Source organism: Bailinhaonella thermotolerans (genome assembly GCF_003594875.1).
GTDB lineage: Bacteria > Actinomycetota > Actinomycetes > Streptosporangiales > Streptosporangiaceae > Bailinhaonella > Bailinhaonella thermotolerans.
This window is the reverse complement of record NZ_QZEY01000029.1, coordinates 1-55,720: the sequence shown is the minus strand read 5'-3', so window position 1 is coordinate 55,720 and position 55,720 is coordinate 1. Positions and strand designations below refer to the sequence as shown.

The window sequence follows — 55,720 nt, the reverse complement described above, 5'->3', positions numbered from 1 at the left end:
GGGCAGCCCCGCCATGTGCGTGTCGATCTCGAAGACCTCGCCGCCCAGCGGGGTGATCGCGTCGGCCGGGTTTTCCACAGGGAGCCTCCAGTTCGGGCGTGTCGTCCACAGAATGCCGTTCGGTCCGCGGGGGCCGCCGTCCCATCGTAGAAAGTGGACGCCTCAAGGTCACGGCAGGAGGAGGTCCCATGTCCGCCGAGAGCCCGCTCCCCGGGAATCCGTCCCCCGGAGATCTTTCCCCGGACGATCCCGTTCACCGCAACGAGGTGGTGCTGGCCGGCCGGTTGGCCACCCAGCCCGCGCGGCGCACCCTGCCCACCGGCGACACCCTCGCCGAGTGGCGCGTGGTGGTCCGCCGCCCAGAGGGAGGCGCGAGCAGGTGCCGCGTCGACGCCCTCGAATGCGTCACCTTCGACCCCGAGGTCATCGCCACCGTCGCCGGCTGGCGGTCCGGCGACACGGTGGAGCTGCACGGGGCCCTGCGGCGCCGCTTCTGGAAGTCTCCCCACGGCACGATCAGCCGCTACGAGATCGAGGTCGGCAAGGCCCTTCACCTGCGCCCCGCGCCACCCCCTCGGACGCCTCCCCGCAGGGGAAGACCCGAGGACGTGCCCGAGGACGGTCCCCCGGCGTCAGAGCGACCCCCCACCACCGAGCGACCCCCCAACGCAGAGCCGCCCCCGCCCCCACAACCCGGCGCGCCCACCTCCGAGCCCGTCACCACGGGGGTGCCGGGATCCATCGACCCCGCCGGTTGACCGCGACCCCGCGCCGGAGCTGCCCTGGACATGCGGCCTCTGCCGGGAAGCGGACGCACAGACCCAGCCGGGCCGACGTGCGGCCGACCAGGGCAAGCGGGCGCGCCCGCCGGGCGGCCCAGGGCCGGTGGACGTACGGCCGGCGCCAGGCCGGGCGCCGGTGTACGGCCGGGCGGTCGTGGCCGACTCGACCGGTGCGCCTCGGCGCATCGCCGCCGCCGGCACGGCGATCACCGCCAGCCTCGCGGCGTGCGGTGTCCGTGGGCCGCAGCGGATGGTGGGCGGGCCCCGGCGGAGGGAGTGCGCTTGGCGGGCCCACCGGGAGAGGGCGAGTGAGCCGGCCATGGTGGGCGGGTGTGCGGCCGACCAGGTGGGCGCGCTGCCGGGCCGGCCAGGGCAGGGGACGCCACGGCCGGGCCGGTCGGCGCTCGTGTGCGGCCTGGCCGGGGCGGGCGGGCGCGGCGCCGGAGCCGTAGTCGGCGGACGGTGGCCGACCAGGTGGGCGCGCTGCCGGGCCGGCCGGGGGGCGGTGGGCGTACGGCGGGGCCGCCGCGCTGGTGTGCGGTCTCCGGGGCGGGTGGGCGCGGCGCCGGGATGGTCAGGGGCGGAGGCGGGTCTCGGAGGGGCCCGGCCGGGGCGAACTCGCGGCCGGGCCGGGGCCGGGGGTCAGGAGTCGGGGAAGGTGCGCATCACCAGGCCGGTGCGCGGCTTGGGGGAGAAGGAGGTGGATTTGCGGGGCACCCGCTCCCCTGCGGCGGCCAGCGCCAGGACGTCCTTCACGTCCAGGGGGTTCAGGATGACGGCGGTGCCGGAGGTCTTGGCGGCCAGGCGGATGGCGGCCTCGGGGTCGTGGTGCACGACCAGGACGTTGTCCTCGGTCTCCTCGATGCCCCAGACGCGGGGAATGACCAGTTCCTGAAGAACGGAGGTGGGGAGTGAGCGCCACAGGGCCGAGGTGCCCTCGGGCATCGCGTGGGTGACCTGCTCGGGGTCGGGGTCCGTGAGGAGGCGGAGGCCGTCCTCGCCGGCCAGGAGGAACGCCGGGCTGCGGCGGCCGCACTCGGCCAGGGCGCGCAGAGCCGAGGGGAGGTCGTCCATGTCCCGGACCTGGAACGCGCCCTTGGCCCTGGCGGCGGCCTCGGACAGGGGCAGGCCGGGGATGACGCGGTGGATGGCCTTCAGGTCGGCCGGATAGGAGTTCGCGTCCACCAGCAGGGCCAGTCCGTAGTCCCACGGGCCCGCGCCGCGCCCGGCGGCGTGCTGCTCGCGCTGAAGGGCGAGGTACGTCGCGTAACGGTGGTGGCCGTCGGCGATCAGCGCGCGGCGGGTGCGGAGGTCGTCCGCGATCTCGCGCAGCTCGCCGGGGTCGGTGACCGCCCAGAGCCGGTGCCGCGTGCCGTCCGCGGTGGCGGTCTCCGCCAGCGGCGCCCGCGTCGTCGCCACCTCGTCCACGATCCTGCCCGCAGCTCCCGTACGGCTGGCGCCGTCGTCGGCCGCCACGCCGGGCCGGGCCGCGCCGGGCTCCGCCGTACCGGGCGCGGAGACCGGTCGGGGGGCCTGTCCGGGGGCCGGGTCCGGGGTCGTGCCGAGGGTGGGCAGGGCGGACGCGGGGCCGGCGGGGGCGTCGTCGTACAGGAGGAAGATCGGTTCGAGGTTGGACTCGGTCGCGCGCATGAGGGTCAGGCGGTCGGCGACCGGGCCGGGCATGACGTTCTCGTGCGGGAGGACGACGCCCTGCTCGGGCGTGCTCAGGGCGAGGGCGCCGATCAGGCCGCGCTGGAGCACACCGGTGGCCGAGCGCTGCTCGTACACGTACAGCGCGGGCGTGTCGTCCACCTTGAGCGGGCCGTCGGCGAGCCAGGCGCGCAGCGTGCGGGCGGCTTCGCCGTACGCCTGCTCGCCCCGCCCCGGAAGGATCAGGCGGACGATGTTGTTGGGATGGATGTCGCGGAGCGCGCGGATCGCGTCGGCGTCGATCACGTCATAGGGCGGTGACGTGACGGCGGCGAGGTCCGGGACGTCGAAGCGGACGCCGCGGAACGGCTTGAGCGTGAGACCGGGAGGCACGGGCACGACCGAGTCCCCTTCGGTGATCCGGGTGCGTGAGGTGGGCATGTTAATAGATCGACCCCGTTTGTCTGGGAACAGGAGGCCACACGTAATGACCCAAGGACAGAACGGCTCATCTGATTCCCGAGGCGGCGCCCCCGAGGGCGGCGTCTACGAGTGGTACCAGCGTGGTTTGCAGTTGTTGAAGGAAGGCAGTCCGGCGGCCGCGGCCGCTCTCCTGGCCCGCGCCGTCACGGAGGAGCCGGAGTCGCGCAGCATCCGGGAGGCGCTGGCGCGGGCGCAGTTCGACTCCCGGCAATACGTCGAGGCCGCTGAGAGCTTCCGTTGCATCGTCGAGGCTAACCCATCGGAGGATTACGCCCACTTCGGTCTGGGCATGTCGCTCTGGCGAACCGGTGACATGCACGGCGCCGCCGAGTCCCTGGCCCTGGCCGTGGCCATGCGTCCCGACCTCAAGCACTACGTCAACGCCCTCAGAGGCGTCCGGGCCACCCTCCGCGCCCGCCACGCCTGACCCCCGCCCCACCCTCCACCCCGACCGACTCCCGCCCTGCGCCCAGACCCCCGCCCCGACCGACTCCCGCCCGCCGCCCCGACCGACTCCCGCCCGCCGTCCCCGCCGACTCCCGCCCGCGGACCGGCGGCCTCCGAATCCCCGTCCCCGATCGATCCCCGCTCCCAGATCCGCCGCCGCTGAATCCGCGGCCCTGGCCGGCCTTCACCCTCCAGACCCGACGCCGCCGAACCCCGCCTCCGCCGTCTCCGGCCCGCCGCCGTCCCCTTCGGCCCGCAGGCTCTCCGCCTTCGACGAGCCGCGTCAAGGTCTCGCCTGGAGTGAGGACCACTCATGGGGATCACTCCGCCGGCGACGCCGAACGCCGACAGGCGCCGGACATCCCCTCTGGGCGATCACCGGCCCGATCCCGCCGCCGTTTCGCCGAGGCCGGACGTCGCCCTGGAGGCCGCTGCCGAGGGGAGGGGGCGGCGGGCGGCTGGCGGGCGGGGCGTGGGACGGTATGGGGGACGTTGCCGAGATCGACGGGAGTGGGCACATGGCGGGGGAACGGCCGGGGGTGGCGGAGCGGCCTCGGGGGAGCCGGGGAGCGCTGCTGGACGACTATGACGCGCTGCTGCTGGATCTGGACGGCGTCGTCTACCTCGGACGGGCGGCGGTCCCCGGCGCGGCGGACAGCCTGGGGAAGGCGCGGGAGCACGGGGTCCGGCTCGCCTACGTCACCAACAACGCCTCCCGCACGCCCGGCGCGATCGCCGAGCACCTGACGTCGCTGGGAATCCCGGCGACCGGCGACGACGTGGTGACCAGCGCCCAGGCGGCGGCGCGGCTGATCGCCGAGCGGGTGCCCGCCGGGTCGCCGGTGCTGGTCGTGGGCGGGACGGGGCTGCGGTGGGCGCTGCGCGCGCACGGGCTGCGGCCGGTCAGCGCCGCGGCCGAGCGCCCGGCCGCCGTGGTCCAGGGGATCGCGCCGGACCTGTCGTACGCGCTGATGAGCGAGGGCGCGATCGCCGTGCGGGAGGGCGCGCTGTTCGTGGCGGCCAACGCCGACAGCACCATGCCGACCGGGCGCGGCGAGGTGCCCGGGAACGGGGCGATGATCCAGGTCATCCGCACCGCGACCGGCGTGGACCCGATCGTCGCCGGGAAGCCCATGCGGCCCCTGCACCGCGAGGCGATCATCCGCACCGGCTCGTCGCGGCCGCTCGTGGTGGGGGACCGGCTCGACACCGACATCGAAGGCGCCAACAACGCCGGCGCCGACAGCCTCCTCGTCCTCACCGGCGTCGCCCGCCCCGCGGACCTGCTCACCGCTCCGCCCGAGCACCGCCCCACCCACATCGCGGACGACCTTTCGGGCCTCCTCGTCCCGCACGAGCCGGTCACCCTGGACGGCGACTGCGCGGCCTGCGCCGGGTGGACCGCCCGCTGGACCGGCGGCCACCTCGAACTCCACGGCTCCGGCACCCGCTCCGACGCCCTCCGCGCGGCCTGCGCCGCCGCCTGGTCCGCCGCCGCCGAAGGCCGCCTCACCCCCGACCAGGTCGCCCCCGCCCTCTCCGCTCTCCCGCCGGCGACCCCACCTTCGCCGTGATCCCGGACTTCTGAGCACACCCCGTGCGCGAGCCGGCCTGCTCCCCGCCGAGAGGCGCCTGCCCGGCCGTACGGCGGGCGCGAGCCGTACGGCAGGGCAAGGGGCGACGGGGAGCGGGTCCCCCGCGTGGAGCGGCGTGAGGCCGCGCCGGCCCGTTCAGCGGGACCGGAGGGCGCGCCGGAAGGCGGGGGCCGCTCGCCGGGGTCGGGGGCCGGGGGTCGTCGTTCGGGTCAGAGGCGTTCGATGATGGTGACGTTGGCCTGGCCGCCGCCCTCGCACATGGTCTGCAGGCCGTAGCGGCCCCCGGTGCGCTCCAGTTCGTGCAGGAGCGTCGTCATGAGGCGGGCCCCGGTGGCCCCGAGGGGGTGGCCGAGGGCGATGGCGCCGCCGTTCGGGTTGACCTTGGCCGGGTCGGCGCCCGTCTCCTTGAGCCAGGCCAGGACGACGGAGGCGAACGCCTCGTTGATCTCGATGGCGTCGAGGTCGCCGATGGACATGCCGGTCTTCTTCAGCGCGTGCGCGGTGGCGGGGATGGGCGCCGACAGCATGCGGATCGGGTCCTCGCCGCGGGCCGAGACGTGGTGGATCCGGGCGCGGGGGGTCAGCCCGTGCGCCCTGACCGCGGCCTCGGACGCGATGAGCAGGGCGGCCGCGCCGTCGGAGATCTGGGAGGAGACGGCGGCGGTGAGCCGCCCGCCCTCCATGAGGGTCTTGAGCCCGGCCATCTTCTCCGGCGACGTGTCGCGGCGCGGGCCCTCGTCGTGGGCGACGTCGCCGTACGGCGCGATCTCGCGGTCGAAGCGGCCGGAGTCGATCGCCTCGATGGCGCGGCGGTGCGACTCGTAGGCGAACGCCTCCATCCTCTCGCGGGAGATGTCCCACTGTTCGGCGATCATCTCGGCCCCGCGGAACTGCGAGACGTCCTGCCCGCCGTACCTGCGCTGCCAGCCCTTGGAACCGGTGTACGGGCCCTCGGTGAGGCCGAGCGGCTCGGTCGCGCCGCGCGAGGCGTAGGCGATGGGGATCATGGACATGTTCTGCACCCCGCCCGCGACCACCAGGTCGGTGGTGCCGGACAGGACGGCCTGGGCGGCGAAGTGCACGGCCTGCTGGGACGAGCCGCACTGCCGGTCCACGGTGACGCCGGGCACCTCCTCGGGCAGGCCCGCCGCCAGCCAGCAGGTGCGCGCGATGTCGCCGGCCTGCGGGCCCACGGCGTCCACACAGCCGAAGATCACGTCCTCCACGGCGGCAGGGTCCACGCCGGTGCGGGTCATGAGCGCGGTGAGCACGTGGGCCCCCAGGTCGGCGGGGTGCTCGCCGGACAGGCCCCCGCCGCGCCGGCCCACGGGGGTGCGGACCGCGTCGACGATGTATGCCTCGGCCATTGGCCACTCCTCAGGTTGAGAGGATCCCTTCCAGGACCATCGAGATGTACTGCCTGGCGATCTCGTCGGCCGACAGCGGCCCGTCGCCGCGGTACCAGCTCGCCGCCACCCAGACCGTGTCGCGGATGAACCGGTAGAGCAGGCCGGTGTCCAGGTCGGCGCGGAACACGCCGTCCAGGACGCCCCGGTCCAGCACGGACATCCACATCTCCCGGAACCGCTCCTGGGACTCCACCAGGTACGAGAAATGCGGATTCTTCGCCAGAAGCTTCGACTCGTTCTGATAAATCACCACGGCGGGGCGGTGCCGGTCGATCGTCCGGAACGACTCCACGATCAGCGCCTGGAACGTCTCGCGCGCCCCGAGACCGGAGTCCAGCACGCGGTCGTACGCCGCCCACATGTCGGTGAGGAAGGTGGACAGGATCTCGTCCACCATCGACTCCTTGGAGTCGAAGTGGTAGTAGAGGCTGCCGCCGAGCATGCCGGCGGCCTCGGCCACCTCGCGCACCGTGGTCGCCGAATAGCCCCGGGACGCGAACACCTCGGCCGCGGTGGCCAGGAGTGCGGCGCGCCGCTCGGCGCGCGCGGCCGCGGTGCTCTCGGAGTCTCGGCGTCGTGGGCTCATGGGGAAGTCGACCTCTCGCAGATGGGAACCGCCCGGCCGGGCGGGGAGCGCTCGCTCGCGAGAAGACGATAGCCCCGCCGGCCCCGATGACCTGCGCCTCTCCCCGCCGTGCCCCGTGCGCGGAAGGCCGGCCCGCGCGCCCCATGCCGAGATCTCCGCCCCGCCCGGGGGCACGCGGGACACCGCTCTCCACGCCGATCACTCTACCAAACAATTGTTAGAAAGAACCTGCCTGTGATGCGTGCCACCGAGCAGCGGCCTTCCGCTCTCGGCAAGGGGGCGGGCGATCATGGAGGGGTTACGCTGAGCCCATGGAGCGATCCGGGACGTCTGGGGCGGAGGCCGGATCCGGGCCGGGCGCGGCGGCGGAGAGCGGCCCGGGCCGCCTGCCCCCGACCGCGTGGGCGGTGCTCGGCATCCTGTCGTTCGGCGAGGAGCTCACCGGCTACGAGGTGCGCCGGTGGGCCGACCACATCCTGCGGTTCTTCTACTGGAGCCCGGCGATGAGCCAGATCTACCGGGAGCTGAAGACGCTGGAGCGGGCCGGGTACGCCGCCTCCCGCGTGGAGACCGCCGCCGACGGCCGCCCCCGCCGCGTCTACGCGATCACCGAGGACGGCGTGGCGGCGCTCGCGCGCTGGGTGGCCAGGGAGGACGTCGGCCCCCCGGTCTTCAAGAACGGCACGGCGCTGCGCGTCTGGCTCGGCCACCTCACCACGCCGGACCGGCTGCGCGAGGTGGTCACGGCCTACCGCGACGAGACCGAACGGCTCGGCGCCCAGGCGGAGCACTCCCGCTCGGTCGCCGCCGAGGTCCCCGGCTGGGCGCACCCCGAACTGGTCGCCCGCTGGGCCGCCCGCTACTACGAGTCCGAGCGCGCCCTCGCCGAGGGCATGCTCGCCGACCTGGCCGCCCTCGACGCGCCCCGGCTCACTTCCTGAGCCCGCGGAGCGCGCCACCCGCGCCACCCGCGCGGCGTCTCGCGCGGCGTCTCGCGCGGGTGGCGGGCCAGTTCGTCGAGGTCGTCGAGCATCCGCTGGGTGAGGTCGCGCTCGGCGGCGTAGTGCCGCTCGGACCAGCGCAGCACCAGCGCGGGGTAGGTCAGCCCCGGCGTCTCCGCGGCCCTGGCGGCGTCGGCGGCGGCCTCGCGGCGCATCCTCTCGGCGTAGTCGCGGTGGAGCTCCAGCACCTCGCGCAGGCGTCCGGGCTCCATCAGGTGGCCGAGCCAGGCGCGCAGCATCACGCCGTGCTTGAGGACGGGCGGCTCCACCGGGGCCTCGCCGGCCCAGCGCGCCACGGCCTCGCGCCCGCGCTCGGTGATCGAGTAGACGCGCCTGTCCCGGGCGCCCTCGGCGGGCTCCACGCGCGAGGTCGCGAAACCGGCCCGCTCCAGCCGCTTCAGCTCGCCGTAGATCTGGCTGTAGGAGGGGCTCCAGTAGAAGAACCGCAGGCTGCGGTCGGCCTCCTTCTTCAGGTCGTATCCGGAGCGCTCCCGCCCGAGGGAGAGCATGCCGAGCACCGCCCAGCTCGTCGGCGGCAGGCCCGGGAGCTCCTCGTCGCTCACCGGCCCAGCCTAGACCGCCCCGGCGCCGGGCGGCATGGGGCGGCGCGTCCACGCGAAGCCGCCCGCGGGGTCCCCTGTTCGCCGGGGGAGAGGGGGCCCGCGGCCGTACGGCGGGTCAGAGGGCGGCCATGAGGCGGGCGCGGTGGTCGGAGGGGGAGCCCCAGGCCGAGTGGAGGGCGCGGGCCTTGCGGATCCACAGCGAGGGGTCGTACTCGTCGGTGTAGCCGATCGCGCCGTGCACCTGCAGCGCGGTCTTGGCCACGGCGTACGCCGCCTCGGCGCAGGCCACCTTCGCCGCGGACACGTCCCGGGCGAACTCCGCCGTGCCGTACGCCAGGGCGGCGCCGTACACCAGCGGGCGGGCGAACTCCAGCGCCATCAGCGCGGAGGACAGGTGGTGCGCGACCGCCTGGAACCCGCCGATCGGCCGGCCGAACTGGTGGCGGCTCCCGGCGTACTCCACCGAGGCGTCCAGCAGCGCGCGGCCCACCCCGAGCTGCTGCGCCGCGCAGGCCAGCGCCCCCAGGTCGTACGCCGCCGCCGCGGCCTCGCGCACCGCCTCCCCCGAGGCGCGCACCGCCCCCGGCGTCACGCGGAACAGCCGCCGGGCCGGGTCCAGCGAGGTCAGCCGCTCGCCGGGAGCGGCCGCCGCCAGTTCGTCCCCGGAGACGGCGAGCACGAGGTCGGCCACGTCGGCGTCCAGCGCGTACGGCACCGCCAGCGTGATCATCGCCGTGCCCCCGGCCACGCGCGGCAGCCACTCCTCGTCGCCGAGACGGGAAAGCAGCGCGGCGGCGGCGATCGTCTCCACGACGGGGCCGGGCACCGCGTGGCGGCCCAGCTCGTGCACGGCGGTCACCAGCTCGACCGGGAGCACGCCCGCGCCGCCGTACTCCTCGGGGACGGCGACCGCGAAGACCCCGGCCCCGGCGATCGAGGCCCACAGCGCCCGGCCGGGGCCGCTGTCGCCGTCCGCCCACGCGCGCACCGCGCCCGGGGTCTTCGAGCCGGCGAGCATGCGGTCCAGGCTCTCGGCGAACATGCGCTGCTCGGCGTCCAGGACGAACCTCACGATCGCCTCACCTCACCCGGGGCAGGCCGAGCACGCGCTCGGCGACGACGTTGCGCTGGATCTCGTTGGTGCCGGCGTAGATGGGGCCGGCCAGGGAGAAGACGTACCCCTCCAGCCACTCGCCCGCCAGCTCGCCGTCGGGGCCCAGCAGGTCGAGCGCGGTCTCGTGGAGGGCCACGTCCAGCTCGGACCAGAAGATCTTGTTGAGGCTGGCCTCGGCCCCCACGTCGTCGGTGCGCGAGATCGTCTCGAAGCCCTTGAGCCGGTAGGCCCGCGCGGCGATCCAGACGTCGGCGACGCGGTCGCGCAGCGCGGTGTCGGCGGGGTCGGCGCGTTCGCGCCACAGCTCGACCAGCCGGCCGGCGGCGGCGGTGAAGCGGCCGGGGCTGCGCAGGGTCAGGCCGCGCTCGTTGCCCGCCGTGCTCATCGCGACCCGCCAGCCGTCGCCGGGCGCGCCGATCACGTCCTCGTCGGGCACGAACACCTCGTCCAGGAACAGCTCGGCGAAGGCGGGCTTGCCGTCCAGCCGCCCGATCGGGCGCACGCTCACCCCCTCGGCGTCCAGCGGGAACATCAGGTACGTCAGCCCCCGGTGCCGCTCCGCGGCCGGGTCGGAGCGGAAGACGCCGAAGGCGCGGTCGGCGAAGGCCGCGCGGGAGCTCCAGGTCTTCTGCCCGTTGAGCAGCCAGCCGCCGTCCGCGCGGGTCGCGGTGGCGCGCAGGTTCGCCAGGTCGCTGCCCGCCTCGGGCTCGGACCAGGCCTGCGCCCAGATCACCTCGCCGGAGGCCATCGGCGGCAGCACGCGGGCGAGCTGGTCCGGCGTGCCGTGCTTGAACAGGGTGGGCGCGAGCAGGTTGATCCCGTTCTGCGTCACCCGGCCCGGGGCGCCCGCGGCGTAGTACTCCTCCTCGAAGACCAGCCACTGCAGCGGGGTCGCGCCCCGCCCGCCGTACTCCTCGGGCCAGGAGACCACCGACAGGCGCGCCCGCGACAGCTCGCCCTCCCAGCGGCGGTGCGCGGCGAAGCCCTCCGCCGTCTCCAGGGAGGGCAGCGGCTCGGCGGGCACGTGCTCCCGCAGCCAGGCGCGCACCTCGGCGCGGAACTCCTCCTCGGCCGGTCCGAAATCAAGATCCATCCGCCGCCGCCTCCGTCCTCGTCGCCGCCATCCCGCCGAACGGCTCTCGCCCGCGCGCGCCGCCGCGCTGGGGCGGGTCACGGTGCCGGGCGCGCGGGGGCCGCGCCGCTCGCGGCGCGCCGCCGTCATGGCCGCTCCATTCTTTCTAACAACTGTTTGGTAGGGTAGCGCACGTGAGCGAGATCGAGACGTTCCCGGCCGGGGCGCGCGCCCGCCCGGGGGACGGCCCGCCGAGGGAGGACCGCCCGTGATCCCCGCCTACGTGCCCGGCCACGACCTGCTCAAGGACCGCGTCGTCGTCATCACGGCGGCGGCGGGGGCGGGCATCGGGGGCGCGACCGCGCGGCGGTGCCTGGAGGAGGGCGCGAGCGTGCTGATCAGCGACGCGCACGAGCGCCGCCTCGGGCAGTCCCTGGCGGAGCTGGAGAAGGAGTTCGGGGCCGGCCGGGTGGCCGCCGTCCCCTGCGACGTCACCTCCGAGGAACAGGTCGGGCGGCTGTACGGCACGGCGGTCGAGCGCTTCGGCCGCGTCGACGTGGCGGTCAACAACGCCGGGCTGGGCGGCACCGCCGAACTGGCCGAGATGACCGACGAGCAGTGGGACCGCGTGCTGGACATCACCCTGACCGGGACCATGCGCTGCACCCGCGCGGCGCTGCGGATCATGCGGGACCGGCCCGGCGGCGGGGCGATCGTCAACAACGCCTCGGTGATCGGCTGGCGGGCGCAGCGGGGGCAGGCGCACTACGCGGCGGCCAAGGCCGGGGTCATGGCGCTGACGCGCTGCGCGGCGCTGGAGGCCGCCGACTTCGGGGTGCGCGTCAACGCCGTGTCGCCCTCGCTGGCCATGCACCCGCACCTGGTGAAGGTGACCTCGGCCGAGCTGCTGGAGGAGCTGACGGCGCGGGAGGCGTTCGGGAGGTACGCCGAGCCGTGGGAGGTCGCCAACGTGATCGTCTTCCTGGCCTGCGACTACTCGTCGTACATGACCGGCGAGGTCGTCTCGGTCTCCAGTCAGCACGCCTGACCGCCTGGCGATGGGCCGCCCGGGCGTCCGGCCGGCGATCGACGGCCCGGCGAGGCGACCGCCCCGGCGATCGGCTGACCGGGGAGCCGGGGATCCGGGGATCCGGCGGTCGCGCGTGCCCGCGGGCGCCGGGCGGGGTAGCGTCGGAGCGTCGATCATGTGCTGAGGCTGGGCGGTGCGTGGGTGCGCGGATCCGGGGATCGGGACCATCGGGATGTTCGGGGCGGCTCGGACGCCCAGGGCCGCGCGGGCGGTCAGAGCGGCCCCGGCGGCTCCGGCGGTCCTGGCGGTCCTGGCGTTCCCGGCGTTCCCGGCAACGAGTTCGGGGGCCGGGCGCACACCGTGATCCAGGTCGCCGGCGACGTGCACGGCTCGATCACCGCCGGTCCCGGCGCGGAGACGCCCCGGCAGACCCCGCCGCCCGCGCCCGGGTTCGTGGACCGGCACGAACTGCTGAACCGCCTGGCCGGCCTCGTCGCGGGAGGTCCCGCCCCGCCGCGGATCGCGGTGATCTCCGGGCCGCCCGGCATCGGGAAGCGCGCCGCCGCCCGCCAGTTCGCCTACCTGTTCGGCGAGCGGTTCCCCGGCGGCGACCTGCACGTGGCCTGCGCCGACTTCCGGGCCGGGCGCGGCGCGGCCGACCTCGGCGGCATGCTGGCCGCGTGCCTGTCCGGCCTCGGCGTGCGCGAGGAGCACCTGCCGGGCGCCACCGGGGCCCGGTCGAACCTGCTGCGCAGCCGTACGGCGCGGGCGGCGGTCCTGGTGGTCGTCGAGGACGCGACCGAGCCCGCGCAGGTGCGGGCGCTGCTGCCGAAGGCGCCCGGGAGCCTGGTGCTGGTCACCACGTGCGCGGACCTGGCGGAACTGCGGCTGGACGGCGCGGTCTTCCTGGAGGTGGGCGCGCTCGACGACGAGAGCGGGTCGGAGCTGTTCGCCCACGTCGCCGGGGTCCCCGCCCAGGGCGCGGGGGCCGATCTGGTACGGCTGTGCGCGGGGCTGCCGCTGGCCATCCTCGCCCTCGGCGCGCGCGTGGCCGCCCTGCACGGGGCCACACTGGGAGACCTGGCCGCCGAGCTCGCCGACGAGAGCCGCCGGCTGTCCGCGTTGTCGCTGGGAGGACGGGAGATCGTGAGCGAGAACTTCACCGCGTCCTACGAACGCCTGCCCGAGCCCGCGCGGCGGCTGTACCGCAGGCTGGGGCTGCTGCCCGTCGCCGACATCGCCGTCGATACCGCGGCCGTGGCCGCCTCCCTCGAACCCAAGATGGCGCGTGCGCTGCTGGACACGCTCGCCGACGCCCGCCTGCTGGAGCGGCGGCCGGAGGGCCGGTTCGGCTTCCACGAGCTGATCCGCGCGCACGCCGCCGGGCTCGCCGCCGAGGAGCCCCGCGAGGCCGTGCTCCGCCGGGTCGTCCGCTTCTACCTGGCCCGTACGGCTCTCGCCGACCGCGCCGTCATGGGGGAGCGGACCCGGATCGCCGATCACGGCAGGCTGCCGGCCGTCGAGGAGGACCCGTTCGCCGGGCCGGACCCCAAGGCCGCGGCGCTGGCCTGGCTGCGGGCCGAGCGGGCGAACCTGGTGACGATCGTGCGCACCGCCGCCGACCGCGGCTGGGACGCCGAGTGCTGGCAGCTCGCCGAGGCCCTGACGGCGTACTACCTCAACCACCGCCACCTCGGCGACTGGCTCACCACCAGCCACCTGGGCATCGAGGCCGCGCGGCGGTGTGGCGACGAGCGCGCCGAGGCCCGCCTGCGCATGCTCGTGTCGCGGGCCCACGGCGACCGCGGCGAGACGCGGGAGTCAGACGCGGAGTCGGCGGAGGCCGTCCGCCTGGCCGAGCGCGCGGGCGACCCGATCCTGCTCGCGTCGGCGTGGGAGTTCCGCGGCCGGCACCTGGACCGGGCCGACCCGGCGGCGGCGCTGGACGCCTACCGCCGCGCCCACGACCTCAACGCCGACGCGGGCGAGTGGCGTGGCGTGGCTCTCACGCTCTACTTCGAGGCGTGCGCCCTGACCCGCCTCGGCCGCCCCGCCGAGGCCCTGCCCCTGCTGGACCGCGCCCGCGACCTCCTCGCCTGGCTGGGCGACACCCGCATGACCGGCCGCGCCCTGATCGCCACCGCCGACGCCCTGACCGGCACGGCCCGCGACGACGAGGCCGCCGGCGCCCTGCGCCAGGCCCTCCCCCTCCTGGCGGGCCTCCACTACGAGGCCGAGGCCCACGAACGCCTGGCGGATCTCGCCACCCGCCGAGCCGACCCCCGAACCGCCCGGACCCACCTGGAAGCCGCCCTCCACATCTACCGCTCCACCGGCCACCCCCACGCCGACCGCCTGGCGCCCCACCTGCGACCCTCGTCCACCTAACCCGATGCCGGGGTCAGGTGGAGGGAGGTGGTCCGGGGACCGGTGCGGATCTTCAAGGGGCCCTGGGGCGGGAGACCGGCTTGGAGAGTGGCGTGGAGGGCTGAGGCGGCGAGGGCGGGGTCGGAGGTGGTGACCTCGAATTCGCGGGTGTCGCGGAGGAGGCAGAGGCAGCCGCCGGGGGTCGCGGCGGCGGCCATGGCGGCGCCGGGATGGTGGCCGAGCGCGGCGGCGAGCCAGGCGCGCGCCTCGGCGCGGTCCGTGACGCGGGAGCGCACCACGACGGAGGCGTTCTCGGCGAGAAGGCGGTCGGGCTCGTCCTCCTGACTGGCGAGGTGCCGGTACGCCCCGGGCTCGCCCGGGCGGGGCCCGACGCCGGAGGCGGGATAGCGCCGCAGCTCGATCTCGCCGGGGGCGAGGGTGCGGGCGAGGACCGTGTGGCTGCGGGCAGGCGTCGCCACCGCGCGCGGCGCGGGGACGGCCAGGACCGGGGCAGGGCGATCCGGGACGGGCAGGGCCAGGCGCTCGTACAGCAGGGCGCGGAAGACCTGGAGGGACTCGCCCCGGTGGGCGAACACCCGGCGGTCAGGTCCGCGAAGCGGCCCGGGACGTGGGCGTCGGCGGCCCGGGCGAGCTGCTCGGCGAGGTCATGGTCGGCCGACAGCCGGGGCGCGGACCGGGCCAGGTCGGCGGGTGGGGTGCCGGGGACGGTGGTGGCGGACGGGGGGTTGAGGAGCAGGGGGCGGTCCAGGGCGGCGGCGTACAGGGTCACCGAGCCGTGGTCGCCGATCACCAGGTCGGCGGCGACCAGGGCGGCCTGCCACCCGTCGGCGGGCGGTAAGCGCAGGAGACCGGCGGCGCGGGCCCCGGCGAGGGCCTGGGACAGGTGGAACTCCCCGTGCCAGGACGCGATGTTGGGGTGGGCGGCGAGCGCGACGCGGTACTCGTCGGCGGGCAGCGCGGCCAGGAGTTCGGCCGGCAGGCGCGGGCGGGCCCCGAGGAGGGAGTCCCGGCCCCAGGTGGAGGTCAGCACGACGAGCCGCTGGTGGCGGGCGACGCCCAGCTCGGCCCGGTACAGGTCGCGCAGGGGCAGGCTGGCCGTCAGCCGGTCGAGGACGGGGTCGCCGACGACCACGCACCGCTCGGCGGCCTCGGGGCAGACCGGCCGGAGCGCGTCGCGCTGGGCGGGGTGGGACACCGCCATCAGGACGTCCTTGCCGCGCAGGTGCCTGACCGGCACCACACCGGACACGCGTTCGCCGCCGCCGTTGGAGTCGGGGACGTACTTGTGGAAGCCGATGCCGTGGGGGAGGACGACGACCGGGCCGTCCACGCGGCCGAGGTCGACGTTCTCGCTCGCGGTCAGCGCCAGATCGTGGTCCAGGTCCCTGACCTCCTCCCACGGGACGACGCGGGCGCCGCGCTCGGCGAGCGATCGCGCGACGCCGCCGCCGAACGCCGAGGACTCGTCGAAGGCGAACAGGACCTGGACGCGCTCGTCGCCGTCGAAGACCGTGAGCGCGTCCAGCAGGCGGAGCGCCGAGGTGTGCGTCCTGGCGATGGCCAGGACGGTGCGCGGGCAGTCGAAGGTCTGCCAGCGGGCGCGCTCGGCCGCCCGCCACCGCGCCGCCGGGCCCTCAGCCGTCATGGCCGCCCCTGTACGGCGCGGCGCCGCGCGGCCCGTCGTGTGCCCGGCGGGGGCGATGGAGGCTGGTGGTCACAGCAAGACATGGTGCCAGGGCGGGCCGCGCGGCGATCCGGGGGAGGGCGCGTCCGGGCGGTCAGCCGGTGTGGCGGACGCCGCCGCGCCACACGGCCGACACCAGGGGGACGCCGGGGCGGTAGGCGAGGTGGACGTGGCTGGGGGCGTCGAGGAGGACGAGGTCGGCGCGGGCGCCGGGGGACAGGCGGCCCACGTCGTCGCGGCGCAGCGCCCTGGCGCCGCCCAGCGTCGCGGCGACCACCGCCTCGTCGGGGGTCATCCCCATCTCGCGTACGGCGATCGCGACGCAGAACGGCATGGAGCTGGTGAAGCTGGAGCCGGGGTTGCAGTCCGTGGACAGGGCGACCGTGACGCCGGCGTCGATCAGCCGGCGGGCGTCGGGGTACGGCGCGCGGGTGGAGAACTCCGCCCCCGGCAGGAGGGTGGCGACGGTGTCCCCGCTCGCGAGGGCGTCCACGTCGGCGTCGGACAGGTGGGTGCAGTGGTCGGCGGAGGCCGCGCCCAGCTCCACGGCGAGCCGCACGCCGGGCCCGGGGCCGAGCTGGTTGGCGTGGACGCGGGGGGTCAGGCCGGCCTTGGCTCCGGCCGTGAGGATCGCGCGGGCCTGGTCGCCGTCGAAGGCGCCGCGCTCGCAGAAGACGTCCACCCAGCGGGCGTACGGCGCGCACGCGGCGAGCATGGGGCCGGTGACCAGGTCCACGTAGCCGGCCGGGTCGTCGTCGTACTCGGGGGCGACGATGTGCGCCCCCAGGTAGGTCACCTCGTCGGTGTGGTTGGCGGCGGCCCGCAGCGACCGCGCCTCGTCCTCGACGGTGAGGCCGTACCCGGACTTGCACTCGATCGTCGTCGTGCCCTGCCGGAGCGCCTCGGCGACGTACCGCGCCACGTTCGCGTCCAGTTCCTCGTCCGTCGCGGCGCGGGTGGCGGCGACCGTGGTCCGGATCCCGCCCGCGGTGTACGGCCGGCCGGACATGCGGGCGTTGAACTCGGCGGTGCGGTCCCCGGCGAACACCAGGTGCGCGTGCGAGTCCACGAACCCCGGGATCGCCGCGCGGCCCCCGGCGTCCACGCGCTCGTCGGCCGCCGGGGCCTGGGCGGACGGGCCGACCCAGGCGACGCGCTCGCCCTCCATCACGACGGCGGCGTCCGTGATCGTGCCCAGCTCCGGGTCGTTGGTGAGCAGGCTGCCGATCCCGGTGACGGCGATGGCCATGGCGGGTCTTCCTTTCTGCGGGCCCCGGGCCCGGCGGCGCGTGCGGCCGGGCCCGGCGGCGTGGGTCGAGGTGTGGTGGGGCGGGGGTCAGGCGTGCGGCGTCCCGCCCGGGCCGGTCAGCGGGCCGACGGCCTCGGCCAGCGCGGCGGCGACGTCCCCCACCAGCGTGTGGGCGCCGTCGCGCACGACGGTACGCCCGCCCACGATGACGTGGCGCACGTCGGCGGCCGTCGCCGCGAACACGGCGGTCTCGGCGGCGAGCGCGGGCGGCGGCCCGGCGGTGCGCACCGAGTCGAGCGCGACCGTGGTGAGGTCGGCCAGGGCCCCCGGCTCGACGCGGCCGGCCTCCGGCCAGCCCAGGGAGGCGTGCCCGTCCCCGGTGGCGGCGCGCAGCAGGTCGCCGGCGGCCCAGTGCCCCCGGCGGCGGGTGCGCAGGCGCTCGTCCAGTTCCATCGCCCGCGCCTCCTCGAAGAGGTCGATCACCGCGTGGCTGTCGCTGCCCAGGCTCAGCGGCGACCCGGCGCGCGCGAGGTCGGCGGCCGGGCCGATGCCGTCGGCGAGGTCCCGCTCGGTGGTGGGGCACATGCACACGGTCGTGCCCGAACCGCCCAGCAGTGACACGTCCTCGCCGGTCAGGTGGGTGGCGTGCACGGCCGACGCGCGCGGCCCGAGCACGCCGTGGTCGGCCAGCAGCCGGGTCGGCGTGCACCCGTGGGCGCGCAGGCACGCCTCGTTCTCGGCCGGCTGCTCCGACAGGTGGACGTGCAGCGGCGCCCGGCGCGTGGCGGCCCACTCGGCGACCGTCGCGAGCTGGCCCGCGGGGACCGCGCGGACCGAGTGGATCGCCGCGCCGATCCGGGCGTGCGGCCGGTCCTTCAGCGCCGCCGCCCGCGCCGCCCAGGTCTCCGCGTCGCCGTCGCTGAACCGGAGCTGGTGCTCGTCCGGCGGCGCGCCGAACCCCGAGGACAGGTAGCAGGTGTCCAGCAGCGTGATCCGGATCCCGGCCTGGGCCGCGGCCTCGATCAGCGCCTCGCCCATGATGTTGGGCTCCAGGTACGGCGTCCCGCCGGGCGCGTGGTGGAGGTAGTGGAACTCCCCGACGCAGGTGATCCCGGCCAGCGCCATCTCGGCGTACACCGCCCGCGCGAGCGCGAGGTAGGACTCCGGGGACAGGCGGGCGGCGACGCCGTACATGATCTCGCGCCAGGTCCAGAAGGTGCCGGACCCGGCCTGGACGGACCCGCGCAGGGCGCGGTGGAAGGCGTGCGAGTGCGCGTTGGCGAGCCCGGGGATCGTCAGGCCGCGCAGGACCTCGGCCCCCGGCGGGGGCGTGGGCACGCCGGTGCGCACGGCGGCGATCCGGTCCCCGGCGACCTCGATCACGACGCCGGAGGCGACGCCGCCGCCGGTCCAGGCGTGCTCCGCGAAGTACGTCACCGGCATGCCAGGCCCTCCAGGACGTCGGCGAGCGCCTCGACCCCGGCCGCGCAGTCGTCCTCGCGGGCGTGCTCGGCGGGGGAGTGGGAGACGCCGGTCGGGTTGCGGACGAACAGCATCGCCGTCGGCACCCGCGCCGCCAGGATGCCCGCGTCGTGCCCGGCCCCCGTGGGCAGGACGGGCACGTCGTACGGCCGGCGCTCGGCGAGCAGCCGGACGATCTCCTCGCGCGGCCCGTGCGCGAACTCCACTACGGGGGTGAACGACTCGCGGGTGACGTCGACGTCGATCCCGTGCTCCCGGGCGGCGCGCTCGATCCCCTCGACGACCTCGGCGAGCGTCGGCTCGTCGGGGGCGCGGGAGTCCAGCCAGGCGCGGACCAGGCTCGGGATCGCGTTGACCCCGTTCGGCTCGACGGCGAGCTTGCCGAAGGTGGCCAGCGCGCCCGCCGCGGCGGCGCGTTCCCTGGCGGCGAGCACGGTGGCGGCGTAGGCGAGCATCGGGTCGCGGCGGTCCTCGACGCGGGTGGTGCCCGCGTGGTTGGCCTCGCCCCGGAAGTCGAACCGCCAGCGCCCGTGCGGCCAGATCGCCGACGCCACGCCCACGGGAGACTCCGTGTCGGCGAGGAACCGGCCCTGCTCGACGTGCAGCTCGACGAAGACGCCGACGCGGGCGAGCCGTTCGTCGTCGGGGCCGATCGCCGCCGGGTCGTACCCGGCGCGTTCCATCGCCTGCGGCAGCGAGATCCCGTCGGCGTCGCGCAGCTCCGCGGCCCGCTCGGGGGTGAGCCGCCCGGCGGTGAGCCGCGACCCGGCGCAGGCGAGGCCGAACCTGGCCCCCTCCTCGTCGCCGAAGTTGACGACCGCCACCGGGCGGCGGGGCGTCGCGCCCCGCCGCGCCAGCTCGTCGAGCGCGGCGAACGCCGAGACCACGCCGAGGGGGCCGTCGAAGGCGCCCCCGTCCGGTACCGAGTCCAGGTGCGAGCCGGTCACCACGGCGTCCCCGGCGGCCGGGTCGCCGAGCCAGGCCCACTGGTTGCCGTTGCGGTCCACCTCGAAGGCCAGGCCGCGCGCCCGCGCCTGGTCGCGGAACCACGCGCGGCAGTCGGCGTCGGCCCCGGTCCAGGCGAACCTGCGGTAGCCCCCGGTCCGGGCGTCCCGGCCGATGGGCCGCAGGTCCGCCCACATCTCCTGGAAGGACGCGCTCACCGCCGCGCCTCCCGGCCACCCGGGCGGCCCGCCCGCCGTACGGCCGCCGCCCGGCCGGTGGCGGCCGTACGGGCGGCGGCGGGGCCGGCGGTCGTGGCGGGACGCCGTACGGTCCGCGTCGCGGGACGCGGCATCAGGACTCCCTCATGGGGACGCGGACGCCGGTCTCGCGGGCGACCTCGTCGGCGCGGTCGTACCCGGCGTCCACGTGCCGGATGACGCCCATGCCCGGGTCGTTGGTGAGCACGCGGCGGATCTTCTCCCCGGCCAGCGGCGTGCCGTCGGCCACGGTGACCTGCCCGGCGTGGATGGAGCGGCCGATGCCGACGCCGCCGCCGTGGTGGATCGACACCCAGGACGCGCCGGAGGCCACGTTGACCATCGCGTTGAGCAGCGGCCAGTCGGCGATCGCGTCGGAACCGTCGAGCATGCCCTCGGTCTCGCGGTACGGCGAGGCCACCGAGCCGCAGTCGAGGTGGTCGCGGCCGATCACGATCGGGGCCCGCAGCTCGCCCGCGGCCACCATGTCGTTGAAGCGCTCGCCGGCGCGGTCGCGCTCGCCGTACCCGAGCCAGCAGATGCGCGCGGGAAGGCCCTGGAAGTGCACCTTCTCGCCGGCCATGCGGATCCAGCGGGCCAGCGGCTCGTTCTCGGGGAACAGGTCGAGGATGGCGCGGTCGGTGGCCGCGATGTCCTTGGGGTCGCCGGACAGCGCCGCCCAGCGGAACGGGCCCTTGCCCTCGCAGAACAGCGGGCGGATGTAGGCCGGGACGAAGCCGGGGAAGTCGAAGGCCCGGGCGTACCCGGCGAGCTTGGCCTCGCCGCGGATCGAGTTGCCGTAGTCGAACACCTCGGCCCCGGCGTCCTGGAAGCCCACCATGGCCTCGACGTGCCGGGCCATCGACTCGCGCGCCTTCTGGGTGAACTCCTCGGGCTTCTCCCTGGCGTAGGAGGCCATGTCCTCGAAGGCGACGCCGACCGGCAGGTACGCCAGGGGGTCGTGGGCGCTGGTCTGGTCGGTGACGACGTCGATGGGCGCGCCCTCGGCGAGCATCCGGGGCAGGATCTCGGCGGCGTTGCCGAGCAGGCCGATGGACAGGGGGCGGCGGGCGTCGCGCGCCTCGACCGCGAGGCGGAGCGCGTCCTCCACGCTGTCGGCGCGGGCGTCCAGGTAGCCGTGGTCGAGGCGGCGCTGGATGCGGGAGGGGTCGCACTCGACGCAGATGGCGACGCCGCCGTTCATGGTGACGGCCAGCGGCTGGGCGCCGCCCATGCCGCCGAGCCCGGCGGTCAGCGTGATCGTGCCGGCCAGCGAGCCGCCGAAGCGCTTGGCGGCGACGGCGGCGAAGGTCTCGTACGTGCCCTGCAGGATGCCCTGCGTGCCGATGTAGATCCACGAGCCCGCGGTCATCTGGCCGTACATCGTCAGGCCGAGCTTCTCCAGGCGGCGGAACTCCTCCCAGTTCGCCCAGTCGCCGACCAGGTTGGAGTTGGCGATCAACACGCGCGGGGCCCACTCGTGCGTGGTCATCACGCCCACCGGGCGGCCGGACTGCACGAGCATGGTCTCGTCGGCCTTGAGCGTGCGCAGCGTGCGCTCGATCGCGTCGAACGAGCGCCAGTCGCGGGCGGCGCGGCCGGTGCCGCCGTAGACCACCAGGTCGTCGGGGTGCTCGGCGACCTCGGGGTCGAGGTTGTTCTGGAGCATCCGCAGCGCGGCCTCCTGCTGCCAGCCGAGGGCGGACAGCTCGGTGCCTCGGGCGGCCCGGACGGGGCGTGCGCCTTCCATGGTGATTCCCTTCGGTGTCGGTCTGGTAGGTGTATGCCCTTGAAGCGGCGTTCAGCGCGCGGCGGCGTCCTGTCCCGCCGCGGCGGCGGGGTAGATCATCCGCTCGGGCGGCCGTGCCGTACGGCGGGCCCAGGGGTAGTAGAGGGCGGCGGTCGCGGCCAGGCCGACGATCCAGGAGATGTCGGCGCCGCCGAGCAGTTCGGTGACCGGGCCGGTGTAGAGCTTCTGCGCCAGGAACGGGATCTGGACCACCACGCCGAAGGCGTAGCTGACCAGGGCGGTGGTGTTCCAGCGGCCGTAGCGCCCGCGCGGGTCGTACAGCGCGGGGATGTCCACCCGCTCCTTGGAGATCAGGTAGTAGTCGGTCAGGTTGATCGCGCTCCAGGGGGTGAACACCATGAGCAGGGCGAGCACGAAGTTCTTGAAGTTGTCCAGGAAGTCCGCGCTCGCCGCGACCGCGACCGAGACGGCGGTGAAGCCGGTGATGTACAGCGCCCGCGCGACCGGGGAGATCCGGGAGCGGCCGTTGAACGCGGTCACGGTGGTGAGCACGCACATGAAGCCGCCGTAGGCGTTGAGGGTGTTCACGGTGAGCTTGCCCACCACGATCACCAGGTAGATCAGGATCGCGATCGCGGCGGGCCCGGCCAGCTCGCCCACGAAGCCGACCTGGTCGCCGATGAAGGCCTTGCCGGAGACGGCGGCGATCAGCGCGCCCAGCGTCATCGCCCACTGCGACCCGATCACGCTGCCGGCGAAGGTGGACCAGAAGGTCGCCCGCTCGCTCGTCTCACGGGGCAGGTAGCGCGAGTAGTCCGCGACGTACGGCCCGAAGGTGAGCTGCCAGCCCGCCCCCAGGCCCACGGCGAGCAGGAAGGTGGCCGCGTCGAAGTCCTTGACGCCGACGAACGCGCCCACGTCGTAGTTGGCGAACAGCGCGATCAGCAGGTACCCCAGCCCGGCCACGCCGACGACGGTGGCGACCCGGCCGACCGCGTGGATGAGGCGGTACCCGGTGACCGCGACCAGGATCGTGAGCGCGCCGAAGATCAGGATCCCGGCGGTGTCGGGGATGTGCAGGACGCGCGCGAGCGCCTGCCCGGCGAGCACGCTGCCGGTGGCGGCGAAGCCCAGGTACATCAGGATCACCAGGACCAGCGGCAGCACCGCGCCGAGCACGCCGAACTGCGCCCGGCTGGAGATCATCTGCGGCAGTCCGAGGCGCGGGCCCTGGGCCGAGTGCAGCGCCATCACGACGCCGCCGAGCACGTTGCCGATCAGCAGGGCCAGGATCGCCCACAGCGCGTCCGCGCCGAAGACCACGGCGAGCGCGCCGTCCACGATCGCGGTGATCTGCATGTTCGCGCCGAACCAGAGGGTGAACTGGCTGCGCGGGGAGCCGTGCCGCTCGGCGTCGGGGATCACGTCGATCGTCCGGCGCTCCACGGCGGGGGCGCGCTCCGGTACTTCCGCATATGTCATGGCATGCACCTCTCACTACTTCCTGCGCCCCCGCTTGGTTGTCCTGTACGGTGCTGTATATACAGGTGGCCTGTCAAGAGGGCGGTTACACTGCCTGCCAGCGAGGACGCGGCCCCCTTCCGCCCCCCGCCACCCACCCCCGCACGCCCCCACGGACCCTCAGGATCGGTTGCCATGGTGCCCATCACGGTGGTCGAGTCCGAGCTCGCCGCGCAGTTCCACCAGTCCGGGCCGGCGTCGGTGCCCGCCTACCAGCGGGTCAAGAACCTCATCGCCGAGGGGGTGCGCTCCGGCCACTGGTCCCAGGGCCAGCAGCTCCCCTCCGAGAACCAGCTCGTCAGCGCGCTCGGCCTGTCCCGCATGACCATCAACCGGGCCCTGCGCGAGCTGACGCACGAGGGCCTGATCGTACGGCGGGCCGGCCTCGGCACGTTCGTCGCCGAGCCGAAGGCCGCCTCCGCCCTGCTGGAGGTGCGCAACATCGCCGACGACATCCGCAGGCACGGCCACCGCCACCGTACCGAGGTGGTCTACCTGCGCGAGGAGCCCGCCGTGGCGGCGGACCCGGAGCTGGGCGCGAGCCGGGTGTTCCACTCCCTGATCGTGCACTTCGAGGACGACACCCCGATCCAGCTCGAGGACCGGTACGTCAACCCCGAGGCCGCGCCGCACTACCTGGAGCGCGACTTCACGCGGGAGACGCCGCACGCCTACCTGAACGCGGTGGCCCCCCTCACGCGGGGCGAGCACGTGGTCGAGGCGGTCCTGGCCACCCCCGAGGAACGCCGCCTGCTGCGCACCGACCGGCACGAGCCCTGCCTGCTGATCCGCCGCCGCACCTGGTCCTCCGGCACCCTGGTCAGCGTCGCCACCCTCCTTCACCCCGGCTCCCGCCACCGCCTGGAGGGCTCCTTCGGGGAGTCCTGACGCCTCAGGCCCCCCCGCGCCGTACGGCGTGAGCCCGGCCCGGGTCCCGGCGGGCGCGGGCGGGCGCCGTACAGGAATCCGCAAGGTTGCGGAACAAGCCCCCGATGTCGGTGCGAAGCGCAACACTGTCCGCGAAACGGTAGAGGTGACGGTCGCCCGGGAGGCGGGATCATGCGGAAGATCATCGTGTCGGAGTTCATCACGCTGGACGGCGTCATCGAACGGCCCGGGGAGCTGGGCTGGGCGTTCCGGTTCGAGCGGGGCGCGGAGGGTGACGCGTTCAAGACCGAGGAGCTGATGTCCGCCGGGGCGCTGCTGCTGGGCCGGGTCACCTACGAGGGCTTCGCGGCGGCGTGGCCGGGGCGGACCGACGAGGCCGGGTTCGCCGACAAGATGAACTCGATGCCCAAGTACGTCGTCTCCTCCACGCTGAAGGACCCGGCCTGGGCGGGCACGACGGTGATCTCGCTCGACGACGTCGCGGCGCTCAAGGCGCAGGAGGGCGGCGACATCCTGGTCAACGGCAGCGGGCGGCTGGTCCGCGAGCTGGCCCGGCGCGGGCTCGTGGACGAGTACCGGCTGATGGTCTTCCCGCTGGTGCTGGGGACCGGTCAGCGGCTGTTCGGCGAGGGCGCGCCCGAGACGGAGCTCACGCTGGCCGAGACCCGCCCGATCGGCGGCGACGGCGTGGTCCTGTCCGTCTACCGCCCCCGCCCGCGCACGGTGACCGCGGCCGACGGCACGCGCATCGCCTACGACCGCACCGGCTCGGGCCCCGCCCTCGTCCTGGTGCAGGGCGCGTTCTCCGCGCGCAGGGACCCGGTGATGGCCGACATCGCCGCCGCGCTGGAATCCCGCTTCACGGTGTTCAACTACGACCGCAGGGGCCGGGGCGACAGCGGCGACACCGCCCCGTACTCCCTCCGGCGCGAGATCGAGGACCTGGCCGCCGTCGTCGAGGCCACCGGCGGCCCGGCCCTGGTCTTCGGCGGCTCCTCCGGCGGCGCGCTCGCCCTGGAGGCCGCGGCGGCGGGCGTCCCCGTCACCCGGCTGGCGGTCTTCGAGCCGCCGTACGTCACGGACCCGTCCCGGCCCCCGATCCCGACGTACGAGGAGCTGAGCGGCCTGGTGGAGGAGGGCCGCCGGGGCGAGGCCGTGGAGGCGTTCCTCACGCGCGGCGCCGAGCTGCCGGCCGAGGCCGTCGCGGGCATGAAGGGGTCCCCGGCCTGGCCCCACCTGGAGAGCGTCGCCCACACCCTGGCGTACGAGTGCGCCGCGGTCGGCCCCGGCCCGGTCCCCGCCGACCGGCTGTCCCGGATCGCGGTCCCCACCCTGGTGATCGAGGGCGAGGAGAGCGGCGAGCGCATGCGGACCGCGGCCCGGGCGGTCGCGGAGGCCGTCCCCGGCGCCCGTCTCCACACCCTGCCCGGCCAGGCCCACGGCCGCCTCGACCCCGCCGGCCTGGCGTCCGTCCTGACCGCCTTCTTCACCGCCTGACCCGCGCCCCGCCCTGCACGCCCTCACCCCCGCCCCGCGCGCCCGGCCGTACGGCCGAAGCCGCGCGGGCGGGCCGGCGCGGGCGGGCCGGTGGCGGCGGGCGGTCAGCCGGGGCGGCGGGCGACGTAGAGGACGCGGTCGTGCTCGTCCTCGTCGGGCGGGTCCCGGAGCTCGGTGCCCGCCAGGCCGTGGGCGGCGACGACGCGCAGGCCGGCCGCCTCGGCCGCCTCGCGCACGGCGCGGCCGGACCGGTGGCGCTGGACGTGGCGCATGGACACGCGCTCCCAGCGCTCGCCGGTCCGCTCGAACAGGTCGAACTGGGTGACCACGACGGAGTCCGGCTCGATCCGCGGGGACACCGCGAAGCGGGTCACGAACCGGTCCCCCTGGTCGGCGACGGCCGGCGTCCCGAACGTCCTGCGGTAGTAGCCGATCGTGTTCAGGTCGAAGACCACCACGCCGCCCTCGCGGAGCCGGCGCCGCGCGGCCTCCAGCGCCCGCCGCAGCCCGTCCTCGCCCGTCAGGTACGCCATGGGCAGGTCCACGCAGGCGACCGCGTCGAACCCGGTCAACCCGGGCGGGGGATCCTCCAGGCCACCGGTGAGGAAGGGGATGCCCTCGGCCCCCGGGCGGCGGCGGGCGAGCGCCACCATGGCCGGGGACAGGTCGTAGCCGGTCACCTCGAATCCCCGCTCGCGGAAGGCCACGCTGCTGCGGCCGGTCCCGCACCCGGCGTCCAGCAGCCGCCGCCCGCCCGGCCCGTGGCGGGCGATCGCCTCCGCGAAGCGGTCCGCCAGCCCGGAGGTGTCCATCCGGGCGTTCAGCTCGTCGTACCTGCCGGCGATGGCGTCGTACGCCGCCAGCGTCTCGTCCGTGTGGGACAACGCCGCCTCCCGTTCACCGATGGGGGCCGCGCCGGGCCCGGGGGCACGGCGCGGCCGGGGGGATCACCAGATCCACCACGCCTGCCGGTTGACCCGGCGGCGGGTGACGCGGCGCAGCATCTTCTTCATGGTTCACCTCCCTCCGCGGGGCGAGTGACGACGATGGCGGGTGGTCTAGCGGGGGACCCGCCGCAGCCGGAACGGCGGAGGGGTGATGATGCCCGCGACGTGGGGCCGCCCCCCGCCGCCGAGCACCGACAGGCGGGCCCCGGCGGTCAGGGCGGAGAGCAGCCCGGTGGCCAGGCTCTGGGCGACGGCGGCCCCGGCGCAGGTGAACGGCCCGCCGCCGAAGGGCAGGTACGGCCCGCGCGGCTCGGCCCCGTCCCACCGGTCCGGCCGGAACCGGTCCGCCTCCGGCCAGTGCCGCTCGTCGCGGTGCAGCAGGTAGACGCACACCGACACGCTCTCGCCGGGCGCGAGCCGTACGCCGGCGACCTCGTGGGCGCGGCGGACGGGGCGGCCCAGCAGCCAGGCGGCCGGCCACAGGCGCAGCGACTCCCGCACCGCGGCCTCGGCGGGGACCTCCGCCAGGTCGACGCCGCCGGCGGCGGCGGCCAGCAGCGCCCAGGCGACCACGTGGCCGACCGGGGCCACCGAGGTCCGGAACAGCAGCAGGTACACGTGGGCGACGTGGGACGCCGGGGTCCCCGGCGGGGCCGCGCCGAGCACGGCGTCCAGCAGGTCGCCGGGCCCGTCGTGCGGCGGCCGGCCCCTGCGCGCGGCCGCCTCGGCGGCGATCGCGCGCACCACCCGCGCCCACAGCAGCCGCCGCGCCACGGCCGCCACCGCCCCCGGGGGACGGATCAGGACGTCGCGGCGGACCACGTGCTCCATCAGCGCCCGCAGCCCCGGCGGGCTGCCGGGCCGCAGCAGCGCGCCGGCCAGGAACCGGTGCGTCAGGTCACGTCCGGCCGCCGGCCACTCACTCGTCTCGCCCAGGGCGGCTGCGAGCGCGGGCAGCCGGTCGCGGGAGGCCTCCAGGTGGAGCCGCAGGGTCCGGCGCGCGGCGCGCCCGATCGCGAGCTGCGCCGCCCGGGGCTCCAGCCGCCCGCCGGGCACGTGGAAGAAGTCGGAGACGTCGTCGTAGCGGCCCTCGCCGTCGTGCAGGACGCGCGCCGCCTCGTCCGGGTCGGCCACGCACAGCGAGCCGTCGTCCGGCAGCCGGAACACCGGTCCCCGCTCGCGCCGCGCCCACTCGACGTACCCCAGCGGGTCGCGCCGGTACCACCGTCCCGCGCCGCGCGTCTCGTCCAGCGCGGGTTCCGCCGTCGCCGCCATCCCCAGCCGCCCCCCACCGTTCGGGATCCCGGGCACACGCGAGCCGCCCTCGCGGGCGCGCCGGACGACCGGCGGCGGACACGAGAGCGCGGTCACCTCCGCCGCGCCGGGCCGGCGCCGAAAAACCCGGATCGGCGCCGCCGGAAACAGCGGAAATGATCTCGAACACCGGCATCTTATACGCCGGCCACCACACCAATGATCTTGAAGTGAAGAATGGGAACGCGGTTCCCTGAATTGCGAAAGAGCTGGAATTCGGCCTGTGGGATTGGTGATCCGCAGCGCTGGACCGCCATTGCCGGCGCCGTTGCCGGATGTGCGCATTTCTGGGGACGGAGATACGGGCGAGACCCCTGACCCCCTATTTGACCGTGAGAAATCTGAGGGGTTGCGGCGTCGCGAGTCGGCTGCGAGACTCGGGCGCAGGCGCGGTGACGACGTCCAGGGGACCGCCGTCCCTCGGCCCCGCTCGCCCCCCTGGACGGCCGGCCGGTTCGAGCCCGACCACCACGGACCATCCGGGAGCCACTGTTGGGTGAACCCTCCGTCCACGAACTCGCGGAATGCGATTTCATCGCGCGGGACGTGCCGGACTTCGGCCTGTCCGAGCCTGAGTACGCCCGCGCCCTCGACCACCTCGTCCAGGCCAACGTCGACGTGATCGTGCACACCGCCGACGGACGGCTCCTGCTCGGATACCGCAGGGACCTGCCGCTGCGGGACATGTTCTGGGTCTTCGGCGGCCGGATGAAGCCCGGGGAGACCCTGGCCGGCACGGCGTCGCGCATTCTCGCCCGCGAGCTCGGGCTCGAGGTCGAGAAGGACCGCCTCGTCCTGGACGCCGTCTACAACGTCATGTGGAGCAGCCGGAGCGTGCCGCCCGAGCACCACGGCTTCCAGACCCTCCTCACGCTCATGCGGTACGAGTGCGCCGAGGAGGAGGCCGCGTCCGTGTCCGTCGCGGACCGGACGCACGAGTGGATCGGCTGGTACACCCCCGACGAGCTGCGCGGGCTGGAGGCGGCCGGATCCGACCTGCTCCACCCGTTCCTGCCCGTCGTCCTGCGCAACGCGGGCCTGCTCTGAGCGGCCCTCCCGGGGCTCCGGCTCCCCGGGGAGGGCCGCGCCGGGACACCGACACTGGAGGCGCACGTGCACTGCCGTTCCTGCCGGGCCGCCGACCTGACCGAGGTGCTGGACCTCGGCGAGCAGTACCTCAGCGACTTCCGCGACGACGACCTCCGCCCGCCGCGCCGGCCGCTGGTCCTCATGCTGTGCCGCCGGTGCGGGCTGGCCCAGCTCCGCGACACCACGCCCCCCGAGCTGCTGTACCACGACCGGTACGGCTTCCGCTCCGGCGTCAACGAGGCGATACGCGAGGACCTGCGCTCGGTCGCCGCCCACGCGCTGCGGGCGTGCCCCGGGGCGCGGCGGTGGCTGGACATCGCGTGCAACGACGGGACGCTGCTGTCGTTCGTGCCCGGGCGGATCCACCGGGCGGGGATCGACCCGGTGGCCGCCTTCGCGCCGGAGTCGCGGCGGCACGCGGACCGCGTCGTCGTGGACTTCTTCGACCCGGCCAGGTTCGCCCCGGGCCCGGCGGGCGAGCCGTACGAGACCTTCGACGTCATCACCAGCGTCTCGATGTTCTACGACCTGGACGACCCGAACGAGTTCGTCGCCGGGGTCGCCCGCCTGCTCGCGCCCGGCGGCGTGTGGGTGATCCAGCAGAACTACGCGCTGTCCATGGTGGAGCTCGGCGCGGTGGACAACGTGTGCCACGAGCACGTCACCTACTGGTCGCTGGCCACGCTGGAGGACCTGCTGCGCCGGCACGGCCTGGAGGTCAACGACGTCCTCGTGTCCGGCGTGAACGGCGGCTCGTTCCGCACCCTGGTGTCCCGGCGCGGCACCCGCCCGGTGGCCGCGTCGGTGGCGGCCCAGCGGCGGCGCGAGGCCCCCGCGCGGCTGGGCGAGGCGGAGACGTGGCGCGCCTTCGCGGCGCGGGCCCGCCGGGCGTTCGCGGCCCTGCGCCGCCTCATCGACGAGATCAACGCCGCCGGGCAGCGCTGCTACATCTACGGCGCGAGCACCCGGGGCGGGACGATCTGGCAGGCCGCGGGCCTCACCGTCGAGGACCTGCCGTACGCCGTGGAACGCCAGCCCGCCAAGATCGGGCGGAAGATCGCCTCGATCGGGGTGCCGATCATCTCCGAGGAGCGGGCCCGCGCCGACCGTCCCGAGTACATGCTGGTCTCGCCGTGGTTCTTCCGCGAGGTGTTCGTCGAGCGGGAGCGGGAGTACCTGGAGTCCGGCGGGCGGCTGATCTTCCCGCTGCCCGACCTGGAGATCGTGGGCGCCTCCTGACGGCCGCGCCCGGGCGGGAAGGGGGCGCGGGGGCCGCGCCGCCTCCCCGGGGGCGGCGCCTCAGGAGGGCCCGGCCAGGAGGCCGGGGAGGGCGGCGAGGCGCTCGGCGGCCTGGCCGACGATCGCGCCGATCAGCTCCTCGCACGTCGGCAGGTCCTCGATCAGCGCCACCACCTGCCCCGAGGCCATCACGCCCAGGTCCGGGCGGCCGTCCACCATCGCGGCCTTGAGCAGCATCGGCGTGTTGGCCGCCATGAGCACCTGTGACCAGGTCAGCTCCTTGCCGCGCTTCATCGCCAGCCCGTCGCGCACCATCGCCGGCCACGACAGGCCGGAGATCCTCCTGAACCGCGCCGCGTTTCGCACGGCCCGGACCAGCCCGGTCACCCGGCCCGACCGTTCGAGCCGGTCCACCAGGTCGGTCCGCAGCACCCGGTGCGGCATGCCGTCCACCTGCCGGGTCACCACGGTCTCGGCCGCGCCCAGGTACGCCCGCTTGACCGCCTCCGGCACCGAGCTGTCGGCGGTGAGCAGGAAGCGCGTCCCCATCGCCACCCCGGCCGCGCCGTACGCCAGGGCCGCCGCGAGCCCGCGCCCGTCGAAGAAGCCGCCCGCCGCGATCACCGGGATGTCCACCGCGTCCACGACCTGCGGCAGCAGCAGCGTCGTGGCGACCGGGCCGGTGTGCCCGCCGCCCTCGCCGCCCTGGACGAGCACCGCGTCCGCGCCCCACGCGGCGACCTTCTCCGCGTGGCGGCGCGCCCCGACCGACGGGATCACCACGACGCCGGCGTCCTTGAGCCGGGCGATCAGCTCCCGCTTGGGGGCGAGCGCGAAGGAGGCGACCCGCACGCCCTCCTTGACCATGAGGTCGACGCGCTCGCCCGCGTCGGCCGAGTCGGCGCGCAGGTTGACCCCGAACGGCGCGTCCGTGCGCTCCTTCACCTCGCGGATGGCCGAGGCGAGCTGCTCGGGCGTCATCGTCGCCGACGCCAGGACGCCCAGGCCCCCGGCGTTCGCCACCGCCGACACCAGCCGGGGCCCGGCCACCCAGCCCATGCCGGTCTGCACGATCGGATGGCGGACCCCGGTGAGCCGGGTCAGGGGCGTGTCGAGCACCCGCCCGGTCACGGCCGGACCTCGCGGTCGCGCCGCCCCTCGGGGTCGAGCACCTCGCGGATCAGCCGCAGCTCCTCGCCCGTCGGCCGCCGCGTCTCGGGCACCTCGGCGGGCACGTCCAGCGCGAACCCGGTCCTCCCGATGATCTCGGCGACCTCCACGCCCGGATGCGCCGACAGCAGCCGCATCGTGCCGCCCGGCCCGCCGAGGTCGAAGACGCCCAGGTCCGTGACCACCCGCCGCAGGCCGTGCGCCCCCCGGTCGGTGCCCACCCCCGAGACGGTGTCCACCCGCTCGACGAACACCCGCGTGGAGTGGCGGGGGATCCAGTAGCTCGTGGGGTTCAGCCGGGTGTTGCCGGGCGCGCCGCGCACCCCGAGGAGCTGGGAGACGGGCTTGGCCCAGGGGCCGATCGCCGAGATGTTGGTGTTGCCGTGCCGGTCGATCTGGGAGGCGCCCATCATCACGTGCCGCCGCCCGTTCAGCACCAGCCACAGGTGGTCGCGGAACGGCATCCAGCCCTCGACCGCGCCCGCGGGGGCCCCGAGCGGGATCGGCTCGGCCGTGAGCAGCGCGCCTCCGTCGGTGGTGAGCAGGCCGGGCTCGAAGGTGAGCCGGGCCAGCCGCGCCCCCAGGACCGAGCAGACGCCCATGGCGGCGGCCAGCACCTCCCCGTCGCCCCGCCACGCCTCCGCGCAGGCCACCACGCAGACCTCCGCCCGGGTCGCGTCGCTCCCGCTCGCCGCGCCGGCCGGCGCTCCGCTCATCGCTCCGCCCCTTCGTCGATCGTCTTCCGGTACGCCGCCCACGCCTCCGGGTCCGCCGCCGCCGTGGCGTACGCCCGCTGGGCCGCCTCGTCCCGCCCGTAGTCCGGGGCGCAGTCGGTGAAGCCCGCCCCGCCCGGCGCCTCCACCACGCCGTCCACGTGCATGCGGCTGATCAGCAGCGTCTGCGGCGGGCCCTCGTCCAGCACGTCCACGACGCGCTCGCACGAGACGTAGGCCCGCCCGGCCGCCTTCACGAACAGGTCGTCCAGGTACGGGTCGGGCCCGAGGTACTGCCCGTTGCCCCGGCGGTCGGCGCGGTTCATGTGCACCAGCGCCACGTCCATCCCCAGCGGCGGCATCGCCACGACCTCCTGCCCGCCGTACGGCGAGCGCACGGTGGCCAGCCCCGGGTTGACGGCCATCACGTCCGAGCCGAGCCCGGCGGGCGTGGGCAGGAACGGCAGGTTGTGCGCCGCCGCGTACAGGCCGAACATGAACATGCCCTCGTCGTACTCGGTGAACTCGATCACGCCGTTCTGGCGGGCCGCGCGGAAGTGGGGCTCCAGCGGGATCGAGTCGAGCGTGACGAACGGCGCCACGACCCGCCGCACCTTGCCGTACGCGCACAGCAGGCCCACGTCCGGCCCCCCGTAGGAGATCACCGTCAGGTCGGTGACGGGGGAGCGGCAGACCGCCTCGACCAGGGCCATCGGCTTGCGCCGCGAACCCCACCCGCCGACGCCGACCGTCATGCCGCTCTCCAGCGTCGCGGCGACCTCGGCGGCGGTCATCACCTTGCCCGCGCCGCCCGCCGCGACCGGCTCGCCCCCCGTGCCCGCCGTACGGCCCGGGGCGGTCATCGCTCGCCGCCCAGGAAGGCGTCGCGGTGCCGGTCCCCGGCGCCGGCGAGGTTGAGCTCGAACGTGAAGCCCTGCTCGAACCGGTAGCTGCGCTTGACGTCCACCGGGTCGATGCCGTTCAGGGACTCCTTGGCGGCGCGGATGACCTGGCGGTCCTTGGCGGCGATGCCCCCGGCGACCTCCAGGGCCCGCGCGCGCAGCTCGCCGGGCGGCACGACCTCCAGCACGCTGCCGTGGTGGTGCAGCTCGGCGGCCGTCACCGTGCGGCACGTGTAGACCATCGCGCGCATGAGGTGCTGGGGAACGAGCCGGGCCAGGTGCGTGGCCGCGCCGAGCGCGCCGCGGTCCACCTCCGGCAGGCCGAAGTAGGCGTCCTCGGCCGCGATCACGATGTCGGCGTTGCCCGCCAGGCCGACCCCGCCGCCCAGGCAGAAGCCGTGGACCGCCGCGATCACCGGCACCGCGCACTCGTACACCGCCGCGAACGCCGCGTAGCACCCCCTGTTGGCCCCGATCAGCGCGTCGAAACCGGCCGTGGCCTGCATCTCCTTGATGTCCACGCCCGCGTTGAAGCCGCGTCCCACGGCGCGCAGCACGACCGCCCCCACGTTCTCGTCCCGCCCGGCGGCGGTCACCGTGGCCGCCAGGTCGTGCCAGCCGCGCACGGTCAGGGCGTTGACCGGCGGGGCGTCGACGACGATCTCCGCGACCCCTCCGTGGTGCTTCGTAGTGGAGATGTGCATAAGCTACCTTTCCACCTAACGTTTGTTAGAAGGAACGTAGCAGATGACCCTTGCGCTGGACCTGACCGGAAAGCTGGCCGTCGTCACCGGGGGAGTGCGGGGCGTCGGCCTCGGCATCAGCCGCGCCCTGCTGGAGGCCGGGGCCGACGTGATCGCGGTGGCCCGGCGGCGGCCGGACGCCCTGCCCGAGGCGGCCGGCCGCACCGCCCGCTTCGCCTCGCTCGACGTGCGCGACGCGGCCGCCGTCCAGGGGTTCATGGACGGGCTCGACCGGCTCGACGTGCTGGTCAACAACGCCGGCGGCAGCCCCTTCCTGCCGGTCTCCGACGGCGACCCGGCCGTCCACGCCAAGATCATCCAGCTCAACCTGACCGCGCCGCTGATCGTCTCCCGCGCCGCCGCGCCCGTGATGCGCAGGAGTCCGGGGACCGGCTCGATCATCATGGTCAGCAGCGTCAGCGCCGTCCGCCCCTCGCCCGGCACCGCCGCGTACGGCGCGGCCAAGGCCGGGCTGGAGAGCCTGACCGCGTCCCTCGCGGTGGAGTGGGCGCCCCGGGTGCGGGTCAACGCGATCACGCTCGGCATGGTCCGCACCGAGCGGTCCCACCTGCACTACGGCGACGAGGAGGGCGTCGCCGCCGTCGCCCGCACGGTCCCCCTGGGCCGCCTGGCCGAGCCCGCCGACGTCGGCCACGCCTGCGTGTTCCTCGCCTCCGACCTGGCCGCGTACGTCACCGGGTCGGCCCTGCTGCTGCACGGAGGGGGAGAGCGCCCCGCCTTCCTCGACGCCGCCAACGTGAACAAGGAGACGACATGATCTGCCGGGATCGGGTGGTCGTGGTGACCGGCGCGGGCCGCGGCCTGGGCCGCGCCCACGCCCTGGAGTTCGCCCGCCAGGGCGCGCGCGTGGTGGTCAACGACCTGGGCGTCAGCCGCGACGGCGCCCCCGAGCCGGGCGGCGGCCCGGCGGCCGAGGTCGTCAGGGAGATCGAGGCCCTGGGCGGGCGCGCGGTCGCCAGCGGGCACGACGTGGCCGACGAGCGGGGCGCGCGGGAACTGATCGCCACCGCCCTGGAGGAGTTCGGGCGCCTGGACGCCCTGGTCAACAACGCCGGGTTCCTGCGCGACCGGATGCTGGTCAACCTGGGCCTGGACGACTGGGAGGCGGTCCTGCGGGTCCACCTCACCGGGCACTTCCTGCCGCTGCGCGCCGCCGGCGCGCACTGGCGCGCCGAGGCCAAGGCCGGCCGCGCGGTGGACGCCCGGATCGTCAACACCTCCTCGGGCGCCGGCCTGCTCGGCAGCGTCGGCCAGGGCAACTACGCCGCCGCCAAGGCCGGGATCGTCGGCCTCACCCTGGTCGCCGCCGCCGAACTGGCCCCCTACGGCGTCACCGTGAACGCGATCGCCCCGGCCGCGCGCACCCGCATGACCGAGGAGGTCTTCGCCGCCACCATGGCCCCGCCGGAGCCCGGCGCGTTCGACGCGATGGCCCCGGAGAACGTGTCCCCGCTGGTCGTCTGGCTCGGCTCGGCGGACTCGCGCGGCGTCACCGGCCGGGTCTTCGAGGCCGACGGCGGGCGGCTGTGCCTCATGGACGGATTCCGCCACGGCCCGGCGATCGACAAGGGCGCCCGGTGGGACCCCGCGGCCGTCGGCCCCGCCGTACGCGACCTGATCGCCCGGGCCCCCGACCCCGAACCGGTCTACGGAGCCCGCTGACCGGTCAGAGCATCCGGCGCAGGCGCAGGATGTCGCTGAAGCTCGCCTCCATCTTGACGCGCCCGGTGAGGAGGGCGGGCGCGAAGTCGAGGCGTTCGGCGACCAGGTCGACCAGGTCGTCCGAGGTCATGGTGAAGCGCACGTCGGCGTCGGTCACCTGGCCGTCGTACTCGTCCACGCCGTCCACGCCGTCGGCGCGGAGCTTGGCCTTGAACGTCACGTTCAGGTCGCGGACGTAGCAGCTCACGGTGCGCTCGACGATGTGCCTGCGCCGGGTCTCCGCGTCGATCTCGGAGAGCCGGCCGACGAGATCGCGCAGCGCGTCCCGGCACTGCTCCATGGTCGCCAACGTCAACGCCCCCCGTCGCTCAGGTCGATACGGTTCACAATTCCATCATGTACGGAATGTAGCTTCCCGTGCCCCGTCGTTTTCCGCATCCCGCTCTCTTCACGGTACGGCTCGCGCCCGCGCCGCCGTACGCCGCCCGCCCCGCCGTACGCCCGCCGCCGCGCGCCGTACATGCCGCCACGCCTGAGGGGGCGCGCGGGCGTCCCGCGCGCGCGGCGGCGGCGTGAGACGGGCGTGTGTGCGGCCACGCGGGCGGGGCGGCTGTAGCGTTGGGGGTCGTCAGGAAGGGCATGTCGGGGAGGGGACCGGATGGGCGAGCCCGGGGCCGGGGCGACCGGCGTCGATGGCGCGGGCGCCGAGGGCGCCGGAGCCTGGGGCACCGGAGCCTGGGGCACCGGAGCCGGGGGCGCGGCTGTCGAGAGCACCGGCTTCGAGAACACCGGCGTCGAGCGGGTGGACGCGGCGCTCGCGGGGCTGGGCGCGCTCGCGCGCACGCCGACCTCCGAGCACGTCGCGGTGTTCGAGGACGTGCACCGGGGCCTGCAGGCCGCCCTGGCCGAGGTGGACGACGGCCAGGACGGCCAGGACGGCGACCAAGGGGAGAACGGCCGGTGAGCCGCCGGATGAGACTCGACAGCGAGCTGGTCCGGCGCGGGCTGGCACGTTCCAGGGAGCAGGCCGCGCGGCTCATCGAGGCCGGGCGCGTGCGCGTCGGCGGCCAGGTCGCGGGCAAGCCCGCCACGCAGGTGGACACCGCCGCCGCGATCCTGGTCGAGGAGCCGCCCGCCGACCGGCCCGACTACGTCTCGCGCGGCGGGCACAAGCTCGCCGGCGCGCTGGCCGCGTTCATGCCGATGGGGCTGACCGTGAAGGGGCGGCGCTGCCTGGACGCCGGCGCGTCCACCGGCGGCTTCACCGACGTGCTGCTGCGCGAGGGCGCCGCGCACGTGCTCGCCGTGGACGTCGGGTACGGCCAGCTCGCCTGGTCGCTGCGCAACGACGAGCGGGTGACCGCGATGGACCGCGTGAACGTGCGCGACCTCACGCCCGAGCAGGTGGGGGAGCCGCCGAGCCTGGTGGTCGGCGACCTGTCGTTCATCTCGCTCAAGCTGGTGCTGCCCGCGCTGGCCCGCTGCGCCACCCCCGACGCCGACTTCGTGATGCTGGTCAAGCCGCAGTTCGAGGTGGGCAAGGACCGCGTGGGAGCCGGCGGCGTGGTGCGCGACCCGGCGCTGCGGGCCGAGGCCGTGCGCGGGGCCGCGCAGGCCGCGGAGGAGACGGGCCTCGGGCCGCTCGCGGTGGTGGCGAGCCCGCTGCCGGGGCCGTCGGGGAACGTGGAATACGTGCTCTGGTCGCGCGCGGGCGCCGCGCGGCGGTTGCAGGATGAAGACGTCGAACGCGCCGTGACGGAGGGCCCGCAGTGAGTAAGCGCACCGTACTGGTCGTCGCCCACACCGGGCGCAGGCCCGCCCGCGTGAGCGCGCGCCAGGTCATCGAGAGGCTCGCCGACGCGGGCATCGCGGTGCGCGTCCTCGACGGCGAGGCCGAGGAACTGGCCTGCCCGGGGGTGGACGTGGTGCCGTCGATCGCGGCCGCGGCGGAGGACACCGAGGTCGTGATCGTGCTCGGCGGCGACGGCACGCTCCTGCGCGCCTCGGAGATCGCCCGGCCGGCGGGCGCCCCGCTGCTCGGCGTGAACCTCGGCCACGTCGGCTTCCTGGCCGAGGCCGAGATGGAGGACCTCGACGAGACCGTCGATCGGATCGTCTCGCGCGCCTACGACATCGAGGAGCGCATGACGGTGGACGTCGTGGTGCGCCTCAACGGCACCACCCTGACCCGCACGTGGGCGCTCAACGAGGCCACCATCGAGAAGGCGTCGCGGGAGCGGCTGCTGGAGGTCGTCGCCGAGGTGGACGGCCGGCCGCTGTCCCGCTGGGGCTGCGACGGCGTCATCTGCGCCACCCCGACCGGCTCCACGGCCTACGCCTTCTCCGCCGGCGGCCCGATCGTCTGGCCCGAGGTCGAGGCGCTGCTGATGGTGCCGATCAGCGCCCACGCCCTGTTCGCCAAGCCGATGGTGGTCTCGCCGCGCTCCACGCTGGCCGTGGAACTGCTCCCGCAGACGCCCGGCGGCGTCCTGTGGTGCGACGGCCGCCGCCGCTTCGACCTGCCCCCGGGGGCGCGCGTCGAGGTGGTCCGCGGCGAGCGCCCGGTCCGCCTGGCCCGGCTCCACGGCCTGGACGCCACCGGCGCCCCCTTCACCGACCGCCTCGTCGCCAAGTTCGACCTCCCCGTCCAGGGCTGGCGGGGCCGCCGGGCCCCCTCCTGACCGAGACCCGGACCCGCTCCACCGCCCGCGGCCTCGCCGTACCGCGGAGGGCCGCGCCTTCCCTCGGGAACGCGTCTCGCGAACCGGGCGGGGCCGTTCCCGGGGACCCCTCCGGGCCGCGCGCCTCCCCCGTTCCCGCCGCCGCGCGGCCCGGCGGAGGCGGGAAGGGAATGGGTTGGCGGGGTTTGCCCTTGGCTGCCCCAGGAGGGGGGATCGCGCGACGGAGGGTCGTTTCAGCGGGGCGAGACCGTAGGATCGTGTGCGCGACGATCCGATGACATGGGGAGGCGACCTAGTGCGGCCTAGGGTCGAGGAGGTCCGGATCCAGGGGCTCGGGGTCATCGACGAGGCGGTCCTGGAGCTGTCCCCCGGGTTCACGGTGGTGACGGGCGAGACCGGGGCGGGCAAGACGATGGTCGTCACCGGTCTCGGGCTGCTGTTCGGAGGGCGCGCGGACCCCGCGCGGGTGCGCCCCGGGGCCGCCCGCGCCATGGTCGAGGGCACCCTGGTCGTGGACGCCCGGGGGCGGGTCGCCGAGCAGGTGGCCGAGGTGGGCGGCGACATCGAGGACGGCCGGCTCATCATCGCGCGGTCGGTGTCGGCCGAGGGCCGCTCCCGCGCGTGGCTCGGCGGGCGCTCCGTGCCCGTCGGCACCCTGACCTACCTCGCCGACGACCTGGTGGCCGTGCACGGCCAGATGGACCAGCAGCGGCTGCTCCAGCCCGCCCGCCAGCGCGAGGCCCTGGACCGGTACGCCGGGGAGGAGCTGCACAAGCCCCTGCGCGAGTACCAGGCGGTCTTCCGTCGGCACCGCGAGGTCGCCGCCGAACTGGAGGAGATCACCACCCGGGCCCGCGAGCGCGCCCAGGAGGCCGACATGCTCCGGTTCGGCCTGGAGGAGATCGAGGCGGTGGACCCGCGCGCCGGCGAGGACGCCGAGCTGCGCGCCGAGGAGGAGCGCCTGGCCCACGCCGACGCGCTGCGCACCGCCGCCACCACCGCCCACGCCGCGCTGCTGGGCGACCCCGCCTCCGCCGAGACCGGCGCCGACGCCCTCACGCTCGTCGGCGAGGCCCGCAACGCCGCCGAGGCCGTACGCCATCACGACCGGGAGCTGGCGGGGCTGGCCGACCGGCTGGCCGAGGCCGGATACCTCCTGTCCGACGTCGCCACCGAGCTGGCCGCCTACGCCGAGTCGGTGGACTCCGACCCCGCGCGGCTGGCCGCCGTGCAGGAGCGGCGCGCCGCGATCGCCGGGCTCACCCGCAAGTACGGCGCCGACGCCGCCGAGGTGCTGGAGTGGGCGCGGCGGGCGGCGGCGCGGCTGGGCGAGCTGGAGGGCGACGACGACCGGGTCGGGGCGCTGCGCGCCGAGCACGCCGAGCTGGCCGCGCGCATGGAGGCGCTGGCCGCCGAGCTGACCGGCATCCGGGAGAAGGCCGCCGAGAAGTTCGCCGCGGCCGTCACCGCCGAGCTGACCGCGCTGGCCATGCCGCACGCGCGCGTGTCGGTCGAGCTGACCCGCGCCGCCCAGTACGGCCCGCACGGCGTCGACGAGGCCGAGCTGCGCCTGGCCCCGCACCCGGGCGCGCCGCCGCTGCCGCTGACCAAGGGCGCGAGCGGCGGCGAGCTCAGCCGCGTCATGCTGGCGATCGAGGTGGTCTTCGCCGGCGCCGACCCGGTGCCCACGTTCGTCTTCGACGAGGTGGACGCGGGCGTGGGCGGCGCCGCCGCGGTCGAGATCGGCCGCCGGCTGGCCCGGCTCGCCCGCACCGCGCAGGTGATCGTGGTCACCCACCTGCCGCAGGTCGCCGCGTTCGCCGACCAGCACCTGCTGGTGGAGAAGTCCGGCGACGGCACCGTGACCCGCAGCGGCGTCACCACGCTCACCCCCGAGGCGCGCGTGCGCGAGCTGTCCCGCATGCTCGCGGGCATGGCCGACTCCGAGCTGGGCCGCGCCCACGCGGAGGAGCTGCTGGAGACCGCGGCCCGTGACAAATCGCACAGTTCCTCCCCGGCCTCCCCGGCGCCGGGTCCCGGGTCCTCGGCGGAAACGGCGGGCCGGCGACGTGGGCGATGAACGGGGGGAGACTCCTGAGAACACGGCGACGGGGGAGATGAGCGCCCCCGCGGCGCGCGTGGACGACGGAGCCGGGGCCGCCCGCGCGGCCGCGAACGGCGCGGACGCGGAGCGGGAGACGGCCGGTGACTCCGGGGAAGGCGGGGGCTCGGCGCGCCCGCCCTCTGGCAGGATGGTCACGATGAAGGTCCCAACCTTTCGGGTTCCGGGCCTCCGACGCAAGAAGGCGCCAGACCTTCCCGGGGTCGCGGGCGTGGCGAGACTCGATCGGCGGACCAAGAGGCTGACCAAGCGGCTGCGGCCCGGCGAAATCGCGATCATCGACCACGTCGACGTGGACCGCGTGAGCGCGGAGGCGCTGGTCGCCTGCGGATGCGCCGCCGTGGTCAACGTCGCCACCAGCATCAGCGGGCGCTACCCCAACCTCGGCCCGCAGATCATCCTCGACGCCGGCGTGCCCCTCGTGGACGACGTGACCCCCGAGATCTTCGAGCGGGTGCGCGAGGGCGACGAGCTGCGCGTCTGCGACGGCCTGCTGTACCTCGGGGACGAGATCGTCGGCAAGGGCACGGTCCAGACCGAGGAGAGCGTGGCCGCCGCCACCGCCGAGGCCAAGGCCGGGCTGTCGGTGCAGCTCGAGGCGTTCGCCGCCAACACGATGGAGTACCTCCGCCGCGAGCGCGAGCTGCTCATCGACGGCGTGGGCGTGCCCGAGATCCGCACCCGCCTGGAGGGCCGGCACGTCCTCATCGTGGTGCGCGGCTACCACTACAAGGAGGACCTGGTCACCCTCCGCTCCTACATCCGGGAGTACCGCCCGGTGCTCATCGGCGTGGACGGCGGGGCCGACGCCCTCATCGAGGCCGGCTACCTGCCCGACATGGTGGTCGGCGACTTCGACTCGATCTCCGACCGGGCCCTGACCTGCGGCGCCGAGCTGGTCGTGCACGCCTACCGCGACGGGCGCGCGCCCGGCCTGGAGCGCGTCACCGCCCTGGGACGCGAGGCCGTGATCTTCCCGGCCACCGGCACCAGCGAGGACGTCGCCATGCTCCTCGCCGACGACAAGGGCGCGAGCCTCATCGTCGCCGTGGGCACCCACGCCACGCTCGTGGAGTTCCTGGACAAGGGACGCGCCGGCATGGCGAGCACCTTCCTGACCCGGCTGCGCGTCGGCAGCAAGCTGGTGGACGCCAAGGGCGTCAGCCGCCTGTACCGCAGCCGCATCTCGACCTCCTCGCTGTTCCTGCTGGTCGCGACCGCGCTGGTCACGATCGCCGTGGTGCTGTCCTACTCCCCGGCCGGGGAGATCTGGCTCGCCGGGCTGCGCGACCTGTGGAACGGCTTCGTCTTCTGGCTCTTTGGACTCTTCTCGTGATCGACTTCCGCTATCACCTCGTCTCCATCGTCGCGATCTTCCTGGCGCTGACCATCGGGATCGTGCTGGGGAACACCGCGCTTCAGGAGCCCGTCGTGCAGGGGCTCAAGGGGACGACGGAGCAGTTGCGGAAGACCAACGACGCGCTGCGCGCGGAGAAGGCCGACCTGGAACGGCGCGGCAACGGGGCGGCCCGGTTCATCGAGGCCAGCGAGAAGCAGCTCGTCTCCGGGCTGCTCGCGGGCGAGCGCGTGGTCATCGTCGAGACCCCGGGCGCGCCCGGCGCGGCGCGCGAGCCGATCAGCCGCCTCATCACCGAGGCCGGCGCCACCATCAGCGGCCGCGTGGCGATCCAGGACAAGTTCCTCGACCCCCGCCAGGCCGGCTTCATCGAGGGGCTCGTCGGGCAGACCAAGCCCCCGGCCGTGCAGATCCCCCCGAACGCCACGACGTACGCCAAGGCGGCCGCCGTGCTCGGCGACGCGCTCATGACGCCCGACACCGCCCAGATCAACCGGGAGTACCGCGAGGGCGGGGCCGTGCTGGACACCTTCCGCGAGGCGGGTTTGCTGACTTACGACGAGGACCCCTCCCGGCGTGCCACACTCGCCGTGGTGATCGCCCCGCAGAAGCCCTACGAGGGTGAGGCGGCGGCCGGGCAGACGGCGGCGCTGGTGTCGCTGGCCGAGGGCCTGGACGCGGCCGGGCGCGGGGCGCTCGTCGGGGGCGTCCCCGACGCCGCGGCCGGCGGCGGACTGATCGCCGCGCTGCGGTCCGGCGAGGCCGAGTCCCGCGTCTCCTCCCAGGACGCGATCGACACGGCCTTCGGCCGGGTGGTGGTCGTGCAGGCGCTCGCCGAGCAACTGGCCGGGAAGACCGGGCAGTACGGCATCGGCGAGGACGCGACCGCCCCCCTGCCGTCGCCGGTCCCGTCGCCCCCGGCCCCGGCCACCCCCGCGCCGACCCGCTAGCCGGCACGCGCGGGCCGCCCGAGGAGACCTCTAGGACCTGAGGAGCACATCGCCGTGAAGAGCTTCGCCGCCGCCCTCGCCGGGGCGTTCGCCGGCGCCGCCGCCGCGCGCGCCGCCTACGCCGCCCTGACCCGCCGGGTCCCGGCCGGCGACGAGACCTGGGGCCGCGTGAACCACCGCGGCGAGCCCGTCACCCTCCTGGAGGGCCCGGCGTTCGTCGCGGGCTCGGCCGCCGCCGTGGCCGCCGCCCCGGGCCTGCCCGCCCGCCACCGCGCCGCCGCGCTCCTCGCGGCGCTCGGCGCGGGCGCCCTCGGGGCGTACGACGACCTGCGCGGCTCCGGCGCCTCCCGGGGCTTCCGCGGCCACCTGTCCGCCCTCGCCCGCGGCGAGGTCACCAGCGGCGCCGTCAAGATCGCGGGCATCGGCGCGACCGGGCTGGCCGCCGCCGCGATCGCCCCCCGCCCCGCCCGCCGTACGGCAGGCGCGGCCGGCGGTCCGGGAGCCGGCGGCTCGGCGGCCGGCGGCTCGGCGGTGGGCCGGGCGGCGGACACGCTCGCGTCGGGGGCGCTGATCGCCGGGGCGGCGAACCTGGCGAACCTGTTCGACCTGCGGCCCGGCCGGGCGATCAAGGCCGGGATGATCGCCGGCCTGCCGCTGCTCGCGACGGCGCTGGCCCGGCGCTCCCCGGCGGGGGCGGCGCTGGCCGCCGTGCCGCTGGGCGCGGGCTTCGCGCTGCTGCCCGAGGACCTGGGCGAGCGGGCCATGCTCGGCGACGCGGGCGCGAACGCCATGGGCGCGCTGCTCGGCCTCGCGGCGGCCACCACCCTGCGCTGGCCCGGGCGGCTGGCGGCCCTGGCCGGAGTCGCCGCGCTCACCGCGGCCAGCGAGAAGGTCAGCTTCACCAAGGTCATCGCCGCCAGCCCGGTGCTCAACCGCATCGACATGCTCGGCCGCCGCCCGGCCGCCCCCGCGCCCGTCTCCCCGGACGGCGCGGACGAGCCCGCCGACGACGGCGGCGGCGTGGCCGGGGACCCGGCGGGGAACGGCGTCGTCGTGCCCCTCCCGGTCGCCGGGGAGGCGGGCGCGAGCCGTACGGGCGAGCGGAACGGCTCCGGGCCGGCCACCGCCGCAGGGGCTCCATGACGCCGCCGCGGCGGCGGATCCTCGCAGGTCTGGCGGGCGCGGCGGCGGGCATCGCCGTCGTCACCGCCCTGTCACGCGTCATCGGGTTCGGGCGCAACTACGTCCTGGCCCACTCCATCGGCACGGACTGCCTCAACACCGCCTACAACACCGCGAACTACGTGCCGAACATCCTGTTCGAGCTGGTCGCGGGGGGCGCGCTGGCCGGGGCGGTGGTCCCGCTGCTGGCCGGGCACGCCGCCGATGGCGGCCCGCAGGCGCGCGAGCACATGTCGCGGGTCACCTCCGCGCTGCTCGGGTGGGTCCTGGTCGTCCTGGTGCCGCTCAGCCTGCTCGTGGCCGTCCTGGCCGTTCCGATCATGGCGGCGCTGGCGGCCGGCCCCGGCTCGGGGCCGGCGTGCGACGCCGGGGACGTCGTCGAGGTCGGGGCGCGGATGCTGGTCGTGTTCGCCCCCCGGACGATCTTCTTCGGGCTCGCCGTCGTGCTGTACGGCGTGCTCCAGGCGCACCGCAGGTACCTCGCGCCCGCGCTGGCGCCGCTGGTGTCCAGCCTCATGATCATCGTGGTGTACCTCGCGTTCGTGCCCATGGCGCACGGCGCGCAGAAGGACCTGACCGCGCTCACCCGGCCCGCCGAGCTGGTCCTGTCCGTCGGCACCACGCTCGCCGCCGTCGCGATGGTGGCCGTCGTGGCCGGTCCGTTCGCCCGCCTCGGCCTGCGGATCCGGCCCACGCTGCGCTTCCCCGAGGGCGTGGCGGGCCGCGCGCGCCGCCTGGCCGGGGCCGGGCTCGTGCTGGTCGTCATGCAGCAGCTCGCCATGCTCGTCGTCATCCCGCTGGCCAACGCCCACGGCCCGGGCATGATCGGCGCGTACGGCTACGCGTGGGCCGTCTTCCAGCTCCCGTACGCCGTCCTCGCCGTGCCCATCGCCACCAGCGCCTTCACCGCGCTGTCCGCCCACCGCGCCCGGGGCGAGGACGAGGCGTTCGACGACGTCGCCGCCCGCACCACCCGCGCGGTGCTCCTCGTCACCGGCGGCGCGGCCGGGGTACTCGCCGCCGTCGCCACCCCCGTCGCCCGCGTCTTCCTGCTGGACACCGACACCGCCGTCGCCCCGGAGACGCTGGCCCGCGGGATCGCCCTGTTCGCCCCCGGCCTCGCCGGCTACGCCCTCCTCACCCACCTCGGCCGCGTGCTGTACGCCCACGGCCGTACCCGCCCGGTGGCGCTGGCCGGCGTCACGGGCTGGACCGTGGTCATCGCCGCCCAGGTCGCCCTGGCGCTGAACTCCTCCGCGCCCTGGGTCGTCGGCATGCTGGGCCTGGCCTCCACGGCGGGCCTGACCCTGGCCGCCCTCCTGCTGACCGCCGTGGTGGCCCGCACCCGCGGCCCCGCCGCCCTGCGCGGCCTGCCCCGCACCGCCGCCGCCGCGGTGCTCGGCGGCCTGGCCGCGTACGCCGCCGGCGCGGCCGTGGTCCACGCCCTGGGCCGGGACGCCGGGAAGCTCGCCAGCCTCGGCGTCGGCCTCCTGGCGGCGGTCGCCGCGACCGCCGCCTTCGCCCTCATCGCCTACGCCCTGTCGTCCCGCGACCTGCGCGCGCTCCTGCCCCGCGCCCGCGCCTGACGGCACTCCCCGGGGCCGCGGGCTCACCCTCGCGGTGGTCACCGGTGAGCGCGAGAGGCGGATCGGCCCCGGGGCTCGCTCGGGGATGTGAAGGGGCCTTCGCGGCCGGGGTGCCGTGGGGGGTGGGCGGGATGCGGGAGGATGGGGCCGTCGTGAACGGGTCGGCGGTGAGCGAGGGGGCGGCGGTGCGGGTCGGGTTCGTGCTGGGGACCAGCGCGGGGGGTGTGGGGCGGCACGTGCGGATGCTGGCCCGGGGGATGACGGAGCGGGGCGTGACCGTCGTCGTGGCCGGGCCCGCGGCCACCGAGGAGGCGTTCGGGTTCGCGGCGGCCGGGGCCCGGTTCACGGCCGTGGAGATCGCCGACCGGCCGCGGCCCGGGGCCGACCTGCGGGCCGTGGCGCGCCTGCGGCGGGTGCTCGCGGGGGCCGGGGTGGTGCACGCCCACGGGCTGCGGGCCGGGGCCCTCGCGGCGCTGGCCCGCGCGGGGCGGCGGCAGCGGCTCGTGGTGACGCTGCACAACGCGCCCACGGCGGGCGGGGCGGTCGCTGCGGTGTACGGCCTGCTGGAGCGGATCGTGGCCGCCCGGGCCGACCTGGTGCTGGTGGTGTCGCCGGACCTCGGGGAGCGCATGCGGGCCCGGGGCGCGCGCGGCGTCGCCCCCGCCGTGGTGCCCGCACCGGCCCCGGCTCCGTCCGGGCGCGACCCGCGCGAGGTGCGGGACGCCCTCGGCGCGGGGGACCGGCCGGTGGCGCTGACCGTCGCCCGGCTCGCCCAGCAGAAGGGGCTGGACACGCTGCTCGCGGCCGCCGGTCACGAGAGGCGGCCGCTGTGGGCCGTCGCGGGGGAGGGGCCGCTCCGCGCGGACCTGGAGCGGGGCATCGCGGCCGGCGACCTGCCGGTCAGGCTGCTCGGCGACCGCGGGGACGTGCCCGACCTGCTCGGGGCCGCCGACGTGGTGGTGGTGCCCAGCAGGTGGGAGGGGCAGCCGCTGATCGTGCAGGAGGCGCTGCGGGCCGGCCGGCCCCTCGTCGCCGCCGACGTCGGCGGCATCCCGGGCATGGTGGGGGAGGCGGCGCTGCTCGTGCCCGCCGGAGACCCCGGAGCCCTGGCCGGCGCCGTCGCCCGCGTCCTCGACGACGAGGCCCTGCGCGCGCGGCTGGCCGCCGAGTCGGCGCGGCGGGGCGCGGCCCTGCCCGGGGAGGACGACGCGGTGGACGCGGCCCTCGCGGCGTACGCGGAGACCGGGGCCTGAGCCTCCGGCCGGAATCGGCTTGAGCCTCCGGCCGGAATCGGCTTGAGCCTCCGGCCGGAATCGGCTTGAGCCTCCGGCCGGAACCGGCCTGAGCCCGCTGCCGGGACCCGCGCCTGAGCCTGGGGCCGGAACCCGGATTCCGGGCCGGCGGGAACCCGGGCGGGAGGCCGTTCGTTCTAACCAGGAGGATCGGGTTAGGTCACCCAAACGCCGGCCGTTATACTGAGCAGGGTAGGGGGGGAGTATCCCTTCGCGACATCCTCGTCATCACGGCCGGTCCCAGGTTCGGGCTCGCCCGGGGTTGTCGGTCCGTCCCGAGCGGGCGGGAGAGACCTCCGGCTTGTGTCGACCGTGCGCGCCGGAGGAAGTGAATCGTGGATGTATCCGCATGGGCATGGGCCGCCGTCATCGGTGGTCTGCTCCTCGTGCTCGCCATCGACCTTTGGATAGTCGACCGGGGTGGCCCCCGGGAGTTCACGATGCGGCAGGCGGGCGCCTGGGTGGGCTTCTACGTCACCCTGGCCGTCCTGTTCGGCATCGGGTTGTGGCTGGTCGAGGGTGGCGTCAAGGCGGGTGAGTTCTTCGCCGGCTATCTGACGGAATACAGCCTGAGCGTCGACAACCTGTTCGTCTTCTACATCATCATGGCCCGCTTCGCCGTGCCCAAGGCGAACCAGCACAAGGTGCTGCTCATCGGCATCCTGATGGCGCTGGTCATGCGCGGCGCGTTCATCGCGCTGGGTTCAGCCGCCCTGTCGCGGTTCAGCTGGCTGTTCTACATCTTCGGGCTCTTCCTGATCTACACCGCCGTCCAGCTCGTGCGGAACCACGACAAGGACGAGGACGTCCCCGACAACGTCGTCCTGCGCTGGGCCCGCCGGGTGCTGCCCTCCACGCCGGACTTCCACGGCTCCAAGGTGATGGTCCGCGAGAACGGCCGCCGCCTGTTCACCCCGATGCTGATCGTGATGATCGCGATCGGGACCACGGACCTGCTGTTCGCGCTCGACTCGATCCCGGCGATCTTCGGCCTCACCCAGGACGCGTTCATCGTCTTCACCGCCAACGCGTTCGCCCTGATGGGCCTGCGCCAGCTCTACTTCCTGCTGGGCGGCCTGCTCCAGAAGCTCGTCTACCTCAGCTACGGCCTGGCCTTCATCCTCGGCTTCATCGGCGTCAAGCTGATCCTGGAGGCGCTCCACTCCAGCGGCGTCCACTGGGCCCCCGAGGTGCCGATCTGGCTCTCCCTGTCGGTCATCGGCGTCACCATGACCGTCACCACCATCCTCAGCCTGGCCAAGTCGCGCCGGGAGGGCTCCTCGGGGGAGGGCGGCGCGGGCCCTAAGACGCCCGAGGTCGAGCACTCGGCGGGCGCGCCCCGCGGCTGACGACCGCCGCGCGGCCGTGCCGGTCAGCACCCTTTTCGTCCGGATATCGCCCGTCACCCGAGGTGGCGGGCGACACCCGCTTCCGGGGCCGCCCGCACGCCGGGCGCCCTGGCCGGAGGCGTACGGCGGGGCGCGGCCGCGCGGGAAGGCCGGTGGGGCCGGGATCCCCGGTGGGCGCGGAAGTTCCGGCGGGCGGGCATAACCGGGCGGCCGCCGGGTGTTCATGTATGGAAGGCCCGAAGAAGGGTGAACGCAGCGGGCCGATGCACGACCAAGCCGGCCCCGGGTCGGTTAGCATCCTGGATCAGGTAGGAACGCATACCGGTCCGTGGCTCCAGACATCAGCCCATAACCCACAAAGGTTGTCCGTGTCTCACGATTCAGCGCAGGCCCCCCGACGTGTACGTCTGGCGCGCGGCGCGTCCCCGTGGTTGCTCCCGACCGCGGCCGGCGCCCTCGCGGCGACGTTGATGACCCTCCGGTCCCGTCGATGGGCGGCCGTCGCCGCACCAGCGCTCGCCCTCACGGGCGGGATGTTGTGGTTCTTCCGCGACCCCGAGCGCACTCCCGGCAAGGGGCGCGTGCTCTCGCCCGCCGACGGCGTGGTGCAGAGCATCGACGCCTGGCACGACGGCCGCACGCGCGTGGCCATCTTCATGAGCCCGCTCAACGTGCACGTGAACCGGGCCCCGCTGGCCGGCACGGTCACCTCCGTCGAGCACCGGCCGGGAGGCTACCTGCCCGCCTTCAACAAGGACAGCGACCGCAACGAGCGCGTCGTGTGGCACTTCGACACCGAGCTCGGCGACATCGAGGTCGTCCAGATCGCCGGCGCCGTCGCGCGCCGCATCGTGCCGTACCTCGCGGGCGGCGCGAAGGTGGCCCAGGCCGACCGGATCGGGCTCATCAGGTTCGGCTCCCGCGTGGACGTCTACCTGCCCGAGGGCATGGAGCCCGCGGTGGCGGTGGGCGAACGCACGACAGCGGGGGTGACGCGTCTTGACCGCGGCTGACGCAGGCTGGAGCGTTCCCCCGGCCGCCTCCGAGCTGCCCGAGTCCGAGCTGCCCGGGTCCGAGGAGCCCTGCGGCCCCGTCGGCAAGGCGTTCCGGCTCTCCGGGGCCGACGCGCTGTCGCTCGGCAACGCGATCTGCGGCTTCCTGGCCGTCTGCGTGCTCGCCGCCTCGGCGATCGACGCGCTGAAGAGCGGCGGCCCGTTCGTCCCCGACCAGCGCTACTACGCCACGGCCGTGGTGCTGATCCTCATGGGCGCCACCTGCGACCTGTTCGACGGCCTGGTGGCCCGCCGGTTCCGCGCGTCCGCCATGGGCGCCGAGCTGGACAACCTGGCCGACGTGATCAGCTTCGGGTTCGCGCCCGCGTTCATGGTCGCGACCTGGGCCGGTTTCTCCAACGCGCTGCCGCTGCCGGTGGCCCTCGGCGCGGCGGGCGCGGTCCTGCTGGCCGGCGTCGTGCGGCTCGCGAGGTTCGCCTGCGTCAAGACCAAGAGCGGCGACTTCATGGGCCTGCCCATCCCCATGGGCGCGATGACGGTGATCTCGATCGTGCTGCTGTTCAAGCCGTCGTACTACGCCATCGCGGGCATCGTCGTCGTGGCCTGGCTCATGGTCAGCCGCATCGAGTACCCCAAGCCGCGCGGCAACCTGGCGGCCCTGGTGTTCGCCTGGATCGTCGTGAACGTGGGCTGCCTGTCGATCTGGGCCGCCAACCTGCCCGGCGGCGACCAGCTCATCCTGGTCGGCGCGTCGATGCAGATCGCCCTGGTCGCCGGCATCCCGCTGCGCATGGTCATGTTCCGGCGCGCCCTGCGCAAGGAACGCGTCTGACCGGTCGTCCGCCGGCCGGTCGAGATCACAGGAGAGGGAGTGGCCCGCGGGCCGCTCCCTCTTTCGCGTCCGCCGTGCTTCGGGCCGGGCCGTGCGCGTGGGCCGCCACGTCCGGGCCAGGCCGTACGCCTTGGGCGGGCCGGGCGTGCGCGGCCGCCCGGTCTGGGCGGGCGGCCGCGGGACGCCGGGCGGCGACTCAGCGGATCCGGTCGAAGACGTCCAGGTCGAAGGACGTGTCCATGGCGTCCTGCCAGTGCTCCCGGCCGTCCTTGTCCTCCTCGTCGTGCTTGCCGTTGTCCTCGTCCTCGAAAATCTCGACGTCGAAGCCCTCGGAGCTGTTGATGATGCCCATCACGCCCTCGTCCTCGTCCGCGAACGCCGGGGCGGCGAACAGGGAGCCGGCGATCGCGCCGATGGCCAGGGCGGCGGCGGCAGTTCTGATCTTCATGTGAAGGAATCCTCCGGTGATCTGGCATGTCATGCGCCCCGGACCAGGCCCGGAGCGTGATCGAGCCTGCCCGGCGCGATCACCGGCGACACCACGCGACACGGAGGAATGATCACTTCGTGTACTCATTTGGGCGGCCCATTGCCGCCCCGTGGGACCCCCGATCAGGTCTCGCCCGCCCGGGCGGCGAAGACCTGGGCGATGCGGTCGGCCGCGGCGGCGGGATCGTCGGCCCGGCCGACCAGGTCGCCCCAGGACCAGCGGTAGAACCAGGCGGCGGCCCCGTCCTCGTCGGCCACGGCCACGCAGTCGACGGTCTCGGTGAGCATCGAGACGTCGGGATCGGTCAGGCGCAGCGAGGGCGGCTGTGCCCGCAGGCTCGCGGCGAGACCGCGCTCGTGGAGCTGTTCCGCCAGCTTGCCGAGGAAGTAGGTCCGGGTGTGCTCGCGAGACTTGGCCTCCATGCCCCCATTCAACAACAGGGGCGGCGGTCCCCGCCTCCAGCGCAAAACGTGAGCAAGGCTTGCCCCGCCCGCGAGTGAGGCGGCCGGACCGGGGGAGGAGGGCCCCAGAACGGACACACGGAGGTGAGCGAGATGGCCCGGGGCCGCGACGTGATGGATCTGCCCGACGACCACGCGCGGGTCTTCGAGGCGGTCTCCCGGCTCGAGACCGCGGGCGAGCCCGCCTACCCGCAGCGGGTCGCCGAGGTGGCCGGGTGCGACCTGGGACGCGCGAAGGAGGTCCTCAGTGACCTCGTCAACGACTACGACCTGGTCACCCGGGTGGGCGAGGCCGACACGCCCGACTTCGGCCCGCGTTACGTGCTGCAGCCCGAGGACTGAAGGAGAGCGCCATGAGCGAGCAGGACCGCCGAGACCTGCGGCACGCCCCCGGCAACCAGGGGGACTCGCCCCGGCTGAACGTGGGCTCCGAGCACCCCATGGACCCCGAGGACCTCACCATGGCTGACGGCGAGGACCCCACGCCGGAGAATGTCGAGCGCCACCGCCGCCTGCTGGAGGAGAAGGGCCGCCGCGCCATCGACGAGTCGGCCCCCTGACGCCTGGCGCGGGCATGCGCGCCCGCCCGCGCCCCGTGACGGCCTCTCAGGACGCGGTGCTCCCCCGCACGGGCGCGGAGCCGCGCGGGCGGCTGGGGCCGCCTGAGGGCCGCTGCGCCGTACGGCACGAGGCGGACTGGACGGGACTGGACGGGGCGGGGCTGTGATATGCGGCATAGCCCCGCGCACTTGTGCTCTGACCCTCCGTTGCCCCATTAATGGTGGGGTCGGAATCGCCGTCGGCGGGGGTTGTGCAGTGTCTGGGAGCGGCGGGGCGCCTGGCTCGGCCCGAGGGTCGCTGAAACTGCCGTCGGGACGGCACGGCCTCTCGCGGTCCTTCGTCGCCGAGAACCAGCGGGGCCGCATCCTCGCCGCGGTCGCCGCGGTGACCAGCGACCTCGGCTACTCCGGGCTGACCGTGGAGACGATCATCGCCGCCGCCGGGGTGTCGCGGCGCACGTTCTACGAGTTCTTCCGCAACAAGGAGGACGCGTTCCTGGCGGCCTACGACGACGCCGTCGTACGGCTGAGCCGCCGGCTCATCGAGGCGATGGAGACCGGGCGGGACCCGATGGAGCGGCTGCGCGGGACGATCGGCGGCTACCTGGGGTTCGTGGCAGAGCAGCCCGAGCTGGCGCGGATGTGCATCGTGGAGGTGCTGGCGGCGGGTTCGGAGGCGATACGGCGGCGCGACGCGGCGATGCGCGCGTTCAGCCAGGCGCTCGAACCCGACATCCGGGAGCTGTTCCCCGGCGGCGTCGCGCCCGAGCTGCGGGCCGAGATGATCGTCGAGGGCGTCTACGGCATCGTCTACACGCGGGTGCTCCAGGGCCGGATCGGCGAGCTGCCGGGGCTGCTGGAGGGGCTGTTGCATGCGGTGCTCTCTGGGGCCCGCGCGTAATCACCCCTTACGGACCTGCGCTAATCCGGGGAGGGCCGAAGTCCGGGCCCCGCTGAACAGGAGATTTGCGGCGATGTCCGCATTCGGTCGGACATCCTGTCCGATCCTCCATTGACGTGGGAAACACGGGGATTTACAAATCTTCCAGACACATTCGTGTCTATCACTACGGCGGGTCCGGCGAGCACCCGCCGAGCGCACTCTCGGGGGCCGGGACGCGGTGCGGCCTGCGCGAGTCCAGGCAGCCGCGCGCGCATGCGCCGTGTCCGACGAAACGGCTGGACCGCAGCAAGCGAGGAGTGGCAATGAACGTCCTCAGAAGAGCCGGAACCGTCCTGCTGGCCGTCGTCGCGGCGACGGCCATCACCGCGACGTCCGTCCACGCGGCGGGCACGACGATCCGCAGGGACAACGGCTCCGGCCCCGCCTACTCGGGCAGGTGGCAGGCGACCAACATCGGCAACGTGACGATCACGGGCACCAGCTCCGCGGGCACCATCGTCACCACGTGCTCGAGCGTCACGCTCGGCGGCGGCATCAACTCCGACGGCACCGGCGGCTCGATCGACAACATCAACATCCCGACCTGTCCCAACAACAAGGGCGGCACGACGGTCATCACCGCCGAGAACCTGCCCTACACCCACGCCGGCCAGACCGTGGCGTACGTCGGCGCCAACCCCGGGATCAACGGCAAGCTCACCGCGGTCGACCCCGACGTGAAGGTGAAGGCCGTGATGACCATGACCGGCTTCCCGACGCAGACCTGCTACTACGGCTTCGGGTCCACCGTCACGCAGCTCGAGATCGACCTCTACAACCGTGACAACCCCTCGCGGCCGGACCCCGGCCAGGACGAGAGCCAGGCCAAGATCGCCAACGACGCCCTCGACCGGCTCGCCGGCAGCACCAGCCTGTGCCCGGCGAAGGTCTACGCGAACGGCAACGCCAAGCTGCGGGGCGAGAAGGTCGCGGGTTCGGGCGTCTACGACGAGAAGCTGTACCTGACCTCGTGAGGAGAGGAATGAGGCCGACTCTCAGGCCGACCCTGAGGCGTCTCGCGGCGGCGGCGTTCGCGCTGCCGCTCGCGGGGGCCCTCCTGGGGACCGCCCCGGCGGGAGCCGCGACGCAGGAGATCCCGGCGTTCGACTTCCGCGACTGCCCGCCGCTGCCCGCGGGCGCGGACCCCTTCGCCTGGCAGTGCAACCAGATCATCGTCACGTCGGGCACCATGAAGCTGGGCAAGGTGGAGCAGCCCGTCACCAAGCCCATGTCCATCACCTACACCACCGGCTACGACCCCGGCGTCCCCGGAGTCGAGTTCATCTTCGGCAGGCTCAGGGCCGAGCCGATGCCGGTGCCGGGCGGCCTCATCGGCACCCCGGGCAGCGACCCCATCGACCTGCTCAAGGTGTCCGCGCTGCCGAAGTACGCCGGCCACCTGAGCTTCCCCGACGGGGGCCTGAACGCCAGGCTGGACATGAAGGTCCAGATGCTCAACCGGAACCTGCCGCAGACCTGCCACATCGGATCCGACACGGACCCGATCAAGCTCAACCTGACGCCGGTGGGCGACATCGAGATCCCCTCCGAGGACCCGATCGTCCTGAAGGCGACGATGCAGGACACCGCCTTCGCGGTTCCCGGCGCCAGCGGGTGCGGGCTCCTCAACGGCGTGGTCAACCGGCGGGCCGGCATCCCGTCGCCGTCCGGGGGCAACTCCGCGACGCTCACGCAGTACGTGTCCTTCAAGAACTACGGCGAGTTCTGACCGACGGCGGACCGCCGGGCGCCCTCCCGCGGCCCGGCGGTCCGCCGCCTCTCCGCGCCGTCGGGGGCGGCGCGGCCGTACCCCCACCGCTCATGAATCCGTCCCCCGAGCTCCCCGAGGAGAGAGATGAGCAGGATCCGACGCCGCCTGGCCGCGGCGCTGGCGGCGCCACTGGCCCTGGCGCTGGTCACGGCCACCCCCGGCACCGCCTCGGCCCGATCGGCGGCCGCGACGATCCCGTCGTTCGACTTCGCCGACTGCCCGCAGCTCCCCGCGGGCGCGGACCCCTTCTCCTGGCAGTGCAACCAGATCATCGTCTCGTCCGGCACGATGAAGCTGGGCAAGGTGGAACAGCCCATCTCCAAGCCCATGTCCATCACGTACGCCACGGGCTTCGACCCGGGCGTCCCGGGCGTGGAGTTCATCTTCGGCAAGCTCCGCGCGGAGAAGATGAAGGTGCCCGGCGGCCTCATCGGCGTCCCCGGTAGTGACCCGATCGACCTGACCAGCGTCTACGCCCTGCCCAAGTACGCCGGTCACCTCAGCTTCCCCGACGGCGGCTTCAACGCCCGGCTCTGGCTGCGGGTCCAGCTCATCAACCCGCTGCTGCGCAGCACCTGCCACATCGGCACGACCAGCAACCCGATCAAGCTCAACCTGACGATGGTCGGCGACGCCGAGGTCGTGTCGGAGGACCCGGTCGTGCTCAAGCTGACCGTCCAGGACAACACCTTCGCGGTGCCCGGCGCGAGCGGCTGCGGCCTGTTCAACGGCGGCCTGCTCGACAAGACCGTCAACCTCCGCGCGGGCATCCCCTCGCCCTCCGGCAGCAACTCGGCGAACTTCACCCAGTTCGTCTCCTTCAAGACCTACTCCGACATCCCGGCCGCGGCCCGGGTCGCCCCGCAGTCGGCGACCGCGGACGAGCAGGCCGAGGCGGCCGCCGCTGCCGCCGCCGAGCAGTGATCGGCTGACGGCGCACTTCACGGCCGGGACGCTCCGCGCGTCCCGGCCTCGCCGTTTCCCGGGGCAGGCCGTCCCGGCCCGTCTTCCGGGCCCGTCCTCCCGGGGCCGCGCCTCCCGCCGCACGACGGAGCCGCCCGCCCGCCGCACCCCCTGCCCCCGCCCCCTGCCCCCGCCCCCTGCCCCCTGCCACCGCCCCCTGCCCGCCGTACGGCGGAGCGGGGGCGCGCGCCGACGTGCCCCGAACCGGGCGCGGACGTGGGCGTTCGCCGTACGCAGGGGGACGGGACGGAAACAGGGGGTGAATTGGGGCTTGCGCGAGGGTCGCCGGGAACCTACGCTCCAAATGTCTAATAGGAAAGTTTCCTAATAGTTCGGGAGCCGAGATGGCGCGATCTCCGCCCGGGAACCGGAAGCGAGCGACGCCCCCTCCTCGTCACGCGGCCGGTCACGTGTGACCATCCTCCGGATCCCCGTATCCGGTTCCCCCGAGGATCTCGGTCCCCCGAGGAGCTTCCCCCGATGCGACGCGCATTCCGCCTGCTCACCCTCCTGGCGCTGGTGTTACCGGCCGCCACGGTCCTGAACCCCGCCGCGGCCCACGCCGCGCCCGCCACCGCCGCCTTCGCCAAGACCGCCGACTGGGGCTCGGGGTTCGAGGGCAGGTACACGATCACGAACGGCACGACGAGCACGATCAACGGCTGGAAGGTCGAGTTCGACCTGCCGGCCGGGCACTCCATCGGCTCGCACTGGGACGCGAGCCGCGCCCAGAGCGGCCAGCACTACACGTTCACCAACGTCTCCTGGAACGGCACGCTGGCGCCGGGCGCGTCGGTGACCTTCGGCTTCCTCGGCAGCCCTGGCGGCGCGGCGGCCGTGCCGCAGAACTGCAAGCTCAACGGCGCGCCCTGCGACGGCGGCCCCGGCGACGACACGACCCCGCCGAGTGTCCCGGGCAACGTGCGTTCGACGGGGACGACCTCGACGTCGATCTCGCTGGCGTGGAACGCCTCG

The 55,720-nt window shown here is 75.0% G+C and carries 55 protein-coding genes (1 of these 55 cut by a window edge); 32 read left to right on the top strand and 23 right to left on the bottom strand.

All coding sequences use genetic code 11. The features are described 5' to 3' along the window. Positions 1 to 15, bottom strand: partial view of an MBL fold metallo-hydrolase gene (locus tag D5H75_RS39285; RefSeq protein WP_119931721.1) — the 5' portion only. The gene continues 864 nt to the left of window position 1, outside the view; 15 of the gene's 879 nt are visible here — the first part of the coding sequence; the start codon lies at positions 13 to 15; its stop codon lies beyond the left edge, outside the window. 173 nt (positions 16 to 188) lie between these two features. On the opposite strand from D5H75_RS39285, the gene D5H75_RS39280 reads away from it, so the two are divergent. Further along, positions 189 to 758: a single-stranded DNA-binding protein gene (locus D5H75_RS39280; protein WP_119931709.1), complete on the top strand. Its 570-nt coding sequence runs from the start codon at positions 189 to 191 to the stop codon at positions 756 to 758. A 666-nt stretch (positions 759 to 1,424) separates the two neighbouring features. Here the strand turns inward: D5H75_RS39280 and D5H75_RS39275 are convergent. Then, positions 1,425 to 2,873, bottom strand: coding sequence for a DUF1015 family protein (locus D5H75_RS39275; RefSeq protein ID WP_119931708.1), 1,449 nt, complete (start codon positions 2,871 to 2,873; stop codon positions 1,425 to 1,427). Positions 2,874 to 2,919: 46 nt separating this feature from the next. Here D5H75_RS39275 and D5H75_RS39270 point away from each other — a divergent pair, with 46 nt between their 5' ends. Both D5H75_RS39270 and D5H75_RS39265 read left to right on the top strand, forming a co-directional pair. Further along, positions 2,920 to 3,342, top strand: a complete 423-nt coding sequence (locus tag D5H75_RS39270) for a tetratricopeptide repeat protein (RefSeq protein WP_119931707.1) — start codon at positions 2,920 to 2,922, stop codon at positions 3,340 to 3,342. A gap of 538 nt (positions 3,343 to 3,880) precedes the next feature. Next, positions 3,881 to 4,936, top strand: coding sequence for an HAD-IIA family hydrolase (locus D5H75_RS39265; protein WP_119931706.1), 1,056 nt, complete (start codon positions 3,881 to 3,883; stop codon positions 4,934 to 4,936). 230 nt (positions 4,937 to 5,166) lie between these two features. Here the strand turns inward: D5H75_RS39265 and D5H75_RS39260 are convergent, their stop codons facing one another. Together D5H75_RS39260 and D5H75_RS39255 are read right to left on the bottom strand one after the other, a co-directional pair. Next, on the bottom strand, positions 5,167 to 6,324 hold the full coding sequence (locus tag D5H75_RS39260) for an acetyl-CoA C-acetyltransferase (RefSeq protein WP_119931705.1): 1,158 nt from the start codon (positions 6,322 to 6,324) through the stop codon (positions 5,167 to 5,169). Positions 6,325 to 6,334: 10 nt separating this feature from the next. Then, a complete protein-coding gene (locus D5H75_RS39255; RefSeq protein WP_119931704.1) occupies positions 6,335 to 6,952 on the bottom strand; it encodes a TetR/AcrR family transcriptional regulator in 618 nt (205 codons plus the stop codon). Positions 6,953 to 7,263: 311 nt separating this feature from the next. Between D5H75_RS39255 and D5H75_RS39250 the strand changes: the two genes are divergently transcribed. Further along, positions 7,264 to 7,893 (top strand): PadR family transcriptional regulator, encoded by a 630-nt coding sequence (locus tag D5H75_RS39250; RefSeq protein WP_119931703.1) that lies wholly within the window; start codon positions 7,264 to 7,266, stop codon positions 7,891 to 7,893. On the opposite strand, the gene D5H75_RS39245 is transcribed toward D5H75_RS39250, so the two are convergent. The 3 genes from D5H75_RS39245 to D5H75_RS39235 form a co-directional block, all read right to left on the bottom strand. Further along, complete coding sequence (locus D5H75_RS39245) at positions 7,815 to 8,516, bottom strand: PadR family transcriptional regulator (protein ID WP_202638955.1); 702 nt, start codon at positions 8,514 to 8,516, stop codon at positions 7,815 to 7,817. The two genes, D5H75_RS39250 and D5H75_RS39245, sit on opposite strands and share 79 nt — an antisense overlap. A gap of 115 nt (positions 8,517 to 8,631) precedes the next feature. Continuing rightward, positions 8,632 to 9,588 carry an acyl-CoA dehydrogenase family protein gene (locus D5H75_RS39240; RefSeq protein WP_119931702.1) on the bottom strand — a complete coding sequence of 319 codons (957 nt, stop codon included), beginning with the start codon at positions 9,586 to 9,588 and terminating at the stop codon, positions 8,632 to 8,634. Between the two features lie 7 nt (positions 9,589 to 9,595). Further along, a complete protein-coding gene (locus D5H75_RS39235; RefSeq protein ID WP_119931701.1) occupies positions 9,596 to 10,723 on the bottom strand; it encodes an acyl-CoA dehydrogenase family protein in 1,128 nt (375 codons plus the stop codon). Between the two features lie 247 nt (positions 10,724 to 10,970). Between D5H75_RS39235 and D5H75_RS39230 the strand changes: the two genes are divergently transcribed. Both D5H75_RS39230 and D5H75_RS39225 read left to right on the top strand, forming a co-directional pair. Continuing rightward, a complete protein-coding gene (locus D5H75_RS39230) occupies positions 10,971 to 11,750 on the top strand; it encodes an SDR family oxidoreductase (protein ID WP_119931700.1) in 780 nt (259 codons plus the stop codon). Between the two features lie 342 nt (positions 11,751 to 12,092). Next, positions 12,093 to 14,120: a P-loop NTPase family protein gene (locus tag D5H75_RS39225; protein WP_119931699.1), complete on the top strand. Its 2,028-nt coding sequence runs from the start codon at positions 12,093 to 12,095 to the stop codon at positions 14,118 to 14,120. 52 nt (positions 14,121 to 14,172) lie between these two features. Here D5H75_RS39225 and D5H75_RS44475 read toward each other — a convergent pair whose 3' ends face one another. From D5H75_RS44475 to D5H75_RS39195, 7 genes are all read right to left on the bottom strand, one after another. After that, positions 14,173 to 15,765: a hypothetical protein gene (locus D5H75_RS44475; protein WP_119931698.1), complete on the bottom strand. Its 1,593-nt coding sequence runs from the start codon at positions 15,763 to 15,765 to the stop codon at positions 14,173 to 14,175. 133 nt (positions 15,766 to 15,898) lie between these two features. Then, complete coding sequence (gene hutI, locus D5H75_RS39215; RefSeq protein ID WP_119931697.1) at positions 15,899 to 17,053, bottom strand: imidazolonepropionase; 1,155 nt, start codon at positions 17,051 to 17,053, stop codon at positions 15,899 to 15,901. A gap of 87 nt (positions 17,054 to 17,140) precedes the next feature. Continuing rightward, on the bottom strand, positions 17,141 to 18,496 hold the full coding sequence (locus D5H75_RS39210; protein WP_119931696.1) for a formimidoylglutamate deiminase: 1,356 nt from the start codon (positions 18,494 to 18,496) through the stop codon (positions 17,141 to 17,143). Continuing rightward, positions 18,487 to 19,698, bottom strand: a complete 1,212-nt coding sequence (locus tag D5H75_RS39205; protein WP_422674088.1) for an allantoate amidohydrolase — start codon at positions 19,696 to 19,698, stop codon at positions 18,487 to 18,489. The genes D5H75_RS39210 and D5H75_RS39205 overlap by 10 nt, the downstream gene beginning before the upstream one ends. Then, the gene (locus D5H75_RS42455) at positions 19,695 to 19,832 is read right to left on the bottom strand and encodes a hypothetical protein (protein ID WP_202638954.1); all 138 of its coding nucleotides are present in this window, start codon (positions 19,830 to 19,832) and stop codon (positions 19,695 to 19,697) included. Before D5H75_RS42455 ends, D5H75_RS39205 begins: the two co-directional genes overlap by 4 nt. Next, a complete protein-coding gene (gene hutU, locus D5H75_RS39200; RefSeq protein ID WP_119931695.1) occupies positions 19,832 to 21,487 on the bottom strand; it encodes a urocanate hydratase in 1,656 nt (551 codons plus the stop codon). Before hutU ends, D5H75_RS42455 begins: the two co-directional genes overlap by 1 nt. Positions 21,488 to 21,538: 51 nt before the next feature. Beyond that, positions 21,539 to 22,969: a purine-cytosine permease family protein gene (locus tag D5H75_RS39195; RefSeq protein WP_119931694.1), complete on the bottom strand. Its 1,431-nt coding sequence runs from the start codon at positions 22,967 to 22,969 to the stop codon at positions 21,539 to 21,541. A gap of 174 nt (positions 22,970 to 23,143) precedes the next feature. Here D5H75_RS39195 and hutC point away from each other — a divergent pair, with 174 nt between their 5' ends. Beyond that, positions 23,144 to 23,896 carry a histidine utilization repressor gene (hutC, locus tag D5H75_RS39190; protein ID WP_119931693.1) on the top strand — a complete coding sequence of 251 codons (753 nt, stop codon included), beginning with the start codon at positions 23,144 to 23,146 and terminating at the stop codon, positions 23,894 to 23,896. A gap of 171 nt (positions 23,897 to 24,067) precedes the next feature. Continuing rightward, positions 24,068 to 25,393 (top strand): alpha/beta fold hydrolase, encoded by a 1,326-nt coding sequence (locus D5H75_RS43855; protein WP_242454772.1) that lies wholly within the window; start codon positions 24,068 to 24,070, stop codon positions 25,391 to 25,393. A 104-nt stretch (positions 25,394 to 25,497) separates the two neighbouring features. On the opposite strand, the gene D5H75_RS39180 is transcribed toward D5H75_RS43855, so the two are convergent. Continuing rightward, the gene (locus D5H75_RS39180) at positions 25,498 to 26,277 is read right to left on the bottom strand and encodes a class I SAM-dependent DNA methyltransferase (protein WP_119931692.1); all 780 of its coding nucleotides are present in this window, start codon (positions 26,275 to 26,277) and stop codon (positions 25,498 to 25,500) included. A gap of 174 nt (positions 26,278 to 26,451) precedes the next feature. Next, entirely contained in the window at positions 26,452 to 27,615 is a 1,164-nt protein-coding gene (locus D5H75_RS39175) for a cytochrome P450 (protein ID WP_202638953.1), read from the bottom strand. A 531-nt stretch (positions 27,616 to 28,146) separates the two neighbouring features. Here D5H75_RS39175 and D5H75_RS39170 point away from each other — a divergent pair. Then, a complete protein-coding gene (locus D5H75_RS39170; protein WP_202638952.1) occupies positions 28,147 to 28,701 on the top strand; it encodes an NUDIX domain-containing protein in 555 nt (184 codons plus the stop codon). 66 nt (positions 28,702 to 28,767) lie between these two features. Further along, positions 28,768 to 29,982 (top strand): class I SAM-dependent methyltransferase, encoded by a 1,215-nt coding sequence (locus tag D5H75_RS39165; protein WP_119931689.1) that lies wholly within the window; start codon positions 28,768 to 28,770, stop codon positions 29,980 to 29,982. A 60-nt stretch (positions 29,983 to 30,042) separates the two neighbouring features. Here the strand turns inward: D5H75_RS39165 and D5H75_RS39160 are convergent, their stop codons facing one another. The 4 genes from D5H75_RS39160 to D5H75_RS39145 form a co-directional block, all read right to left on the bottom strand. After that, a complete protein-coding gene (locus D5H75_RS39160) occupies positions 30,043 to 31,113 on the bottom strand; it encodes an NAD(P)H-dependent flavin oxidoreductase (RefSeq protein WP_119931688.1) in 1,071 nt (356 codons plus the stop codon). Beyond that, entirely contained in the window at positions 31,110 to 31,868 is a 759-nt protein-coding gene (locus tag D5H75_RS39155) for a CoA-transferase subunit beta (RefSeq protein WP_119931687.1), read from the bottom strand. The genes D5H75_RS39160 and D5H75_RS39155 overlap by 4 nt, the downstream gene beginning before the upstream one ends. Then, positions 31,865 to 32,659, bottom strand: a complete 795-nt coding sequence (locus D5H75_RS39150; protein ID WP_119931717.1) for a CoA transferase subunit A — start codon at positions 32,657 to 32,659, stop codon at positions 31,865 to 31,867. The genes D5H75_RS39155 and D5H75_RS39150 overlap by 4 nt, the downstream gene beginning before the upstream one ends. A gap of 65 nt (positions 32,660 to 32,724) precedes the next feature. Further along, positions 32,725 to 33,471: an enoyl-CoA hydratase family protein gene (locus D5H75_RS39145; protein ID WP_119931686.1), complete on the bottom strand. Its 747-nt coding sequence runs from the start codon at positions 33,469 to 33,471 to the stop codon at positions 32,725 to 32,727. Positions 33,472 to 33,514: 43 nt separating this feature from the next. Between D5H75_RS39145 and D5H75_RS39140 the strand changes: the two genes are divergently transcribed. Beyond that, positions 33,515 to 34,288, top strand: coding sequence for an SDR family oxidoreductase (locus D5H75_RS39140; protein WP_119931685.1), 774 nt, complete (start codon positions 33,515 to 33,517; stop codon positions 34,286 to 34,288). Next, positions 34,285 to 35,193: an SDR family oxidoreductase gene (locus tag D5H75_RS39135; protein ID WP_119931684.1), complete on the top strand. Its 909-nt coding sequence runs from the start codon at positions 34,285 to 34,287 to the stop codon at positions 35,191 to 35,193. The genes D5H75_RS39140 and D5H75_RS39135 overlap by 4 nt, the downstream gene beginning before the upstream one ends. Before the next feature lie 4 nt (positions 35,194 to 35,197). Here D5H75_RS39135 and D5H75_RS39130 read toward each other — a convergent pair whose 3' ends face one another. Continuing rightward, positions 35,198 to 35,533: an SCP2 sterol-binding domain-containing protein gene (locus tag D5H75_RS39130; RefSeq protein ID WP_119931683.1), complete on the bottom strand. Its 336-nt coding sequence runs from the start codon at positions 35,531 to 35,533 to the stop codon at positions 35,198 to 35,200. A 318-nt stretch (positions 35,534 to 35,851) separates the two neighbouring features. Between D5H75_RS39130 and D5H75_RS39125 the strand changes: the two genes are divergently transcribed. The 12 genes from D5H75_RS39125 to pssA all read left to right on the top strand — a co-directional run bounded on the left by D5H75_RS39125 (position 35,852) and on the right by pssA (position 49,557). After that, complete coding sequence (locus D5H75_RS39125) at positions 35,852 to 36,157, top strand: hypothetical protein (protein ID WP_119931682.1); 306 nt, start codon at positions 35,852 to 35,854, stop codon at positions 36,155 to 36,157. Further along, positions 36,154 to 36,966 carry a TlyA family RNA methyltransferase gene (locus tag D5H75_RS39120; RefSeq protein ID WP_277950009.1) on the top strand — a complete coding sequence of 271 codons (813 nt, stop codon included), beginning with the start codon at positions 36,154 to 36,156 and terminating at the stop codon, positions 36,964 to 36,966. Before D5H75_RS39125 ends, D5H75_RS39120 begins: the two co-directional genes overlap by 4 nt. Then, positions 36,963 to 37,874 (top strand): NAD kinase, encoded by a 912-nt coding sequence (locus tag D5H75_RS39115; RefSeq protein ID WP_119931681.1) that lies wholly within the window; start codon positions 36,963 to 36,965, stop codon positions 37,872 to 37,874. Before D5H75_RS39120 ends, D5H75_RS39115 begins: the two co-directional genes overlap by 4 nt. A gap of 274 nt (positions 37,875 to 38,148) precedes the next feature. Further along, positions 38,149 to 39,954: a DNA repair protein RecN gene (gene recN, locus D5H75_RS39110; protein WP_119931715.1), complete on the top strand. Its 1,806-nt coding sequence runs from the start codon at positions 38,149 to 38,151 to the stop codon at positions 39,952 to 39,954. A gap of 181 nt (positions 39,955 to 40,135) precedes the next feature. Next, entirely contained in the window at positions 40,136 to 41,332 is a 1,197-nt protein-coding gene (gene steA / locus D5H75_RS39105) for a putative cytokinetic ring protein SteA (RefSeq protein ID WP_119931714.1), read from the top strand. Further along, positions 41,329 to 42,303: a copper transporter gene (locus D5H75_RS39100; protein WP_119931680.1), complete on the top strand. Its 975-nt coding sequence runs from the start codon at positions 41,329 to 41,331 to the stop codon at positions 42,301 to 42,303. The genes steA and D5H75_RS39100 overlap by 4 nt, the downstream gene beginning before the upstream one ends. 54 nt (positions 42,304 to 42,357) lie before the next feature. After that, positions 42,358 to 43,446, top strand: a complete 1,089-nt coding sequence (locus D5H75_RS39095; RefSeq protein WP_422674087.1) for a hypothetical protein — start codon at positions 42,358 to 42,360, stop codon at positions 43,444 to 43,446. Then, complete coding sequence (gene murJ / locus D5H75_RS39090; RefSeq protein WP_119931679.1) at positions 43,443 to 45,071, top strand: murein biosynthesis integral membrane protein MurJ; 1,629 nt, start codon at positions 43,443 to 43,445, stop codon at positions 45,069 to 45,071. Before D5H75_RS39095 ends, murJ begins: the two co-directional genes overlap by 4 nt. A 131-nt stretch (positions 45,072 to 45,202) precedes the next feature. After that, the gene (locus tag D5H75_RS39085; RefSeq protein WP_119931713.1) at positions 45,203 to 46,324 is read left to right on the top strand and encodes a glycosyltransferase family 4 protein; all 1,122 of its coding nucleotides are present in this window, start codon (positions 45,203 to 45,205) and stop codon (positions 46,322 to 46,324) included. A 374-nt stretch (positions 46,325 to 46,698) separates the two neighbouring features. Continuing rightward, entirely contained in the window at positions 46,699 to 47,712 is a 1,014-nt protein-coding gene (locus D5H75_RS39080) for a TerC family protein (protein WP_119931678.1), read from the top strand. Between the two features lie 368 nt (positions 47,713 to 48,080). Beyond that, a complete protein-coding gene (locus tag D5H75_RS39075; RefSeq protein WP_242454771.1) occupies positions 48,081 to 48,725 on the top strand; it encodes a phosphatidylserine decarboxylase in 645 nt (214 codons plus the stop codon). Further along, the gene (pssA, locus tag D5H75_RS39070; RefSeq protein WP_242454770.1) at positions 48,712 to 49,557 is read left to right on the top strand and encodes a CDP-diacylglycerol--serine O-phosphatidyltransferase; all 846 of its coding nucleotides are present in this window, start codon (positions 48,712 to 48,714) and stop codon (positions 49,555 to 49,557) included. Before D5H75_RS39075 ends, pssA begins: the two co-directional genes overlap by 14 nt. Before the next feature lie 196 nt (positions 49,558 to 49,753). On the opposite strand, the gene D5H75_RS39065 is transcribed toward pssA, so the two are convergent. Next, positions 49,754 to 50,005 carry a hypothetical protein gene (locus tag D5H75_RS39065; protein WP_119931676.1) on the bottom strand — a complete coding sequence of 84 codons (252 nt, stop codon included), beginning with the start codon at positions 50,003 to 50,005 and terminating at the stop codon, positions 49,754 to 49,756. 164 nt (positions 50,006 to 50,169) lie between these two features. Beyond that, a complete protein-coding gene (locus D5H75_RS39060) occupies positions 50,170 to 50,469 on the bottom strand; it encodes a hypothetical protein (RefSeq protein ID WP_119931675.1) in 300 nt (99 codons plus the stop codon). Between the two features lie 123 nt (positions 50,470 to 50,592). Here D5H75_RS39060 and D5H75_RS39055 point away from each other — a divergent pair, with 123 nt between their 5' ends. The 8 genes from D5H75_RS39055 to D5H75_RS39025 form a co-directional block, all read left to right on the top strand. After that, entirely contained in the window at positions 50,593 to 50,850 is a 258-nt protein-coding gene (locus tag D5H75_RS39055; RefSeq protein ID WP_119931674.1) for a hypothetical protein, read from the top strand. A gap of 11 nt (positions 50,851 to 50,861) precedes the next feature. Then, entirely contained in the window at positions 50,862 to 51,068 is a 207-nt protein-coding gene (locus D5H75_RS39050) for a hypothetical protein (RefSeq protein WP_202638959.1), read from the top strand. Positions 51,069 to 51,103: 35 nt separating this feature from the next. Then, a complete protein-coding gene (locus D5H75_RS44470) occupies positions 51,104 to 51,235 on the top strand; it encodes a hypothetical protein (RefSeq protein WP_277950008.1) in 132 nt (43 codons plus the stop codon). Positions 51,236 to 51,324: 89 nt separating this feature from the next. Further along, positions 51,325 to 51,969: a TetR/AcrR family transcriptional regulator gene (locus D5H75_RS39045; RefSeq protein WP_119931673.1), complete on the top strand. Its 645-nt coding sequence runs from the start codon at positions 51,325 to 51,327 to the stop codon at positions 51,967 to 51,969. A 305-nt stretch (positions 51,970 to 52,274) separates the two neighbouring features. Continuing rightward, positions 52,275 to 52,985: a hypothetical protein gene (locus D5H75_RS39040; RefSeq protein WP_119931672.1), complete on the top strand. Its 711-nt coding sequence runs from the start codon at positions 52,275 to 52,277 to the stop codon at positions 52,983 to 52,985. Positions 52,986 to 52,993: 8 nt separating this feature from the next. Further along, entirely contained in the window at positions 52,994 to 53,740 is a 747-nt protein-coding gene (locus D5H75_RS39035; protein WP_119931671.1) for a hypothetical protein, read from the top strand. A gap of 126 nt (positions 53,741 to 53,866) precedes the next feature. After that, on the top strand, positions 53,867 to 54,706 hold the full coding sequence (locus D5H75_RS39030) for a hypothetical protein (protein ID WP_119931670.1): 840 nt from the start codon (positions 53,867 to 53,869) through the stop codon (positions 54,704 to 54,706). A gap of 519 nt (positions 54,707 to 55,225) precedes the next feature. After that, positions 55,226 to 55,720 (top strand): cellulose-binding domain-containing protein (locus D5H75_RS39025; protein WP_202638951.1); only part of this gene is annotated, 495 nt, incomplete at its 3' end.

Excerpts from the sequence above, each read along its gene's own strand:
- D5H75_RS39065 (WP_119931676.1), bottom strand. The coding sequence starts at position 50,005 with ATGAAGATCAGAACTGCCGCCGCCGCCCTGGCCATCGGCGCGATCGCC.
- hutU (WP_119931695.1), bottom strand. The coding sequence starts at position 21,487 with ATGGAAGGCGCACGCCCCGTCCGGGCCGCCCGAGGCACCGAGCTGTCC.
- D5H75_RS39130 (WP_119931683.1), bottom strand. The coding sequence starts at position 35,533 with ATGGAGCAGTGCCGGGACGCGCTGCGCGATCTCGTCGGCCGGCTCTCC.
- recN (WP_119931715.1), top strand. The coding sequence starts at position 38,149 with ATGACATGGGGAGGCGACCTAGTGCGGCCTAGGGTCGAGGAGGTCCGG.
- D5H75_RS39085 (WP_119931713.1), top strand. The coding sequence starts at position 45,203 with ATGCGGGAGGATGGGGCCGTCGTGAACGGGTCGGCGGTGAGCGAGGGG.
- D5H75_RS42455 (WP_202638954.1), bottom strand. The coding sequence starts at position 19,832 with ATGCCGCGTCCCGCGACGCGGACCGTACGGCGTCCCGCCACGACCGCC.
- D5H75_RS39255 (WP_119931704.1), bottom strand. The coding sequence starts at position 6,952 with ATGAGCCCACGACGCCGAGACTCCGAGAGCACCGCGGCCGCGCGCGCC.
- D5H75_RS39275 (WP_119931708.1), bottom strand. The coding sequence starts at position 2,873 with ATGCCCACCTCACGCACCCGGATCACCGAAGGGGACTCGGTCGTGCCC.
- hutI (WP_119931697.1), bottom strand. The coding sequence starts at position 17,053 with ATGGCCATCGCCGTCACCGGGATCGGCAGCCTGCTCACCAACGACCCG.
- D5H75_RS39040 (WP_119931672.1), top strand. The coding sequence starts at position 52,275 with ATGAACGTCCTCAGAAGAGCCGGAACCGTCCTGCTGGCCGTCGTCGCG.
- D5H75_RS39280 (WP_119931709.1), top strand. The coding sequence starts at position 189 with ATGTCCGCCGAGAGCCCGCTCCCCGGGAATCCGTCCCCCGGAGATCTT.
- D5H75_RS39150 (WP_119931717.1), bottom strand. The coding sequence starts at position 32,659 with ATGACCGCCGCCGAGGTCGCCGCGACGCTGGAGAGCGGCATGACGGTC.
- D5H75_RS39210 (WP_119931696.1), bottom strand. The coding sequence starts at position 18,496 with ATGCCGGTGACGTACTTCGCGGAGCACGCCTGGACCGGCGGCGGCGTC.
- D5H75_RS39250 (WP_119931703.1), top strand. The coding sequence starts at position 7,264 with ATGGAGCGATCCGGGACGTCTGGGGCGGAGGCCGGATCCGGGCCGGGC.
- D5H75_RS39140 (WP_119931685.1), top strand. The coding sequence starts at position 33,515 with ATGACCCTTGCGCTGGACCTGACCGGAAAGCTGGCCGTCGTCACCGGG.
- D5H75_RS43855 (WP_242454772.1), top strand. The coding sequence starts at position 24,068 with ATGCGGAAGATCATCGTGTCGGAGTTCATCACGCTGGACGGCGTCATC.
- D5H75_RS39035 (WP_119931671.1), top strand. The coding sequence starts at position 52,994 with ATGAGGCCGACTCTCAGGCCGACCCTGAGGCGTCTCGCGGCGGCGGCG.
- D5H75_RS39175 (WP_202638953.1), bottom strand. The coding sequence starts at position 27,615 with ATGGCGGCGACGGCGGAACCCGCGCTGGACGAGACGCGCGGCGCGGGA.
- D5H75_RS39265 (WP_119931706.1), top strand. The coding sequence starts at position 3,881 with ATGGCGGGGGAACGGCCGGGGGTGGCGGAGCGGCCTCGGGGGAGCCGG.
- D5H75_RS39060 (WP_119931675.1), bottom strand. The coding sequence starts at position 50,469 with ATGGAGGCCAAGTCTCGCGAGCACACCCGGACCTACTTCCTCGGCAAG.
- D5H75_RS44475 (WP_119931698.1), bottom strand. The coding sequence starts at position 15,765 with ATGACGGCTGAGGGCCCGGCGGCGCGGTGGCGGGCGGCCGAGCGCGCC.
- D5H75_RS39235 (WP_119931701.1), bottom strand. The coding sequence starts at position 10,723 with ATGGATCTTGATTTCGGACCGGCCGAGGAGGAGTTCCGCGCCGAGGTG.
- steA (WP_119931714.1), top strand. The coding sequence starts at position 40,136 with ATGAAGGTCCCAACCTTTCGGGTTCCGGGCCTCCGACGCAAGAAGGCG.
- D5H75_RS39050 (WP_202638959.1), top strand. The coding sequence starts at position 50,862 with ATGAGCGAGCAGGACCGCCGAGACCTGCGGCACGCCCCCGGCAACCAG.
- D5H75_RS39155 (WP_119931687.1), bottom strand. The coding sequence starts at position 31,868 with ATGAGCGGAGCGCCGGCCGGCGCGGCGAGCGGGAGCGACGCGACCCGG.
- murJ (WP_119931679.1), top strand. The coding sequence starts at position 43,443 with ATGACGCCGCCGCGGCGGCGGATCCTCGCAGGTCTGGCGGGCGCGGCG.
- D5H75_RS39125 (WP_119931682.1), top strand. The coding sequence starts at position 35,852 with ATGGGCGAGCCCGGGGCCGGGGCGACCGGCGTCGATGGCGCGGGCGCC.
- D5H75_RS39195 (WP_119931694.1), bottom strand. The coding sequence starts at position 22,969 with ATGACATATGCGGAAGTACCGGAGCGCGCCCCCGCCGTGGAGCGCCGG.
- D5H75_RS39135 (WP_119931684.1), top strand. The coding sequence starts at position 34,285 with ATGATCTGCCGGGATCGGGTGGTCGTGGTGACCGGCGCGGGCCGCGGC.
- hutC (WP_119931693.1), top strand. The coding sequence starts at position 23,144 with ATGGTGCCCATCACGGTGGTCGAGTCCGAGCTCGCCGCGCAGTTCCAC.
- D5H75_RS39270 (WP_119931707.1), top strand. The coding sequence starts at position 2,920 with ATGACCCAAGGACAGAACGGCTCATCTGATTCCCGAGGCGGCGCCCCC.
- D5H75_RS39260 (WP_119931705.1), bottom strand. The coding sequence starts at position 6,324 with ATGGCCGAGGCATACATCGTCGACGCGGTCCGCACCCCCGTGGGCCGG.
- D5H75_RS39145 (WP_119931686.1), bottom strand. The coding sequence starts at position 33,471 with ATGCACATCTCCACTACGAAGCACCACGGAGGGGTCGCGGAGATCGTC.
- D5H75_RS39030 (WP_119931670.1), top strand. The coding sequence starts at position 53,867 with ATGAGCAGGATCCGACGCCGCCTGGCCGCGGCGCTGGCGGCGCCACTG.